Annotated in this window: 51 protein-coding genes and 2 riboswitches (2 of these 53 cut by a window edge); of the genes, 8 read left to right on the forward strand and 43 right to left on the reverse strand. The window is 53.1% G+C overall.

What is annotated here, in order from left to right:
* The 3 genes from D3P09_RS09260 to D3P09_RS28420 all read right to left on the reverse strand — a co-directional run.
* Positions 1–832, reverse strand: partial view of a restriction endonuclease gene (locus tag D3P09_RS09260; protein ID WP_120109212.1) — the 5' portion only. The gene continues 95 nt to the left of window position 1, outside the view; 832 of the gene's 927 nt are visible here — the first part of the coding sequence; its start codon is at positions 830–832; the stop codon falls past the left edge of the window.
* Between the two features lie 343 nt (positions 833–1,175).
* Complete coding sequence (locus D3P09_RS28415; protein ID WP_341538281.1) at positions 1,176–1,463, reverse strand: restriction endonuclease; 288 nt, start codon at positions 1,461–1,463, stop codon at positions 1,176–1,178.
* Positions 1,450–1,674, reverse strand: a complete 225-nt coding sequence (locus D3P09_RS28420) for a restriction endonuclease (protein WP_341538282.1) — start codon at positions 1,672–1,674, stop codon at positions 1,450–1,452. Before D3P09_RS28420 ends, D3P09_RS28415 begins: the two co-directional genes overlap by 14 nt.
* 338 nt (positions 1,675–2,012) lie before the next feature.
* Between D3P09_RS28420 and D3P09_RS09270 the strand changes: the two genes are divergently transcribed.
* Positions 2,013–2,879, forward strand: coding sequence for a hypothetical protein (locus D3P09_RS09270; protein ID WP_120109214.1), 867 nt, complete (start codon positions 2,013–2,015; stop codon positions 2,877–2,879).
* An 879-nt stretch (positions 2,880–3,758) separates the two neighbouring features.
* On the opposite strand, the gene rlmD is transcribed toward D3P09_RS09270, so the two are convergent.
* The 4 genes from rlmD to D3P09_RS09295 are packed head-to-tail and all read right to left on the reverse strand — an operon-like array spanning position 3,759 to position 7,275.
* Positions 3,759–5,222: a 23S rRNA (uracil(1939)-C(5))-methyltransferase RlmD gene (rlmD, locus tag D3P09_RS09280; RefSeq protein ID WP_120109216.1), complete on the reverse strand. Its 1,464-nt coding sequence runs from the start codon at positions 5,220–5,222 to the stop codon at positions 3,759–3,761.
* A gap of 39 nt (positions 5,223–5,261) precedes the next feature.
* Positions 5,262–6,170 (reverse strand): diacylglycerol kinase, encoded by a 909-nt coding sequence (locus D3P09_RS09285; protein ID WP_120109218.1) that lies wholly within the window; start codon positions 6,168–6,170, stop codon positions 5,262–5,264.
* Positions 6,171–6,199: 29 nt separating this feature from the next.
* Positions 6,200–6,973 (reverse strand): sirohydrochlorin chelatase, encoded by a 774-nt coding sequence (locus D3P09_RS09290; RefSeq protein WP_120109220.1) that lies wholly within the window; start codon positions 6,971–6,973, stop codon positions 6,200–6,202.
* Positions 6,974–6,984: 11 nt separating this feature from the next.
* The gene (locus D3P09_RS09295; protein WP_116046509.1) at positions 6,985–7,275 is read right to left on the reverse strand and encodes a YerC/YecD family TrpR-related protein; all 291 of its coding nucleotides are present in this window, start codon (positions 7,273–7,275) and stop codon (positions 6,985–6,987) included.
* 228 nt (positions 7,276–7,503) lie between these two features.
* Between D3P09_RS09295 and D3P09_RS09300 the strand changes: the two genes are divergently transcribed.
* Positions 7,504–8,070, forward strand: coding sequence for a hypothetical protein (locus tag D3P09_RS09300; RefSeq protein WP_120109222.1), 567 nt, complete (start codon positions 7,504–7,506; stop codon positions 8,068–8,070).
* A gap of 91 nt (positions 8,071–8,161) precedes the next feature.
* Here D3P09_RS09300 and D3P09_RS09305 read toward each other — a convergent pair whose 3' ends face one another.
* The 3 genes from D3P09_RS09305 to D3P09_RS09315 all read right to left on the reverse strand — a co-directional run bounded on the left by D3P09_RS09305 (position 8,162) and on the right by D3P09_RS09315 (position 11,138).
* Positions 8,162–9,157, reverse strand: a complete 996-nt coding sequence (locus D3P09_RS09305) for an inorganic phosphate transporter (protein ID WP_120109224.1) — start codon at positions 9,155–9,157, stop codon at positions 8,162–8,164.
* Between the two features lie 24 nt (positions 9,158–9,181).
* Positions 9,182–9,793, reverse strand: coding sequence for a DUF47 domain-containing protein (locus tag D3P09_RS09310; RefSeq protein WP_120109226.1), 612 nt, complete (start codon positions 9,791–9,793; stop codon positions 9,182–9,184).
* Between the two features lie 262 nt (positions 9,794–10,055).
* Positions 10,056–11,138, reverse strand: coding sequence for a DUF3048 domain-containing protein (locus tag D3P09_RS09315; RefSeq protein ID WP_120109228.1), 1,083 nt, complete (start codon positions 11,136–11,138; stop codon positions 10,056–10,058).
* Between the two features lie 183 nt (positions 11,139–11,321).
* Here D3P09_RS09315 and D3P09_RS09320 point away from each other — a divergent pair, with 183 nt between their 5' ends.
* Genes D3P09_RS09320 through D3P09_RS09330 form a run of 3 tightly spaced genes read left to right on the forward strand, consistent with a single transcriptional unit; the run spans position 11,322 to position 15,128 of the window.
* On the forward strand, positions 11,322–12,437 hold the full coding sequence (locus tag D3P09_RS09320; protein ID WP_120109230.1) for a GerAB/ArcD/ProY family transporter: 1,116 nt from the start codon (positions 11,322–11,324) through the stop codon (positions 12,435–12,437).
* Positions 12,412–13,917 (forward strand): spore germination protein, encoded by a 1,506-nt coding sequence (locus tag D3P09_RS09325; RefSeq protein ID WP_120109232.1) that lies wholly within the window; start codon positions 12,412–12,414, stop codon positions 13,915–13,917. Before D3P09_RS09320 ends, D3P09_RS09325 begins: the two co-directional genes overlap by 26 nt.
* A complete protein-coding gene (locus D3P09_RS09330) occupies positions 13,914–15,128 on the forward strand; it encodes a Ger(x)C family spore germination protein (RefSeq protein ID WP_120109234.1) in 1,215 nt (404 codons plus the stop codon). Before D3P09_RS09325 ends, D3P09_RS09330 begins: the two co-directional genes overlap by 4 nt.
* 6 nt (positions 15,129–15,134) lie before the next feature.
* Here D3P09_RS09330 and D3P09_RS09335 read toward each other — a convergent pair whose 3' ends face one another.
* From D3P09_RS09335 to purE, 17 genes are all read right to left on the reverse strand, one after another.
* A complete protein-coding gene (locus tag D3P09_RS09335) occupies positions 15,135–15,968 on the reverse strand; it encodes an alpha/beta hydrolase (protein WP_120109236.1) in 834 nt (277 codons plus the stop codon).
* A 374-nt stretch (positions 15,969–16,342) separates the two neighbouring features.
* Complete coding sequence (locus D3P09_RS09340; protein WP_165867370.1) at positions 16,343–17,746, reverse strand: sensor histidine kinase; 1,404 nt, start codon at positions 17,744–17,746, stop codon at positions 16,343–16,345.
* Positions 17,743–18,561, reverse strand: coding sequence for a response regulator transcription factor (locus D3P09_RS09345; RefSeq protein WP_120109240.1), 819 nt, complete (start codon positions 18,559–18,561; stop codon positions 17,743–17,745). The genes D3P09_RS09340 and D3P09_RS09345 overlap by 4 nt, the downstream gene beginning before the upstream one ends.
* Before the next feature lie 4 nt (positions 18,562–18,565).
* Positions 18,566–20,035: an FG-GAP repeat domain-containing protein gene (locus D3P09_RS09350; RefSeq protein WP_120109242.1), complete on the reverse strand. Its 1,470-nt coding sequence runs from the start codon at positions 20,033–20,035 to the stop codon at positions 18,566–18,568.
* 24 nt (positions 20,036–20,059) lie between these two features.
* Complete coding sequence (locus D3P09_RS09355; RefSeq protein WP_120109244.1) at positions 20,060–21,145, reverse strand: polysaccharide deacetylase family protein; 1,086 nt, start codon at positions 21,143–21,145, stop codon at positions 20,060–20,062.
* A gap of 255 nt (positions 21,146–21,400) precedes the next feature.
* Positions 21,401–22,666, reverse strand: coding sequence for a phosphoribosylamine--glycine ligase (gene purD, locus D3P09_RS09360; protein ID WP_120109246.1), 1,266 nt, complete (start codon positions 22,664–22,666; stop codon positions 21,401–21,403).
* A gap of 128 nt (positions 22,667–22,794) precedes the next feature.
* Positions 22,795–24,342 carry a bifunctional phosphoribosylaminoimidazolecarboxamide formyltransferase/IMP cyclohydrolase gene (purH, locus tag D3P09_RS09365; protein WP_120109248.1) on the reverse strand — a complete coding sequence of 516 codons (1,548 nt, stop codon included), beginning with the start codon at positions 24,340–24,342 and terminating at the stop codon, positions 22,795–22,797.
* A 180-nt stretch (positions 24,343–24,522) separates the two neighbouring features.
* Positions 24,523–25,140 carry a phosphoribosylglycinamide formyltransferase gene (purN, locus tag D3P09_RS09370; RefSeq protein WP_120109250.1) on the reverse strand — a complete coding sequence of 206 codons (618 nt, stop codon included), beginning with the start codon at positions 25,138–25,140 and terminating at the stop codon, positions 24,523–24,525.
* Positions 25,140–26,183 carry a phosphoribosylformylglycinamidine cyclo-ligase gene (purM, locus tag D3P09_RS09375; protein ID WP_120109252.1) on the reverse strand — a complete coding sequence of 348 codons (1,044 nt, stop codon included), beginning with the start codon at positions 26,181–26,183 and terminating at the stop codon, positions 25,140–25,142. The genes purN and purM overlap by 1 nt, the downstream gene beginning before the upstream one ends.
* Before the next feature lie 597 nt (positions 26,184–26,780).
* A complete protein-coding gene (gene purF / locus D3P09_RS09380) occupies positions 26,781–28,262 on the reverse strand; it encodes an amidophosphoribosyltransferase (protein ID WP_120109254.1) in 1,482 nt (493 codons plus the stop codon).
* Positions 28,247–30,490, reverse strand: coding sequence for a phosphoribosylformylglycinamidine synthase subunit PurL (gene purL / locus D3P09_RS09385; RefSeq protein ID WP_120109256.1), 2,244 nt, complete (start codon positions 30,488–30,490; stop codon positions 28,247–28,249). Before purL ends, purF begins: the two co-directional genes overlap by 16 nt.
* Positions 30,468–31,163 carry a phosphoribosylformylglycinamidine synthase subunit PurQ gene (purQ, locus tag D3P09_RS09390; RefSeq protein WP_120109258.1) on the reverse strand — a complete coding sequence of 232 codons (696 nt, stop codon included), beginning with the start codon at positions 31,161–31,163 and terminating at the stop codon, positions 30,468–30,470. Before purQ ends, purL begins: the two co-directional genes overlap by 23 nt.
* 3 nt (positions 31,164–31,166) lie before the next feature.
* Positions 31,167–31,412 (reverse strand): phosphoribosylformylglycinamidine synthase subunit PurS, encoded by a 246-nt coding sequence (purS, locus tag D3P09_RS09395; protein ID WP_206098834.1) that lies wholly within the window; start codon positions 31,410–31,412, stop codon positions 31,167–31,169.
* Positions 31,413–32,253: 841 nt separating this feature from the next.
* On the reverse strand, positions 32,254–33,150 hold the full coding sequence (locus D3P09_RS09400; RefSeq protein ID WP_120109260.1) for a phosphoribosylaminoimidazolesuccinocarboxamide synthase: 897 nt from the start codon (positions 33,148–33,150) through the stop codon (positions 32,254–32,256).
* Positions 33,151–33,166: 16 nt separating this feature from the next.
* Positions 33,167–34,462: an adenylosuccinate lyase gene (gene purB, locus D3P09_RS09405; protein ID WP_120109262.1), complete on the reverse strand. Its 1,296-nt coding sequence runs from the start codon at positions 34,460–34,462 to the stop codon at positions 33,167–33,169.
* A gap of 6 nt (positions 34,463–34,468) precedes the next feature.
* Positions 34,469–35,638, reverse strand: coding sequence for a 5-(carboxyamino)imidazole ribonucleotide synthase (purK, locus tag D3P09_RS09410; RefSeq protein WP_120109264.1), 1,170 nt, complete (start codon positions 35,636–35,638; stop codon positions 34,469–34,471).
* Positions 35,635–36,120 (reverse strand): 5-(carboxyamino)imidazole ribonucleotide mutase, encoded by a 486-nt coding sequence (purE, locus tag D3P09_RS09415; RefSeq protein WP_120109266.1) that lies wholly within the window; start codon positions 36,118–36,120, stop codon positions 35,635–35,637. Before purE ends, purK begins: the two co-directional genes overlap by 4 nt.
* Before the next feature lie 285 nt (positions 36,121–36,405).
* Positions 36,406–36,504, reverse strand: a riboswitch (purine riboswitch).
* A 248-nt stretch (positions 36,505–36,752) separates the two neighbouring features.
* On the opposite strand from purE, the gene D3P09_RS09420 reads away from it, so the two are divergent.
* Entirely contained in the window at positions 36,753–38,036 is a 1,284-nt protein-coding gene (locus D3P09_RS09420) for a glycoside hydrolase family 18 protein (protein ID WP_120109267.1), read from the forward strand.
* Between the two features lie 61 nt (positions 38,037–38,097).
* Here the strand turns inward: D3P09_RS09420 and D3P09_RS09425 are convergent, their stop codons facing one another.
* The 3 genes from D3P09_RS09425 to msrB all read right to left on the reverse strand — a co-directional run bounded on the left by D3P09_RS09425 (position 38,098) and on the right by msrB (position 41,128).
* Positions 38,098–39,345 carry a TraB/GumN family protein gene (locus D3P09_RS09425; protein ID WP_120109269.1) on the reverse strand — a complete coding sequence of 416 codons (1,248 nt, stop codon included), beginning with the start codon at positions 39,343–39,345 and terminating at the stop codon, positions 38,098–38,100.
* 182 nt (positions 39,346–39,527) lie between these two features.
* Positions 39,528–40,142, reverse strand: a complete 615-nt coding sequence (locus D3P09_RS09430; protein WP_120109271.1) for a nitroreductase family protein — start codon at positions 40,140–40,142, stop codon at positions 39,528–39,530.
* A gap of 26 nt (positions 40,143–40,168) precedes the next feature.
* Positions 40,169–41,128 (reverse strand): peptide-methionine (R)-S-oxide reductase MsrB, encoded by a 960-nt coding sequence (gene msrB / locus D3P09_RS09435; protein ID WP_120109273.1) that lies wholly within the window; start codon positions 41,126–41,128, stop codon positions 40,169–40,171.
* Positions 41,129–41,462: 334 nt separating this feature from the next.
* Between msrB and D3P09_RS09440 the strand changes: the two genes are divergently transcribed.
* Together D3P09_RS09440 and D3P09_RS09445 are read left to right on the forward strand one after the other, a co-directional pair.
* Positions 41,463–41,894 (forward strand): hypothetical protein, encoded by a 432-nt coding sequence (locus D3P09_RS09440; RefSeq protein WP_120109275.1) that lies wholly within the window; start codon positions 41,463–41,465, stop codon positions 41,892–41,894.
* Complete coding sequence (locus D3P09_RS09445; protein ID WP_120109277.1) at positions 41,891–42,967, forward strand: phosphodiester glycosidase family protein; 1,077 nt, start codon at positions 41,891–41,893, stop codon at positions 42,965–42,967. The genes D3P09_RS09440 and D3P09_RS09445 overlap by 4 nt, the downstream gene beginning before the upstream one ends.
* Positions 42,968–43,030: 63 nt before the next feature.
* Here the strand turns inward: D3P09_RS09445 and D3P09_RS09450 are convergent, their stop codons facing one another.
* From D3P09_RS09450 to D3P09_RS09510, 13 genes are all read right to left on the reverse strand, one after another.
* Positions 43,031–44,044: a 5-oxoprolinase subunit C family protein gene (locus D3P09_RS09450; protein WP_120109279.1), complete on the reverse strand. Its 1,014-nt coding sequence runs from the start codon at positions 44,042–44,044 to the stop codon at positions 43,031–43,033.
* A 6-nt stretch (positions 44,045–44,050) separates the two neighbouring features.
* Positions 44,051–44,797 (reverse strand): 5-oxoprolinase subunit PxpB, encoded by a 747-nt coding sequence (gene pxpB / locus D3P09_RS09455; protein ID WP_120109281.1) that lies wholly within the window; start codon positions 44,795–44,797, stop codon positions 44,051–44,053.
* Between the two features lie 14 nt (positions 44,798–44,811).
* The gene (locus D3P09_RS09460) at positions 44,812–45,579 is read right to left on the reverse strand and encodes a LamB/YcsF family protein (RefSeq protein WP_120110678.1); all 768 of its coding nucleotides are present in this window, start codon (positions 45,577–45,579) and stop codon (positions 44,812–44,814) included.
* 610 nt (positions 45,580–46,189) lie between these two features.
* A complete protein-coding gene (locus D3P09_RS09465; protein ID WP_120109283.1) occupies positions 46,190–47,536 on the reverse strand; it encodes an NCS2 family permease in 1,347 nt (448 codons plus the stop codon).
* Between the two features lie 124 nt (positions 47,537–47,660).
* A riboswitch (purine riboswitch) is annotated at positions 47,661–47,761 on the reverse strand.
* Between the two features lie 108 nt (positions 47,762–47,869).
* Entirely contained in the window at positions 47,870–48,697 is an 828-nt protein-coding gene (locus D3P09_RS09470) for a PIG-L deacetylase family protein (RefSeq protein WP_120109284.1), read from the reverse strand.
* 40 nt (positions 48,698–48,737) lie between these two features.
* Positions 48,738–49,583 (reverse strand): carbohydrate ABC transporter permease, encoded by an 846-nt coding sequence (locus D3P09_RS09475; protein ID WP_120109286.1) that lies wholly within the window; start codon positions 49,581–49,583, stop codon positions 48,738–48,740.
* Between the two features lie 39 nt (positions 49,584–49,622).
* On the reverse strand, positions 49,623–50,492 hold the full coding sequence (locus D3P09_RS09480; RefSeq protein ID WP_120109287.1) for a carbohydrate ABC transporter permease: 870 nt from the start codon (positions 50,490–50,492) through the stop codon (positions 49,623–49,625).
* Positions 50,493–50,570: 78 nt separating this feature from the next.
* Positions 50,571–51,845 carry an ABC transporter substrate-binding protein gene (locus D3P09_RS09485; protein WP_120109289.1) on the reverse strand — a complete coding sequence of 425 codons (1,275 nt, stop codon included), beginning with the start codon at positions 51,843–51,845 and terminating at the stop codon, positions 50,571–50,573.
* A gap of 153 nt (positions 51,846–51,998) precedes the next feature.
* A complete protein-coding gene (locus D3P09_RS09490; RefSeq protein WP_120109291.1) occupies positions 51,999–53,189 on the reverse strand; it encodes an ROK family protein in 1,191 nt (396 codons plus the stop codon).
* A 236-nt stretch (positions 53,190–53,425) separates the two neighbouring features.
* The gene (locus tag D3P09_RS09495) at positions 53,426–54,535 is read right to left on the reverse strand and encodes a DUF1648 domain-containing protein (RefSeq protein WP_120109292.1); all 1,110 of its coding nucleotides are present in this window, start codon (positions 54,533–54,535) and stop codon (positions 53,426–53,428) included.
* 2 nt (positions 54,536–54,537) lie between these two features.
* Complete coding sequence (locus D3P09_RS09500; RefSeq protein WP_424452394.1) at positions 54,538–54,933, reverse strand: GntR family transcriptional regulator; 396 nt, start codon at positions 54,931–54,933, stop codon at positions 54,538–54,540.
* Between the two features lie 281 nt (positions 54,934–55,214).
* Positions 55,215–56,201, reverse strand: a complete 987-nt coding sequence (locus tag D3P09_RS09505) for an alpha/beta hydrolase (protein ID WP_243644028.1) — start codon at positions 56,199–56,201, stop codon at positions 55,215–55,217.
* Positions 56,202–56,780: 579 nt separating this feature from the next.
* Positions 56,781–57,671, reverse strand: partial view of a 6-phospho-beta-glucosidase gene (locus D3P09_RS09510; protein ID WP_120109295.1) — the 3' portion only. It continues 417 nt past the right edge of the window; 891 of the gene's 1,308 nt are visible here — the last part of the coding sequence; the start codon falls outside the window, past its right edge; its stop codon occupies positions 56,781–56,783.

A 57,671-nucleotide genomic window follows, 5' to 3' on the forward strand; every position in this document is an offset into this window, starting at 1 on the left:
TATACGACCATATCTGTATCCTCTTATCCTCTTTTTTTAGATTTTCACTAACATAACCAGTACAAAAAATGACCCCTCTGTTCACTTCATTCTTATCAATAACACGACTAAATGCTTGAACAGCCTGTAGAGTAAGTCGTGTAGTCTTATATAGCTTACACTCTACATAGACCTGCTCAAAACCATCAGGTCTTTTACCTCTAGCTATAATATCCTTTCCACCATCGCGAGTGGCTTTAGTCCACAAGGTGTCATAGCCCATACGGTCATACAAATACTCAATAAACCATTCAAACTCTACCGATTTTAATGTCAGTAGCTTCTCAATAGAGTTATCGCAGTGAATAAACTTGGCAAAGATAATTTCTATACACTGTGCTATTCCAATGATACGATCATCAGGGAGATTGGGCTGTGAGTATAAATAGCTTTCAAGTGCTTGTACTGCATTGTATGGTGCTGCTGGAAGCAGTTCTAGTATCCATGTAACTCCTTCCCAAGCTTCTAGTCCTTTACTAAGTCTGATTATCTTTTCACTACTCGCCATCTTTATAGCACGTTGACGAATTTTCGCATCTGCAACGCTCTGCATCATCTTATTAACTGCATAGTCACTTGTATCTTGATTGCGTATTAAAGGCTCTAATAGACACCTCAACAAACCTTTAACATCTTCCTGATGTACATCTTTGATGTTCCCTATATACTTATCCAGCCATTCGTCATACGGAATCCTTAATGCTGGATATACTTCTTTCCTACTCAATACAAGGCTCTGCCACTCTTCAAATGTCTGATAGTTAGTTGTGTAAAGCCACTCGTTCAGCTCCATTTGTTCCGATTCCTCCAATACAAATACTTCAATTATGAATCTAATCCGAGTACTTTATTCTGTCCCATTTAATCATATTTCTTGCCGCAAATCCCTTCGCAACTCATCAAATAACTCTGACAACCAGGCCCGATCCTTACATTATATGTATTTTTCTACCCTCTTGGCAAATAGAGCGTTCTTATTCCCTTTTGCTCATATTTTAATGAGTAACACCCCATCCTAATACGGCTATTGCCCATGCTGCCATTAAATCCGCCTGAGTTCGTTCAAACTCTGCAATTGCCACCAGCATCCCCAATATAACTATTCTTGTAGATCTATTCCCAGCACGCCAGTATTCTTACTTCCGCATTACTTTTTTGACATATTTCTCTGCTTTGTAATCTTTCTTAATTTCATAAAGCACAGTACCGTTAACCTCACTCCATGATTCCAAGATCATCCTCAGCTCAGCTTCAATTCTGTCCTTGACCAGTTGAATATCATCATGCCTGAATGCTTCAATCATGCTTACCAAATCATCACGATCTATTAGCTTTACATGATTTATACCTGCTAGTGTTTCACATGACTTTGTAAACTTTGCAGAAGCTATCACAATTGCTTTTTTCGCCTTATAATACCTCATACAAGAGAATACCTCCTGTACTGCACTTACGCCCACCGAATCCCGAATCGGTGTAACGCTTCGCTTGTACCACTTTCCTAATACCCTCTCGATCAGTAAAGACAATATCTGCCCCGAAATCTCTACTTCCAACTGTTTTATAGACATTAGAGTATCCAAGTTCAATAAACAGTCTATAGAGGTACATTTCAAATTCCGATCCATCTTCCATCCTATCAATATCAGAAATTGATATGTTTTTTTAAATCGTAATCATGAGGAAATGGCTGGCTCTGTTTTTCACTACTTTTATTGATCCTATACCTAAAAAACACATTAAAATCAAAGCAAACGAAAAAACAAATAACAGAAGACCTCCCCACTATATATTACGTATCGATTCAGAGATAATAATTGTAACATACGACCTACTTTTTCTTCCATGCATCGCCAAAAAAGGACATTTGATGTATAATTAATATAAGTAAAAAGTAATATACTGATATTTACTCCGCTGTGCAAGAACAGTTAGCATTATCATTTTTATATTAACTGCGAGGTGAGCTGTATATGTCGATCCCTAACGCTATTTACAAAGTAAATGATGAGGATTTGGGTGTACCAGTTTACGTAACTGATTTAGACAAAGATTCATACCGAGATAAATATAAGTATCATTTATTTTGTCCTACAGAGAACTGCAAAGCAAAACTGGCTTATGTGCAGACAAAGCCAGCACAGTTTAGAACATGGAGACTTGAAGATCATATAAGCGGCTGTGATTACGAATTTGTTCGTCAAGGTATAAAGCCTGGCAGAAGTGCTGAGCAAATTAATGTAGAAATGAAGGAGGATCAGAGACGAAGAGTTTTAAAAGAAGCCTTAGAATTGGCAAGAATGTCTGAACAGCAACTTGAAAACCTCCGTGCTAAGAGGAGGGAGTGGAGAGTTAATAGGAGTCCTACAACCGATAGGGATAACAAAGGACCAAAAATCAACGTTGTTACTGTTGATGGAATTGATGAAGGCGAGATAGCCGGCGTTACTTATAGAAGTCGTCCTGTTTTAAAAAGAGATGCTGATGTATTAAAAGAATCCGATATTGGAAAACATCGATGTGTAACTGGGTACTTTGAAGAGTTAGTTGAAGACGGAGAAAGAATTATCATTACTATTTTCAGAAAAAAAACAAAAGTCAAAATTATGTTTGAAGAAGCTTTTCGCGCGAATAGCCCGAACTATGTAGGACTCTTTCATCATATCAACAAATATATGCATAAATATAATGATGCAATCTGTATTAGCATCGGCGAGGTTCGTTTATCAAAAGAAGATAAAACCCAATATGAAATACAAGTTTTTCAAGGTGAGGATTTTACTATTGATGGTATGAACTTACTAGGATTGGCAGCAAAAAATGCACATGAAAAATTCTAGTATTTTCAAGCAAAAAAGAATGTCGCAATTTTTTTTGTGACCTTCTTTTTTTAGTACCTGAACGTAGTCAATTTATTTTGACTGTATCGCTTTCATAAATATGTCATGAAGGTTCACATATCTCAATGTCGTTTGAATCGATTGATGTCCAGCCAACTTAGCAATATTTTGAATAGATACGCTAGGTTAACTAGGCTTTTACAGAATATATAGCGTAGCGAGTGCACAGAGTTTTTTCCTACCAACTTCTCTCCCTTCTCTGTCCTCTCCAATTAAACTGCATCGCTCTAATTAGGTATCGCTCTCGTTGTTAGCTGTCCTAAATGATCTGAAACGAACAAATATGGGCTCACTCTATATGCTTCTTTATTACATTCTGTCCAAAAACTAAGTTAAATTTTTTGTTTTTTTCCAATTGATAAATTGGGTAAATGCTTCTTCCATTGTAGCAGGTGCAGTTTTCTTCACTTTCGTCAATCGCATAGATAACGAAAAAACCTCCTTCACAGGCATCTGATTTGGTCAGATACTGCAAAGGAGGTATTATCTGCTTCTCGTGAGTCCTGTATACTAACTTCAAACACGCAGGACTACCAATTTTATTACAAGTATGTACATCGTCTAAACCTTATAATATCAAGGTTTGTAAAAGTGCCAAGGACGGGAATCGAACCCGTACGGTGGTCACCCACCGCAGGATTTTAAGTCCTCTGCGTCCTTGCCATTCGCAAAACTCACATGAATAATGGCTTCACGGTTTGAGGGTAGAAACGAGACTTTATTTTACATCATTTTAACTCAAATCCTTTTTCCCTTCACCCTGTACCACTAATACTCCTAATCTGTATCACATCGAAATAATCGGTAAATATATGGATCTTAATACACTGTGCCATTCCTCACCAACAAAGCCACTGACTCCACATGAACCGTCCAAGGAAACATATCCACCGGAGTCACTTCCACCGTCTTATACCCGCCATCCTCCAGGATGCGCAGGTCACGTGCTAACGTGGATGGATTACAGCTCACGTAGACGACGCGCTTCGGCTGGAGCGCGAGGATGGTCTCCAGCAGCGCCGGGTCGCAGCCCTTGCGCGGCGGGTCGACGACGACGACGTCGGCTTCTACGCCTTCCTTGCGCCAGCGAGGCATGACGACCTCGGCTGGGCCGGCTTCGAAGCTGGCATTGTCGATGCCGTTCAGCGCCGCGTTGCGCTTCGCGTCTTCGATCGCTTCCGGCACAATCTCGACGCCGTATACATGGCCGGCTTGTCTCGCCAGGAACAGCGAGATCGTGCCGATGCCGCAATACGCGTCTATGACTCGCTCCTTGCCGCTCAGAGCCGCATACTCGACCGCCTTGCGGTACAGAGCCACCGTCTGCGCTGGATTGATCTGATAAAATGAGCGCGCTGAGATCGCGAAGCGAATCCCATCCAGCTCATCGTAGATGAACTCGCTGCCCCACAGGACGCGCGTCTCATCGCCGAAGATCGCGTTCGTATGCTCTTCATTCACGTTCTGCACAATGCTCTTCAGTCCCGGCAGCGAAGCGCGCAGATGCTCGATCCACTCCGGCTGGCGAGGCAGCCGCTTGCCGTTCGTCACCAGCACGACCATGATCTCGCCGGTCACGACGCCAGTACGGGCCATAATATGGCGCAGAACGCCCTTGCCCGTCGATTCATCGTACGGCTGGATGCGCAGCTCGCGCGCAACCTTCTTCACGACGCGGACGACCTCGTCGTTATGCTCGTGCTGGATCAGGCAATCGTCCATATCGATGATGCGGTGCGTGCCGCGTGCGTAGAAGCCTGCAACCAGCTCGCCATTCTCCCCAGCTGCGCCGACAGGCACAGCCGCTTTATTGCGGTAGCGCCACGGATCATCCATGCCGATCGTAGGATGCACGACAACGCCATCCTGTGCGTCTCTCTCGCCAGCTACGTTCAACTTGCCGATACGCGTCAAGTTGTCGACGACATGCTGGCGCTTCCAGGCAAGCTGCGCCTCATAGTCGAAGTGCTGCAGCTGGCAGCCGCCGCATTCCTTGTAGATATCGCAAGGCGGGTTAATCCGGTCCGGGCTGGCCTTCACCAGCTCCTGCAAGCGGGCGTAGCCGTACTGCTTCTTCAGCTTCATGACGCGCACGCGCGCCTGCTCCCCGGGAAGCCCCCCTTGAACAAACAGGGTAAAGCCGTTCGCCCGGCCTACCCCGTCACCGTCATGAGTCAGGCCGACCAGGTCGACCGTGAGCTCTTCATTTTTTTGGAACGGAGTGTCGTAGCTTGGCTTAGCCGCTCTCGCGCTCCTCGCGTTCCTTCCAGATTTTCTAGTCATATAATCTCCGTTCTCTCTAGCATGCTGTTGACTATTCCCTTAACGGTACGTCGATACGCCCGTCTCGTCTGCGAAGATGCGCAGGTGAGAGGGCAGCACCGAGAAGTGAGCCGGCAGCACGCCGCCATACTCGCCGTCCAGGTTGATCTGCACGTAATCCGGCGTCGTCACCTTCAAGCTGTTCGTGCGCAGATGGATCACATGCGGATCGGACAAGTGCTCGCCCCGCAGAGCCAGCGTGACAAGCCGTATGAATTCCGCCAGATTCATCTTGCGGATCAGAAGCACGTCGAGCAAGCCGTCATCCAGCTTGGAATCCGGCGCAAGCCGCTCGAAGCCTCCTACGGAGTTGCTGTTGCAGATCAGGAACAGCATGAATTCGTCATGGAATTCTCCGACGCCCTCTGCGACAAACTTCAGCTCCGTCGGGCGCAGGCGTGTCATCTTCTCCAGGCCCTTCATATAATAAGCCAGTTGCCCAACCATCGTCTTCAGCTTGCTCGGCACATCATAGGTCAGCTCCGTCAGCGACCCGCCGCCGGCAATATTGATGAAATAACGCTCATTCGCCACGCCTACATCGACCGGTCTCGTATACTGGCCGATGATCAGATCACAGGCATATTCCCAATGCTTCGGAATGCCGGTCGCGCGCGCGAAGTCATTCGTCGTCCCGACCGGCAATATGCCAAGCGGCGGACGATTCGGCTTATTCGCAAGTCCGTTGATGACTTCGTAGAGCGTTCCGTCACCTCCCGCAGCAATGATCATGTCATAGCCTCTCTCTGCCGCGTCAGCCGCGGCCAGCGTCGCATCGCCTTCGCCGATCGTGGCATGGCAGGTAGCCTCGATGCCGCCTTGGTCCAGACGCTGCAGAATATCCGGAAGACGCCGTTTCATCTCTTCTCTTCCCGATGTCGGATTATAGATAAGCCTCGCGCGTTTCATTGCAACTCGCTCCTCCTTATGGAACAACACTAACAATAACCGTTGCGGGACAGCCAGCCGTCCATCTGCCGGTGAAGCCACCTCTCGATAGCGGGGTGAGGCAGCATGGCGCGGCCGTTGTACCGGTAGTCCAAGCCTTCAAGTCTTGCGGGTATTACTTTATTGGTGAAATAACCTTGGCTTAGAAAAAGAGGCACGACGATGACGTCATCGACGTCCTCCTGCTGCTGCAAGGCTGCGAGCTTGCCAGCCGCCTGATCGGGCAGCAGCATCGCATAATCGGCTTTGGCGAAGCTGCCCAGCCCTCGCACACGCTCCGCTAGAGCGGATAATCCGGCCTGCCAGCGTTCATGGAAGACCGGCTCCTTGCTGCCATGGCCGATCAGCAGCACAGCTTCCCGATCAGGGCGCGCTGACAGCTCCTGAATATGTGAAAGCAGCAACTCTGCAATGTCTTCATCATCGTCAATCGGGGAGCCGTAATGCACATTCGCCTCCACACGAAACAAACCCAGGTCTCCTGCAAAATCAGTCAATGGCGCCAATCCGAACGCCTGACCAATCTCATCGACATGGGTGCTGCCGGAGGAAACGAATAACGGGAGCACGAACATATCCGTCACTCCCTGTTTCTCCAGCTCGTCTATACCATCCTGAATAAGTCTTCCCTCAACGATCTCCAGAAACGCAGAAACAACGGGTACAGGAATGCTGCCCGATGCTTGGCGTACGGCCTCGTCTATGAGCTTGACCCAACTCTCTTCCCTGGAACCGTGACTAACGACCAGAATGCCGGGATTCATGCGGGCCTGCCTTAGCGGCCCAATCTCTCAAGTGTCATCTTGTAGCCGTCGTTGCCGTAATTCAGACAACGCTTCACCCGCGAGATTGTTGCTGTGCTGGCACCTGTCTCCGCTTCAATCTGATTATAGGTGCTGCCTTTGCCAAGCATACGAGCCACCTCCAGACGCTGGGAAAGCGACTGTATCTCGTTCACCGTACACAAATCATCGAAGAAAACATAACATTCCTCAACCGATTTCAATGTAAGGATCGCTTCAAATAGTTGGTCTATTGCTTTATCATTCAGCTTCTTCAGCTGCATTCGCATTCACTCCCATGAGTACTATTGCTATCATTGTAAAGGTTTAAGGATTTTTTTTCAAACGTTACCGTATTCACGCTTTACAGGATGTAAGAAGAAAGCCCGTCCGATGCGGCATTGTCATCTTCCGACAGGGCATATATCTCTAATTTTATTCCATAACCGGGCATTCGTCCAATCACTTCTTCGCCTATCCCATAGACTAATAAAAAAAGGGTTGTGATCACCTTGAATCATCATCAATATCCCGGCGTCGGCAACCATGGAGGCGCTGGGCGTAACCAGGATTATGCGCATCGGCAAGGGCAGAATCCGCTAAGCCGACCTTATAACGGGCAACAAGGCGCCTTTCATTATACCGGCGACGCCACGCCGCAGCAGAACGTCCATATCTCGCAGACGCAGGCAAGCCCAAGCCTGCTGCCGGCCGTTGTACCGCCGAGCCCCCCTGTGGAGGTGCAGCCGAAGAAGGGCTTTTCCCTCGGCAATCTGGCCAGCCTTGCCAATCTGAATGAAATTAAAGGCTTTGTCGACCGGATGGGCGGACTGGACGGCATTCTGACCACTATCACCAAAGTGCAGAAGGTCGTCGGCAGCATCACGCAGATGGCGCCGCTTGCGAAGGTATTATTCGGCAAAAGCAAAAAGTCGAGCTCGAGCGAAAGCAGCAGCGGAGGAAGCTTCAGCAGCGAGCGCAGGCCAACCAGGCGCAAGAGCCGCCGTACCGGGAACGGCAGCGGCAGATCCAAAAGCGGAAATGCCGGCAGACGGCGCAACAACAAACGGAGAAGATAAGTCCGGTTATTATGATACGCACACAAGAAGGACAGCTGCCGCCCGGTCAAGGGCGGCAGCTGTCCTTCGTCTTCCTAAAGAAGTCCGTCTCTTACAAGAACAATGCTTTAATAATCCAGAAGAAGATCATCGCCAGTATAACTGTGATCGGGATGGTAATGACCCAAGCGATCAGAATCCGTCCCGCTACGCCCCAGCGCACTGCGGAGAACCGCTTGGCGCTGCCTACGCCGAGGATAGACGACGTAATGACATGAGTCGTACTTACAGGCAGATGGAGCATAGTGGCAGTCAAGATTACAGCGGCAGAGCCCATATCCGCAGCAAAGCCGTTAATCGGCTCAATCTTGAATATCTTCGTGCCCATTGTCTTGATGATCTTCCAGCCGCCTACCGAAGTTCCGAGCGCCATCGCTGTCGCTGCGGAGAGCTTAACCCATAGCGGAACGTCCATATCCGTCTGAATGCCTGCCGCGACAAGGGCAAATACGATAATCCCCATCGCTTTCTGCGCATCGTTCGTACCATGCGAGAACGATTGGAACATGGCCGTAATGACCTGGCCGGAGCGGAAGCCTTTATTGATGCTATGCGGACTTGAGTTTGCAAAGATCCGCTTAAGCAGCCACATCAGGATAAAGCCGGCGGTGAAAGCAATCAGAGGCGAAATCAGCAGGGCTTTCAAAATATCGGTAAAGCCCGACGCATTAATCGAGCCCATTCCAGCGCCCGCGATAACCGCTCCGGCAAGGGAGCCGATCAGCGCATGGGAGGAGGATGAAGGAATGCCGAACCACCAAGTGATCAAATTCCAGGCTATTGCGGCCAGGAGCGCGGCAATGACAATCTCGACCCCGAACTCGAGGTCAGCGGGATTGGCGACGCCGCCCCCGATGGTTTTGGCTACCCCTGTAAATGTCAGCGCGCCAAGGAAGTTCATGAGAGCAGCCATCAATACGGCAACTCTAGGCTTCAGTGCACGGGTAGATACAGATGTGGCAATCGCATTGGCCGTATCATGAAAACCGTTAATAAAATCAAACGAAAGCGCCAAAAAAACAACGATCCATAACACATACAATTCCATATTGACGACCCCTACTCCCTAAAGTTAGCTATTGCGCATGATGATCGATTCCAGCGTATTGGCTACATCCTCGCAGTAGTCGGTCGTCTGCTCAAGTCTTTCATAGATTTCCTTGCGCTTGATCAGCTCAATTGGATCTTTAACGTTAGCGAACAATGTCGTAATCGACACGCGCAGCACGTCATCGCCCTGGTTCTCCAGTTCATTGATAGCGATGCAATGCTCGCGGATCGCGAGTAGTTTCTTCTGTGTCAACAGGTAGATTGCGCTCTTGATCTGATGCGTAGAACGTACGAGAACGTCTGCGAACAGTGTAATGTACTCATCCTTCTCGCGAATATGGTACATTTCGAAACGGGAGGCGCAAGCCTCGATGCCATCCAGCACGTCGTCAAGGGAGGTCGTGAGTGCCATAATGTCCTCACGTTCGATTGGCGTAATGAACGTCTTGTTGAGTTCCTTCAGTATCGTATGCGTGTACTGATCGCATTGGCTCTCGTATTCCTTCATTCTTTTGGCGAAGGCCGTTACGTCAGACAGATCGGATACACCTTTCGCAAAGTATTCCGTAGCCTCAACGATTGTGTCTGCCATCTCTTCGAGTGTTTTAAAGAAAATATCCTTCTTCTTGAACATGTCAATCCCCTTATCGACTTAGATTGTTAAGCTGTCCTGCGACACATACCTGAATCAGTTTACTACCGATTTGTTAACGGAGTGTAAACATTCATGAAAAATTTAATCATATTTCTTAATCCTTAACAATAAAAAAATAAATATTTGTCCCAAAATGGCGAAAAAAGATGCGCTCCCGTCCGGGACCGCATCTTCATGGCGACCTTCGGAACGCCAGCGAGGGTGGCTCGCTGCGTTCTTAGTATGGCCTGTTATATCCTTTTTATTGCTGATTTAGAACCACATGGTCGGCAAGGGCCGGCTTGTTCGGCACAATATGAATGTACGTCTTGCCCGGCAGGAATGCCACCTCTCTGCCGTCCTTGCTGAACCGGACCATGCCGTCCGGGCTGCGGACCCACTCGATGTCGATTCGCTTGCCCTTCTGGAACAGGTAGCCCGAGCCGCCCGATTGCAGATCGACCGCGAGCCTGCCGACATTATCCAGCGTCTTATGTCCCGTCTCGAACACAACCAGATTGGTTGCGGTGAGCTGCTCATTGTTGTTCAGATCGATATGCGGCTCTCCGTTAATGCTTCTCTTGTACAAGCCGCTTGCTTCATCGTATATGTATCCGACCTTATAGCTTTGCATTAAGAATGTAATATCGATATTAGTCGCCGGTACCGCCGCAGCCTCTGCGCTTCCTGTGATTGTGCCTTCCTCTGTGAAGGGATAAGTCGCGACCGGATACTCATTCTTGTAGTAGCCTTTCTTCTCCGCTCCATCATGCATCTTCCCCAGGTTGGAATACAGATTATGCGGAGCCTTGCGATCCTTGCTTCTCCAATAGTAAGGGCCGGCATTCGTAATCTCATCCAGATACGGCTTGCCTTGCTTCTGCAGAATGCCGTACGCCTCCGGGCTGCCGCCCGCATGAACCATAATGGCTCCGTACGTGTCCGCAATATCGATCAGGTATGCGCGATTGCTTCGAATCGGACCGATCGTATCCTCCATCGCATCCGTGCTCTGGTAGACGGCTACCAGTCTGGTGATGCCGCCTTCCGCCAGCACCTCCCACACCACATCCGCATTCGTCAAGCCTGACTGCGGGCGGGCCGCCGAGAAGTTGTTAATCAGCACGGCAATAGGACGCTCCTTGGCTTCCTCATCCCGCTCCACGCCAGTCAGCGGAGCCGCGAACGGCTTCGGCGTCGGCTCAGGGGCTGGCGTATCCGTCACGACCGGGGCAGGCGATTCGGTAGGATCGGCCACCGCGGCCTTATCTATGCCGCATGCCGCAAGTAGTAGGAAGAGACTGGCCAGCAGGGCAGCCGTCGAAGTTCGCAATCCGAATTTCATTCAATAACCCGCCTTTACTAGATTAATAGAAGGACATCCTATGAGGACATGGAATCCGCTTTCACCTCATTTTTATTTAATCACAGATCATTCGGCTTGTCTCGACAAAATTGCGGATTAATTGATTAAAATTCCATTAATTGAGCAAATTATCTTCATCTCCCATCGAATCGAGGTGCGTTCATGAGCAGCGGAAGAGGTCAAATCTCGATCTGGCTTTCATTTTCCATTCTCTTATTAAGCGCCGGCCTCGTCTCGCATGTCATGGCGATACCCGTCATTCTCGGCGTCTCTGGACGGGACTCCTGGGTAGCTGTGCTGGTTGGAGCGCCCATATTCCTGTTATGGATATTCCTCCTATTCGGAATTGTTCGCATGATCAGGGGACAACGCTTGCCGGACTGGATCCACAGGCAATTCGGCATTGTGCCGGCGTGGATATTCCGGTTATCCGCCGCCCTTGTCCTCTTTGTATCCGGAGCCTACACCCTTCATGATACCTCGATGTGGACGGTGACGACTTACATGCAGCAGACACCGCTTCCCGTCATTATTGTAGTTGCAGCCCTGATCTCGATGATGGCCGCTTATGGCGGAATCAAATCCATTGCCATGACATCCAGCATCCTGCTGCCGCTGGTTATCCTGCTTGGCTATTTCATCATGAGCTCGAATATGAAGTACAAGGATTACAGCCGGTTGTTCCCTGTCCTCGAGAACGGATGGGAGCCCCTCGGCAATGGCCTTGTCTTTGTCCTGGCAGCGCTGTCGGAAGCCTGGATCCTGCTGCTGTACCAGCATGAGCTGAAGACGAAGCTTCGCTGGTGGCATATGCTTCTGCTGGGTTTGTTCCTCATCAGCATGACGCTGGGACCCACGATCGGCGCCATTACCGAATTCGGACCGGCGGAAGCGGCCAAGCAGCGGCATACCGCATTCGAGCAGTGGAAGCTGCTCAGCCTCGGCGCGCTGTTCCAGCATGTCGATTTTTTGTCCATCTACCAATGGCTCTGCGGCGCATTCGCAAGGGTGTCCATTACTCTATATTTAATCGTCGACTTGCTTGATGTGCGCAGGCCGAAGAAGCGCATTGTCGCCTTGTCCATCGTGACGCTGGCCATGATTGTATTATCCATCTTCCCCTGGCGGGATGATCAGACGCTCGTTTACTTGCAGTACATTCATTTTCCGGCGCTCCTGATCTATGTCATCGCCATTACGTTATTGCTCGGAATAGCTGCCCTGATAAGCAGAAAGAAGGAGAGCAGACGCCATGATCTCGACCGATCACAATCATGACGGAGAAGATATCCCGAAGCCGTTCGATGAGCATATGCTGCGGGGCTGGTTCCGGCTCAGCAATGATGTCATTGTCTTCGCCCATTCATTCGGTACAGAGGCGGACGCCGCAACGGGATTGTTCATCTATTGCAGCGGCATGATCGAGACGAACCTGATTAACGATATTGTCTTGCCGGAGTTAAGAAGGGTATACGACAAGACGGCATTCAGCAGCAGCGAGAGCATTAATCTTGTCGCCGATCTTCAGTGGAGCCCGCTCGATTACGTGCGCGACCGGCTGAACCGGCTCAAGCTGGCCTCATACGTCTATGAAGGCCATCTCGTGTTTTGCCTGCCAAGCCTTCAGGCCATGTGGACGATCGATATCGCGAACCCTCCTTCACGCCCCCCGGAGGAGTCCTCGACTGAAGTATCCATCCGCGGACCCAAGGATGGCTTCACGGAGCAGCTGTCCTCCAATGTCGCGCTTATTCGCAAGCGGCTGCGCACGAATACGCTGGCCTGCGAGTATTACGTATTAGGCACGCGCACGCTGACCAAGACGGCGCTGCTCTATATTAGCGATATCGCGAGTGTCGAGACGATTGACCATATCCGCCGCAAGCTAAGCAAGATTGATGTGGAGCAGATTATCTCCACCGGCAATCTGGAGGAGCTGCTTGCTTCCAGCCCGATCACGCTGTTCCCGCCGACGCACTACACGGGGCGGCCGGACTTCGCCGTAGAATGCCTGCTGAACGGGCGCTTCATCATTATCGTAGACGGCAATCCGACGGCTATCATCGCGCCGATTAATTTGTTCCTGCTGATGAAGTCGCCGGAGGATTCCTACTTCCCGTTCATGTCCGCCAATATCGGGCGCATGCTGCGGTTCTTCGGGCTGCTCACAACCATCTTCCTTCCCGGCTTCTACATCGCACTGACGACGTTTCATTCCGATCAAGTGCCTTTTCCCCTTCTGGCGACAATCGCGATGGGCAGGCATGGATTGCCGATGGAATCTGCGCTGGAAATGTTTTTTATTATGGTACTGATGGAGCTGTTCCGCGAAGCCGGCGTCAGGCTGCCAAGCTCGATCGGGCAGACCTTGACCGTTGTCGGGGGCCTCATTATCGGCGATGCGGCAATCCGCGCAGGCCTGGTCTCGCCCATGATGATCGTCATTACCGCGATTACGGTCGTCTCGGGCTCCACTCTCGTCAATCAATCGCTGACCAGCACGACCATTCTGCTGCGGTTCTTCGCTTTCCTTATGGGCGCGACGCTTGGCATGTACGGTTTCATCCTGTCCGTGATTGCCTTCGTCCTCTACCTGTCCAATGTGTATTCCTTTGGCGTCCCTTACCTGGCCCCCGCCGCACCGCTGAATGTGAGAGAAATGATGGTCGCCTTGTTCCGGCTGCCTTACAAGTGGAGGAAGAAAAGGCCGGAATATCTGAACACTTCACAACCTGACAAGAGAGGGAACAAGCCTTGAGAAGACCGATAGCTATCGCGATTCTGCTGATCTTCTGCTCGGCCTCGCTTTGCGGCTGCTGGAGCGCATCCGATGTGGAGAGCAAGTCCTACGTGAAGGCGCTCGGCATCGATTATCACGACCATGAGTTTATCGTCTATGCCCAGATGCTGGACTTCTCCAATATTGCCAAAAGCGAGACCGGCGGCAAAAACAGCTCCACGCCTACTACCTATATCGGACGAGGCAAGGGCTCCACGATCAATAATGCGGTCAACGACCTGTACCGTTCCGCGCAAATTCCGATTACCTGGGGACATATCACGGCCATAATCCTATCCGAGCGCGCCTTGAAAACAAAAGGCATCAAGATGATCGATATGCTGAACCGCTATCCCGAGGTCCGTTATAATCTGTGGATCTATGCCACCAAAGACCCTATGGAGGACCTGCTTACCGCCTTCTCCCTGTTCAACATGTCGGCGCTGTATACGCTTCTTCATAACCCGCTTCCCAACTACAATCAGCATTCCGTCATCCCGCCGATTGAGATGTTCCGGTACATCGCCGATTACAATGAGCCCGCGATGACTGCCAGCCTTCCGATCATCGGTATTAATCGCGTCATGTGGAAGAATACCGGCAAGCCGATGGACATGCTGACCATGGCCGGCATTTATTTTATCGCGACGAACGGGGATATGTCCTTCTTCAGCCACACGAAGCTGGACGGCTTTCAATGGATGCAGAAGGGAATGAACCGCGCGCCGCTAACCGTCGAGAAGGACGGCATCGAGTATGCGAACCTGAGCATCGGCAGGCCGAAAATCAAGATCAAGCCGATTGTGGAGGGCGATGAGGTCTACTTCGATATTAGCCTCAAGCTGCTTGGAGCGATGTATGAATATAACGAGCCGCTAAATTACGAGGAGATGGTCTCCCTAGCGGAGCAGAAGGTATCAGGACAAATTCGGAGCGTGCTGCTGGAAGGCGTGAAGAACGGCGTCGATATCTTCAGTCTGGGGAAGAGCTTGTGGCAGAAGGATGTGCGGGAATGGAAGCGCATCTCGCAGAACGGCAACAAAATCGTCGTGAATGCCAATTCCATACGCCACTTGAATGTGGATATCGAAATTCCTTATAACGGAAAGTACAAGCGGATCTCGACTCCTCTGCCCAAAGAAGAACGCGCCCTCCAGAAGGAGAACGCGCCTTATGACAGCAAGGATTAACCGGTTCTAAATCGACCAGTGATGCCATTCCTGCTGCTGCCGGTCGAGGCGGTCCAGCCATTCCGTTGTCACCCGAATCGCTTCTTCCTGATGCGGGCGGCTGGAGTACGTATGATTGGCTTGGAATATGATTTCCTTGTCGCACAGCCCTTCGCTGCGGGTCCAGAACACCTTCTGGTACAGGAAGCTGTAGTCAACCGGAATCAGCTCGTCGCTGGTGCCATGGACCAGCAGCACTTCGCCCCCAAAGCGCGTCGCGGACTGGAAGGGCTGATGCTGCATCAGCGAATCGAAGAATACCGGCTGCAGCGTATAGCCAGCATGATCCGTGCTGCCGGATTGAATCGCATCGTCATAGCTGTCGCGGCCGACGATGCGCACAATATCATTGAACGGATACGCGACGGGAGACCATAAGACCAGCCGCTTCACCCGTTTATCCTTGACCGCGGTCATGATGGATACCGCTCCCCCGAGGCTGTGTCCCAGGAGCACGATGCGGCGGGGATCTACGCAGTCCATTCCCGCAATATAATCAATAGCCGTTCTCGTCTGATCGACCATCGAGTCGAAGCCCAGCGAGCCGTAGTCTCCGTTGCTCTCGCCGCAGCCGCCATAGTCGAAACGAAGAACGAAAGAGCCTTGCGCGGCAAGCGCTCTCGCCGTCTTCACGAATAGCCGGTCGACGCCCACTCGGCTTCCGATAAAGCCGTGGCAAATAATGATCGCCTGACGCTTCCCCGAATCCTTGCCATCCTTCTTGCTCTCGACCTCGGCCGGATAGTGAAGCGTTGCCGTCAGCTCCAATCCATCATGTCGTAATATCAGCTGCTTCTCCATGATTGTACCTCCGCTTTCCTTTATATACAATAATTCCTACCCGTATACTATGAATTAATTAAACTTATACTATCACCGATCTCATGCGCTGTCAATGCTCGGATTGGTCCTGTGCATAGCCCGCACGCCCAACGGGGAAATCTAAAGAAGAATTCTCCGGTTTTATATAAAAACAAACAAGACCTCCAACTGGAGGTCCTGTCTACTATGGAGGTGCCATATGCCTGCCTGGATTGCCTGGCTCAAAGAAAATTGGCTGTCTATTATGTTAGGCGCGGGAGCCATCATTGCCGTGATCTTCGTCATCGCAAACCGCAAGCTGTTGTTTTACAAAGAATAGCTGTATTAACCTTCACCCGCAAAAAATAACCGCCCTAACCCTCACCCTTCTGAAGAAGCGGCAAATGAATGGTTACAATCGTTCCGGCTCCACGTTCGCTGTCTATGGCCATCTTGCCGCCGTGGAGCTCGACGATCTCCTTCGAGATGGCAAGCCCAAGCCCGGAGCCTCCGTGGCTATTGCTTGCTTTGTAGAACTTCTCCATCACATGCGGGAGATCTTCCCTGGCAATCCCGCTCCCCGTATCGCTGACCGTCACGACGGCGAACTCCCCTTCGACCGTTGTCGATACGCGAATCGTTCCTTCCGCAGGCGTGAACTTGAATGCATTGTCGATCAGATTGATAATCACCTGCTTGAGCCGGTTCGCATCCCCGTTCACGACAAGCGGGCCGCTTACATACGAAGCGATCAGCTTCACCTTCGTGCCCTCTTCGCGCACCGCGAGCTGGCGCACCGTCTCCTTCACCGGACTGTTCAAATCCAGCGTCTCGGTATGGAGCTCCATCGTACGCGCGGACAGCTTCGAGAAGTCGAGCAAATCCTCCACCAGTCCCGCAAGCCGCTCGGTCTCCTTGCTGATGATCGAGAGGCCCATCTTGACCTCTTCATCATCCTCCTTCGGCTCGCTTTCCTTCAGCGTCTCGCTCCAGCCCTTAATGGATGTGAGCGGCGTGCGAAGCTCATGGGAGATGGAGGAGATAAAATCGTTCTTCAGCTTCTCCCTCTTGTTCAGCTCGCTCACCATCGTATTGAACGTCTCCGCCAGCTGGCCGATCTCGTCATGGCTTCGCCTCGAGGCCCGCTTCGACCAATCGCCTTCCGCCATATACCGGGCCGCTCTGGTCAGCTCCCGGATCGGCATTACGATCCGCTGGGCCAGGAACAGACTGAGGCCAAGGAACAACAGAACGACCGCAACGCCTACAATGAACGTCATGCGGATCAGCTGGGCGACCATGTCGTCGACTTGCTGAAGCGAGGAGGTATAGCGGATCATCGAGACCACTCTGGCCTCATTCCAGAGCGGCGCTGTCACCGATATGACCCGTTCGCCGAAGTAAGGATCAACGCCCGTCCAGCTCCCTACCTCACCGGTCGACGCCGTCTTCACGTCGCCGGTCGCATACCGGATATTAGGCGAGAAGCCGTCCGAATCGATGCGCAGCTCGCCTGCGCTGTTCAGCAGTTGGATGCGGGTCGGCCCGCCCTCCGACATGTATTGGAGCATATAATCCGCCTGATCCTGCAAGGTCAGCGACGATAGCGACCGGCTGTGCAGAGCCATGGCGGACTCGACACGCTGCTTGACGGAGCTCTGCGCGCTCCCATAGTAATAATTCCACATCAGCGCGGCGAAGGCTGCGCCAAGCACGGTGACGACCAGCACGATCAGCAGCAGATAGCTCCATACCATCCGGGTCTGAACGCTTCTCATTGCGGCACGCTCCGTTTCCATCGGTAGCCGTAGCCCCATACCGTCTCAATGACGGATGGCTCGGACGGGTTGGTTTCGATTTTTTGCCGGATTCTGCGAATGTTGACGTCCACGACCTTGAGATCGCCTACATAATACCTGCCCCATACTTCAGTCAGGATATGGTCGCGGCTGACGCTCTCCCCTTCCCGTTCCATCAGCAGCCGAACAAGCGTCCATTCGGTGGGCGTCAATATAATTTCCTCATCGTTCTTCCACAATCTTCTCTCCGCGATCGACAGCCGGAAGCGGCCGCTTACCAGCTCCCGCTCCACATACAGCTTCTTCATCTCCTCGTTCTGCTCCGCAGCCTCACTAGCGCCTTCGCTCTGCTGCCCTTGCAGGCTGACAGTGCCCTGCTCGTCAACGCTGCCAGTCTCGCCTTCCTCTTGAGAGACTGGAGGCGCATCCGCGTGCATGCGCCGATGAAGCGATTTGATTCTCGCGATCAGCTCTCCCGGGCTGAACGGCTTCTGCACGTAATCGTCCGCGCCAAGCTCCAGCCCGCGAATCTTGTCCTCTTCCTGCGACTTGGCAGTCAGCATAATAATCCCAAGGCGGGGATACTTCGCCCTCAGCTGCTCGCATACCTCAAACCCGTCAATCGTAGGAAGCATCACATCCAGCAGAGCAATATCGAACGGCCCTTCCGAATCGGCCAAGGCAAGCGCATCCTCTCCGTTCTCAGCCTCCGTGACCTCCATATCGTTTCTTTTCAAGTTAATTCGCACAAATCCGCGTATGGACTCCTCGTCCTCCAATAACAAGATACGCATCGATTCACCGCCACTCATCTCTGTCATCATGTACAATTTTCAGATAGGAAGAAAACTGCGCCTCAACCTTTTTCATATTCAGAAAAATCTCTTTGTCTTGTTCAGGCAGCTTCTCCGGTACGTCAGCGACGAACGATACCAGATAGACATTGCCGCTGTCCTGAGCGAGCTGGCGGTAAGGCCGGTGCTCTTCCTTCCAAGCCGCCTCGACATTGCCCCATTGCTTGATCGGAACAACATACAGCGTCGCCAGCTCCTCCTTCAGACCCTTGGCTTCGTTCCAATAGTCGAACGTCACGATGCCGTAGGAAGCCGCCGGAGGTCTGCCCATCGTATATGAGCCCGTCCATTCCTCCGGAATATCCAGCTTGACGCCGTATGTATAATCAAGGAATTGCTCCGCAATGAGATGGAAATCTTCCTTCCCGTCCCACTGCATCCATTCATTCATCCAGATGCTCTCCGCATAAGGAACATCCTTATAGCCGGGCGATTCCTTCGTCCATTGCAGCTCAATGATGGAATCTCCGTTAATGTCGCCGCTCATCGTCGGCCTTCCGCTGAAGCCTTCAAGCCCGAGAGCTTCATCGGGATATATCAGTCTCAGTCCTTGGCTCTCCCAAGCATACATATACGTAAGCATGCTGTGAGCGCCGGTGCCGCCTTCCAGCACAAGCCCGTTGTGATATTCCGATACCTTGCCGATAAGCAGCCGTTCAAAAGCGTTCGTGCCTTGCGGCAGCGACATGTTGAGGACGCGATTCAGCGCATTTTTTTGCCATGAATAGACGCTGAGATAATGCGACGGCATCTCCAGCTCGCCGCTTGTGCCGAGCGAATCGATCACGACAAGCTCCTGCCTGCCGTTGCCGAGCAAGTCGCCCACCTCCGCCTGGCTGTAAGGAAGCGACTGAACCGGCTTCAGCGCCAGCCTGCCTTTGTCATTGCGCACGGCTTTCGTATTGAACGAATACAGCTCCAGCACATTCGGGCTGTCGAACGCTCCAATCCAGCCCACTAGCAGCTCGTATTGTCCGTCGCCGTCCATATCCGCCAGCTTCAGCCAAGCGATATCTCTGGCCAGCGGCTGCTCGACCAGAACGGATTGGCGCCAGCCGTATTCCGTCTGGCGCAGCACCACGATCTCCGGCGTGCTGTATTCGTTGTAATAGGTGACGACCGCTTCTTCGATGCCGTCGCCGTTCAGATCAAGGAGCCTGATCGCTTCCTTGTAATCGTCGCGATGCGGAATCATGAGCATGCTGAACCGGGGCAGCGCCTTCTCGATCGCAGCGGACAGCTCTTCCTTATCCTTGGCTATAGCCGGCTTCTGGAGCAAGTCAGCCGGGGCTGCCGTATATCTGCAGCCTGCGGCGACAACCGCAAGCGCCAGCAACGAGAAGAGGAGCAGGGATGCCCGGCTCCCGCTCCTGATAAGTGAATTTGTTTTTTGATCCCGGAAGCGCTTCTCCATGGAGTCTCCTTTTCAATCTGACGGTTATTCGGGTATTTCGTCGACGGTAACCATCGTATAGCCCAGCTTCTGCAGATCGTCAATCACGCCTGGAAGCATGTCTACCGTGTTGCGTATATGTTTCCCGCCGAATGAATGCATCAATATTATACCATTAGGCTTTGTTTGTTTACGAATCATGGCCCTCATCTCGGCAACCGGCGTGCCCGCCCAGTCGCGGGTATCGACCGTCCAGCCCACCATGCGGCGATTCTGCTCCTTCATCACTTTTTTCAGCGTATCCGATACAGCGCCGTACGGCGCGCGGAATAAGGTCGGCGTCCAGCCCAAAGCGTCATTAATCGCCTGGTCGGCTTGATCGATCTGGGAGAGAATTCCTGATTTTCCTAGCTTGCTAAGATCCTTATGAGATTGCGTATGATTGCCGATAGCATGGCCTTCGTCTTCGATCCGTTTCATCAAGTCCGGATATTTCTCCACCTGCGTGCCCACTACAAAAAATGTCGCCTTAACGCCCTTTTCCTTCAAAATATCCAAAATTGCCGGTGTGTACTTTAAGTCCGGCCCGTCGTCGAACGTTAGCGCGACGCGCTTCTCATCGGTTCCAGGCGGTGTGACAACCGGCTTCTCGCCGCCCTTGCCGCCTTCCTGGCCCTTTCCGTTCTCACTGCCGGCATTATTGCCGTTATGTTCATTTCCCTTCGATCCGGAGCCTGTATTGACGCCCGTATCGTCAGGGTCTTTATTTTCGTGGTTAGGGTTTCCTTGCCCATCCTTGCTTCCATTGCCTTGCTCTCCAGTATGGCCGCTACTACCGCCATTACCGGGTGTTACCGTGTTGCCGCCTTGCCCTCCTGATTGTCCATTGCTGCCGTTATCATTTCCTTTGTTCTCTCCAGGCACGTAACCGGTGGTTGTGCCTCCCTTGTCAACATTGTTCCCCCCTCCTGAAGCATGTTCTTCGATCGTTTGCGAGCCTTTCTCCTTCGATGGAATCATGGCCGACAAGCCAAATGAGCTTCCCGCCGTACATCCGCCAACCCATGCGACAATTGCGACCAAAATGATGAAAGCTGCCAGTCTCCGATGTTGTTTTTTTCTTGTTTTCATCCCATTCACCTTCTATCCCCGCTGATATCTCTATCATAGATGATGAGAACAATGAGAGAGTTACAAATTAGTAACACCTTTCGAGCCGAGCAGACAAAAAAGGATGCCAATCCCAACAAAAAGACGCCCAAGCTCTGTCGAACTTAGGGCGTCTTCTCACATGGATGGACAGGTCTTCCATTAATGAAAAATAGGTCCTCCATTAATGATAGATAGCTCTTCCATTAACGATCCAAAAACAAGCTTAACGGGATGCTAGACAAGAGCCTTGGCTGCGATATCCGTACGGTTCTGCTTGCCGTCGAATTGAATGACGCTAACCGCCTCGTAAGCTCTGGCGCGGGCATCCGCGATATCGCGGCCGAGTCCGACTATGCCAAGCACGCGTCCGCCGCTTGTTACGAGATCTCCGTCCTTCATTGCCGTTCCGGCATGGAATACAAGCGCGCCTTGCGCCTCCGCTTCGGCGATGCCCGTAATCACGCGGCCCTTCGGATAGGAAGCCGGGTAGCCTTCGGATGCCGCCACAACGCAGACCGCCGCTTCGTCGCTCCACTGAATGTCCAGATCAGCCAACCGGCCGTTCATCGCGGCAAGCACGATGTCGACCAGATCGGTCTTCAGTCTTGGCAGCACGACTTGCGTCTCCGGGTCGCCCATGCGCGCGTTGAACTCAATCGTCTTCGGACCGTCCTTCGTAATCATGAGGCCAGCGAACAATACGCCGCGGAACGGACGTCCCTCGCTCACCATCGCTTTGGCTGTCGGATTAATAATGTTGACGATCGCTTCGTCGATAATGCTTTGCTCGATGTGCGGCAGCGGCGTGTATGTACCCATTCCGCCTGTATTCGGGCCTTTGTCGCCGTCGAAGATCGGCTTATGGTCCTGCGCCGGCACCATCGGCTTCACCGTCTCGCCATCCACGAAAGCCAGGATAGACATCTCCTGCCCTTCCAGGAACTCCTCGATGACGATCTGGTTGCCAGCGTCGCCGAATACCTTGTCCACCATCGCTTCACGGAGAGCCTTCTCGGCTTCCTCCAGCGTCGCTGCGACCGTTACCCCTTTGCCGGCTGCAAGTCCGTCCGCTTTGATTACAATTGGCATTGTTTGCTCCCTCAGGTAAGCAAGAGCCGCTTCATAATCGGTGAACGTCTCATACTTCGCTGTAGGGATGTTGTATTTTTTGAGCAGGTTTTTCATAAAAATTTTGCTGCCCTCGATCTCAGCCGCCGCCTTGTTCGGGCCAAACGCCGGAATGCCGGCCGTTTCGAACGCGTCTACGATGCCGTCCGCAAGCGGATCATCCGGACCGACGAATACCAGATTAATGGACGCATCCTTCGCGAATTGGGTCAGCTCGTCGAATTGGGATACAGCCAGCGGCACGCATTCCGCAATTTGCGCTATGCCGGCATTGCCAGGCGCGCAGTAAAGCTCCTTTACCTTTTCGCTTTTCTTCAGTGCCCAGCAAATCGCATGCTCGCGACCGCCGCCGCCAATAACCAAAATACGCATGTTCGCAAACCTCCCAAGAGTTTAAACGTAAATTTGGAAAAACGAGCGCTGTCCATGGAGCTACAGCGCTCGTCCTTCTACTTATTCACGATCGTTCCTTGCTTGCTTCTATTGATACGTTGCCCGTATTAGTGTTTGAAGTGTCTAACGCTAGTGAACACCATAGCGATGTTGTTCGCGTTAGCCGCTGCGATGGACTCTTCATCCTTAATGGAGCCGCCTGGCTGGATGATCGCCGTAATGCCCGCTTTCGCCGCCAGCTCTACCGTGTCGCCCATCGGGAAGAATGCATCGGAAGCCAGTGCGGAGCCGACTGCCTTCTCGCCCGCTTGCTCGATCGCAATGCGCGCCGCGCCGACGCGGTTCATTTGGCCTGCGCCTACGCCTACGGTCATATCGTCCTTCGCCAGCAGGATGGCATTCGACTTCACATGCTTCACGACTTTCCAGCCAAACAAGAGCTGCTTCATCTCTTCTTCCGTCGGTTTGCGGTTCGTGACTACTTGCAGATCCGCTTCCGTCAAGCTATGCACGTCGCTTTCCTGTACAAGCATGCCGCCGTCAACCGAGGTCACGAGCCATTCCGGCTTGCGCTCTGCCGCTGCCTTCAGCTCGCCCAGCTTAAGAAGGCGGATATTCTTCTTCTTCGTCAGGATCTCCAGCGCCTCCGGCGTGTAGTCCGGCGCGATCACGATCTCCAGGAAGATGCCCCCCAGCAGCTCAGCCGTATCTGCGCCGATCGTGCGGTTAGCCGCTACGATGCCGCCGAAGATGGATGTCGGGTCCGCTTCGTACGCTTTTTGGTAGGCCTCATGGATCGTTGTTCCGATGCCCACGCCGCAAGGGTTCATATGCTTAACCGCTACAACAGCCGGCTCGTCGAATTCCTTCAGAATCGCAAGCGCCGCGTTAGCGTCGTTAATGTTGTTGTAGGACAATTCTTTGCCATGAAGCTGCTCTGCTGTCGTCACGTTGCCGGAAGCGGCAAGCGGCTTGCGGTAGAACGCAGCTTTCTGATGCGGGTTCTCCCCGTAGCGAAGCTCCTGCACCTTCTCGTAAGTGACCGTATACGATTCTGGCAGCGGCTCGCCTGTCTGCTTCGACAGGTAGTCGGAGATAAGCGCGTCGTAGGAAGCGGTGTGGCGGAATACTTTGGCCGCGAGGCGCTTGCGCGTCTCCAGCGTCGTGTCGCCTTGCGCTTTCACTTCTTCCAGAACAGCAGCATAGTCGGAAGCATCTACGACTACGCTCACGAAAGCGTGGTTCTTCGCTGCCGAGCGAAGCATCGTCGGGCCGCCGATATCGATGTTCTCGATGGCGTCCTCATACGTGACATCCGGCTTGGCGATCGTTTCTTTGAACGGATACAGATTAACGATCACAAGATCGATGTAATCCAGGCCAAGCTCCTGCATCGCTTTCTGATGCTCTTCATCGTCGCGCACGGCCAGCAGTCCGCTGTGGACAGCCGGATGAAGCGTCTTGACGCGTCCGTCGAGAATTTCAGGGAAGCCCGTTACGTCGGAGATGCCGATGACCGGTACGCCTTCCTTTTGCAGCAGGCTGAACGTGCCCCCTGTCGAAATGATTTGAACGCCTTGGTTCGCAAGTTCTCTGGAAAACTCTACAATGCCCGTTTTGTCGGAAACGCTAATTAACGCTCTGCGAATTGCCACGCCAATGTCCTCCTTTTAATTGGTCAATCGAAAATAATATTCCTGGTCATACATACACCTTTTCAAAGATGTACTTCTATCAAAAGCAAAAGCTAACTATCGTTATATTCATCATGCATCTATTGGCTATTGCCAACGGCCTTGCTGCCGGTTCCATGTCAACCCAGACCCATCATGCATCTATTGGCTATTGCCAACGGCAACCCTGCGTCCCTCAATCGTAACGAGGCCTTGCGCAATCAGCCTGATAGCCTCTGGATAGAGCTCTTTCTCCGCCTGTTGGATCCGAACGGTCAGCGCAGCTTCATCCTCCTCTTCCGTCACCGGAACAGCCGTCTGAGCAATGATCGGACCGCTATCGAGACCGCCATCGACAAAATGAACCGTAACGCCTGTCACCTTCACGCCATGCTCCAGTGCCTGCCCTATCGCATTGATGCCAGGGAACGATGGCAGAAGCGAAGGATGAATATTGATCATGCGGCCCATGTAAGGCTCGACCAGCGTAGGAGTCAGAATGCGCATATAGCCGGCCAGCACGACCAGATCCACTTGACGATCCTGAAGCTCCTTCAGAATCTCGCTTTCGTAAGCCTCGCGGGACGGGTAATCCTTTGGTTTGAATACAAAGGCGTCCACGCCCGCTTGCGACGCCCGCTGGATGACGGGAGCAGACGGCTTGTCACAAACAAGAAGCTCGATTGTGACATCGAGCTTCCCCTCCCGCACCGCATCGGCTATCGTCTGGAAGTTCGTGCCCTGTCCCGACGCGAATATCGCGATGCGAAGCGCCGCCATTAGACGTCAGCTCCTTGGAACGTTACGATCCGGCTGCCTTCCGTTACGGTACCGATGCGGTACGCTTTTTCGCCAAGCTCGGCTGCAGCGCTAAGCGCCTGCTCCGCGTGCTCTTCCGGAACGACAATGACCAGGCCAATGCCCATATTGAATGTGGTGAACATATCACGGTTGCTGATGCCGCCTTTTTCCTGCATCAAGCCGAAGATCGGCAGAATCGGCCACGAACCGTAGTTGATTTCAACATTGACGCCCTCAGGCAATACGCGCGGAATGTTCTCGATAAAGCCGCCGCCTGTAATGTGCGCCATTCCCTTTACTTGAACCTTCTCAATCAGCGCCAAAGCTTGCTTCACATAGATGCGCGTCGGCTCAAGCAGCACGTCGCCAAGCTTCGCTCCGCCAAGCTCATCCAGCTGCTGGTCCAGCGAATAGCCCGCTTCTTCCAGCAATAGACGGCGAACGAGCGAGAAGCCGTTGCTGTGAATGCCGCTGGATGCAAAGCCAAGCACAACATCCCCTGGCTTGATCGTCGAGCCGTCGATCATTTTTTTCTTGTCGACGATGCCGACTGTGAACCCTGCGATATCATAATCGTCTGCGGAATACATGCCCGGCATCTCGGCCGTTTCTCCGCCGATCAGCGCACAACCGGCTTGCACGCAGCCTTCGGAGATGCCTTGGACAATCGCTTCGATTTTCTCCGGCACAACTTTGCCGCATGCGAGATAGTCAAGGAAGAAGAGCGGCTCCGCGCCTTGCACGATAATGTCGTTGACGCACATGGCGACCGCATCGATACCGATCGTATCATGCTTATCCATCGCAAAAGCCAGCATCAGCTTCGTGCCGACGCCATCCGTACCCGATACGAGCACAGGCTCCTCGTACTTATCCTTGTTCAGGCCGAACAGGCCGCCGAAGCCGCCCAGCTCCGCCATCACTTCAGGGCGGTACGTTCTTTTTACGTGCTTCTTCATCCGTTCGACGGCTTCGTTGCCTGCCGCAATATCAACGCCGGCCTTTTTGTACGCTTCTGACAAATGGGTCCACTCCTTTAATATCTAGTTCAACCATATAATTTGCGCGGATGCGCGAGCGCTGTAAGCCGAGTTTCTCGGCTTAGAGCGAGCTTTCGCGGGTCCGCGAGCGCTGCATGCCGAGTTTCTCGGCTTAGAACCCGCTTTTGCACGTGCATGAGCGTTGCATGCCGAGTTTCTCGGCTTAGAACCCGCTTTTGCACGTGCATGAGCGCTGTAAGCCGAGTTTCTCGGCTTAGAACCCGCTATTGCACTTGCGTGAGCGCTGCAAGCCGAGTTTCTCGGCTTAGAGCCCGCTTTTGCACTTGCGTGAGCGCCGCATGCCGTGTTTCTCGGCTTAGAACCCGCTTTTGCACTTGCGTGAGCGCTGCAAGCCGAGTTTCTCGGCTTAGAACCCGCTTTTGCACGTGCATGAGCGCAGCATGCCGTGTTTCTCGGCTTAGAACCCGCTTTTGCACTTGCGTGAGCGCTGCAAGCCGAGTTTCTCGGCTTAGAACCCGCTATTGCACGTGCAAGCGCGTTGCAAGCCGTGTTTCTCGGCTTAGAGCCCGCTACAGCGCGTGGCGCAAGCGCCGCAAGCACATGCCGGCGCTCCGCTAACTAGCAGCTGCAGCTTTTATCCGACTCTTCGTTTACCGGCGTCGGGTAGTCGTTGTCGAAGCAAGCGAGGCACATGCCGCGATTGTAGGCGCCCTCGTTGCCGCCGACGGAATCGACGAACCCTTCGTCGCTGAGGAATGCCAGCGAGTCTGCGTTGATCTCTTTGCAAATTTCCTCAACAGTCCGGAATGATGCTATCAATTCCTTACGGTCCGGCGTGTCGATGCCGTAGTAGCAAGGGTTTTTGAATGGCGGCGATGTAATCCGCACATGCACTTCAGTAGCTCCCGCTTCGCGAAGCAAGTTCACGATGCGGCGGGACGTTGTGCCCCGCACGATGGAGTCGTCGATCATAACGACGCGTTTGCCTTCCACTACTTTACGGACGGCCGACAGCTTCATCTTGACGCCCTTCTCGCGAAGCTCCTGGGACGGCTGGATAAACGTGCGTCCTGTATATTTGTTTTTGATAAGGCCAAGCTCATATGGAATGCCCGTCTGCTCGGCATAGCCGATCGCTGCGGAAATACTGGAGTCCGGCACGCCGGTTACGATATCCGCGTCCATGAAGGACTCGATTGCGAGCTGCTGACCCATCCGTTTGCGCGCGGAGTGGATGTTGATGCCGTTAATATCGCTGTCCGGGCGGGCAAAATAAATATATTCCATCGCGCAAGTCGCGCGGCGTTCAATTGTGGCGTAACGGTCAACCTGCAGGCCGCTCTCATCCAAAATAAGCAGCTCGCCCGGCTGAACGTCGCGGACATACTCTGCACCAATCGTCTCAAACGCGCAAGTCTCGGAAGAGAACACATAGCTGTCGCCAAGACGTCCCATCGCCAGCGGGCGCAATCCATGCGGATCGGAAGCGACCAGCAGCTTGTCATTCGTCATAATGAGGAATGCGAACCCTCCGACAATGCGCTGCAGCGCTTCTTTGGCCGCCGTCACAAAATCCTTGGACGAACGGGCGATCAAATGCGCGATAACTTCGGTGTCGCTGGAAGTTTGGAAGATCGAACCGCTCATCTCAAGCTCGCGGCGAATTTCCGGCGCATTGACAATATTGCCGTTCGTCGCAACAGCCAGATCGCCGTCGCGATAGCGGAAGATAAGCGGCTGGGCATTATTCAGCTGGCTCTCGCCGGAAGTGGAATAACGGACATGCCCGATGGAACGGTCGCCGGAAAGCACATCGAGCCGATCCTTCGTGAACACTTCCTTCACCAGTCCCATGTCGCGGAAATAATTGAACTTGCCGCCATCCTTCGAATCTACGGTGCAGATGCCCGCGCTCTCCTCGCCCCGATGCTGCAAGGCATGGAGTCCGTAGTAGGACAGGCCGGCAGCGTCGGGATGTCCGAACACGCCGAACACCCCGCACTCCTCACGCAGCTTGTCAAAAATATCGTCACGGCCGATGCCTTCATTATAATGATCGCCTGTCCAAAGCACTGGAGCAGACTTTATTTCATCAGACATGGAATCGCATCCTTCCAGACCTTCTCCAGTTGTTGTACCGGCGCGTTGATGCCGGCTTTGCCATTGACGTTAATGGTCAGGCTGCTGCCTGTTACGGTTCCGATTGTCGCATGCGCCACGCCTTGCTCCGACAGCCAAGCTGTCAAAGCGTCCGCTTGATCCGGCTTAGCCGACAGCAGAATGCGGGATTGCGATTCGCTGAATAGCAGATGGTCAGGACGCAAGTCGCTAGTCAGCGATACGCTCGCGCCGATGCGGCCGCTGATGCAGGACTCAGCCAGCGCGACAGCGATGCCGCCCTCGGACAAGTCATGCGCGGAAGCAACCAGACCTTTTTGGATAGCGCCAAGCACTGCGCCTTGCATTTTCTTCTCCACAGCCAAATCGATGACTGGCGGTCTGCCGGAAGGAGCTCCGTTCAGCACGTATTGCAGCTCGCTGCCGCCGAACTCCGCTTTTGTCTCGCCGATCAGGATGATAACATCGCCTTCGGACTTGAATTTTTGCGTCGTGATATGGTTATGATCATGCACAAGGCCTACCATGCCGATGACCGGCGTCGGGTAGATCGCGCCTTTTGCATTTTCGTTGTACAAGCTGACATTGCCGCCGATTACCGGCGTATCCAGCACCACGCAAGCCTCGGACATGCCGTCAGCGGATTTCTCCAGCTGCCAGAACACTTCCGGCTTCTCCGGGTTGCCGAAGTTCAGGTTGTCCGTGATGGCCAGCGGCTCAGCGCCGGAACAAACGATGTTGCGCGCCGCTTCCGCAACTGCGATGCGTCCGCCCATCTCCGGATCCAGGTATACGTAACGTCCGTTGCAGTCCGTTGTCATTGCCAGCGCTTTGCGCGTGCCGTCGATCGTAACGACAGCAGCGTCGGAGCCTGGCTGAACAGCCGTTGCCGTACGAACCATGTAGTCATATTGGTTGTAAACCCACTCTTTGCTCGCAACCGTCGGGGAAGCCAGCACTTTCTCAAGCGCGCCGTTCAGGTCCGTAATTTCTGCAAAATCAGCCGTGTCGACCGATGCGCTCTCGCGGAAGTAAGCAGGCTCGGAAGAAGGCTTGTTGTATACCGGGCACTCGTCTACGAGCGCTTTGACCGGCATATCCGCCACTTCTTGGCCTTGGTGGAACAAACGAAGACGTCCGTCGTCCGTTACTTTACCTACTTTTGCACAAATAATGCCCCAACGGTCAAAAATTTCTCTCGCTTGCTCTTCATGCTGCGGTTCGATAACGAACAGCATTCTCTCTTGCGATTCGGACAGCATCATCTCATAAGGCGTCATGCCAGTCTCGCGTTGCGGCACTTCGTCCAGGTACAGCTCAAGACCGTTGCCTGCCTTCGATGCCATCTCTGCGCTGGAGCAAGTCAGACCCGCCGCGCCCATGTCCTGGATGCCAAGCACGATGCCGGAGTTGATCAGCTCAAGCGTCGCTTCCATAACGAGCTTTTCCATAAATGGATCGCCTACTTGGACAGCAGTACGCTTCTCTTCGGATTCCTCGGACAGCTCGACCGATGCGAATGTCGCGCCATGGATGCCGTCGCGGCCCGTAGCCGGTCCAACGTAGAATACAGGATTGCCGACGCCTTTTGCCACGCCGCGCTGGATTTTGTCATGATCGATCAAGCCTACGCACATCGCGTTAACGAGCGGATTCCCCTCATAGCTCTCGTCGAACATGACTTCGCCCGCAACCGTCGGGATGCCGATACAGTTGCCGTAGCCTGCGATGCCGCTGACTACATTCTCGAACAGGTATTTCACTCGGTCATTGTTCAGGTTGCCAAAACGCAAGCTGTTCAGCAAAGCCACAGGACGCGCGCCCATGGAGAAAATGTCGCGAATGATGCCGCCAACGCCAGTAGCAGCGCCTTGGTACGGCTCGACTGCCGACGGGTGGTTATGCGACTCGATTTTGAATACGACCGCTTGGTTGTCGCCGATATCGACGATGCCTGCGCCTTCGCCAGGTCCCATCAGGACGCGAGGTCCGGTGATCGGGAATTTTTTCAGGATAGGCTTGGAGTTCTTGTAGGAGCAGTGCTCCGACCACATTACGCTGAATACACCAATCTCCGTGTAGTTCGGCTTGCGGTCCAAAAACCCGCAAATCAGTTCATATTCATGGTCTGTCACGCCGAATTGCGTGTAAATGCGTTGATCCGCGATTTGTTCCGCTGTCGGCTCCTTAGCCGTTAACTGCTGCGCCATGTTGTTCCCTCCATGCATTCAAAATCGATGTAAACATCCGTTTGCCGTCTTCCGAGCCGAGCAGTTGGTCAACCGCGCGCTCCGGATGCGGCATCATGCCGACTACATTACCTGCTTTGTTGCTGATGCCCGCGATATTGTCGACGGAGCCGTTCGGATTGGTGTCGCCTGCGTAACGGAAAATGATCTGATTGTTCGCTTTCAGCTCAGCCAGTGTCGCGTCGTCGCAGTAGTAGTTGCCTTCGCCGTGAGCGATCGGGATATCAATAATCTCGCCTTGCGAGAATTGGTTCGTAAACGGGTTGGTGTTGTTCACCACTTCAAGAGGCGTGCCATGGCAGCGGAATTTCAGGCCTGTGTTGCGAATCAGTGCGCCTGGCAGCAGACCCGCTTCGGTCAGGATTTGGAACCCGTTGCAGATGCCGAGAATGAACTTGCCTTGCTCAGCTGCTTTTTTCACTTCGTTCATAACGCCCGCAAAACGGGCAATTGCGCCGCAACGAAGGTAGTCGCCATAAGAGAAACCGCCCGGCACGAGAATCGCATCGTATGCGGACAAGTCAGTCGCAGTGTGCCACACATAATCGACCGGTTGGCCGACCGTGGATTCTACCGCTTTGTAGCAATCGATGTCACAGTTGGAGCCTGGAAATACGAGTACGGCAAACTTCATGTCTTATCCCTCCAGTTCAAAGCGGTAATCTTCTACAACCGTATTCGCCAGCAGCTTCTCGCACATTTCTTTCAGACGCGCCTCTGCTTCAGCACGGTCATTCGTGTCCAGCTCAACTTCGAGATACTTGCCGATGCGTACTTTGCCTACTTCTGCAAAGCCCATGGAATGTAGCGCGCCTTGTACAGCTGTTCCTTGCGGGTCCAAAACGTTTTCCTTGATCGTGACGTAGACGGTTGCCTTCATAATTGCCTCCTGGATATGGTTATATTTTGGATAAGTATTCGTATGGCTTGGGGTTCGACGGCGGCCTTGTGCGTGTTGCATGATTCGTGCTCTGCGCGTCGGTGTATTTAAGTTGTTGAAACATACTTATTAGAAAGTAAGATTCAGCTTCGAAAAGATGCATTTCGAAATGCATTGCGCACGCCGACAAGTGCTCTGGCAGTGCTTGCAAGCCATGTTTTGTGGCTTAGAGTGCCTTCCGCGCGGCTAGCGCAGCCCCTAAGCCGACTTTCTCGGCTTACAGCGCCTCTCGCGCGGCCTGCTCAGCCTGCATGCCGACTTTCTCGGCTTACGGCGCCTCTCGCGCGGCTAGCGCAGCTTCTAAGCCGACTTTCTCGGCTTACAGCGCCTCTCGCGCGGCCTGCTCAGCCTGCAAGCCGACTTTCTCGGCTTACAGCGCCTCTCGCGCGGCTAGCGCAGCCTGTAAGCCGACTTTCTCGGCTTACGGCGCCTCTCGCGCGGCTAGCGCAGCCTGCATGCCGACTTTCTCGGCTTACAGCGCCTCTCGCGCGGCTAGCGCAGCCTGCATGCCGACTTTCTCGGCTTACAGTGCCTCTCGCGCGGCTAGCGCAGCCTGCATGCCGACTTTCTCGGCTTACAGCGCCTCTCGCGCGGCTAGCGCAGCCTGCATGCCGACTTTCGCGGCTTACAGTGCCTCTCGCGCGGCTAGCGCAGCCTGCATGCCGACTTTCTCGGCTTACAGCGCCTCCCGCGCGGCTAGCGCAGCTTCTAAGCCGGCTTTCTCGGCTTACAGCGCCTCTCGCGCGGCTAGCGCAGCTTGCCGCCACGCCGCTGGCGCTCGCTCCTACAGCTCGCCGCCGGTCAGGCGGCGGTAAATCTCGCGGTAGCGGGCGGTCGTCGCGATGACGACCGTGGACGGCAGCGGGTCCGGCATGCTGTTGCGGTCCCAATTGGAGCCGAGCAGGTACGTGCGGACCGGCTCCTTGTCCATGCTGTCGATCTCCACGTCGTAAGCGTAATTCCCCTCGGACCAGAAGCGCGAGGAGTCCGGTGTGAAGATCTCGTCAATCAGAATAACTTTGCCATCGATAAGTCCGAATTCGAATTTGCAATCCGCAAGAATAATGCCGCGTTCCTTGCAATACTCATGCGCGAAGCGGTACAGCTCCAGGCTCCGGTCGCGAAGCTCTGCGGCCAGCTCGGCTCCGACCAGCTCGCTCATCCGCTCGAACGGGATGTCTTCGTCGTGGCCGACGTCGTTCTTGGCGGCCGGCGTGAAGATCGGCTCCGGGAAACGCTCGTTTTTGCGGAGGCCCTCCGGCAGCTCAATGCCGTTGATAGCCGAAGTCGCCTCATACTGCCTCCAGCCGCCGCCCGTAATGTAACCGCGCACGACGCATTCGATATCGATGCGCTCAGCCTTGCGCGTCACCATGATCCGGTTCTTCAGCAGCTCCGGCTCGGTGATGATGTCGCCGAGCAGCGCCACATCCGTATGCACCACGTGGTTCGGCTGCATCTCCTTCGTGACGTCGAACCAGAAAGCGGACAGACGGTTAAGCACGTTCCCCTTATCCGGCACCGCCGGCTCCAGCACATAATCGAATGCCGAGATCCGGTCGGTTACGACGATCAGGAAATGCTCTCCCAGATCGTACAGCTCGCGCACCTTGCCTTTGTAGACAAGCGGCGCTTTCACATAATCTACTGCGGTGGACAAAGCTTGTGATTGAACAGCCATGAACGACAACTCCCCCTTAGTTCAAGCCCAAACGTGCAAATATCGTATCGACATGCTTCAGATGCCATGCCGGGTTAAAGCAATCGTCAATCTCCTCGGCGCTAAGCACCGATGTAATCTCAGGCGTTTCTTCGATGATGGAGCGGAACTGGCGCTGCTCCTCCCAAGCCTGCATCGCGCGCGGCTGAACGGTATCGTAGGCCTGCTCGCGGCTGAAGCCCTTGTCGATCAGCTTCGTCAGTACGCGGCCGGAGAATGGCACGCCATACGTTGCGCTCATGTTGCGTTTCATATTTTCCGGGAAAACGGTCAAATTATTAATAATGTTGCCCAGACGGTTCAGCATGTAGTTCAGCAGCATCGTGGAATCCGGCAGAATGACGCGCTCAGCGGACGAATGGCTGATGTCGCGCTCATGCCACAGCGGCACGTTCTCGTATGCCGTCAGCATATGGCCGCGAATGACGCGGGACAGGCCGGACATGTTCTCTGCGCCGATCGGATTGCGTTTGTGCGGCATTGCGGACGAACCCTTCTGCCCCTTCGCGAACGGCTCCTCCACCTCGCGGAATTCGCTCTTCTGCAAAGCGCGGATCTCGGTAGCGAATTTGTCCAGCGATGTTGCGATCAATGCGATTGTCGCCATGTATTCAGCATGACGGTCGCGCTGCAATGTCTGTGTCGAGATCGGAGCCGCAGTGATGCCGAGCTTCTGGCATACGAATTGCTCTACGAATGGATCGATATTCGCGTAAGTGCCGACAGCGCCGGACATTTTGCCGAATTGTACGCCATTCGCCGCATGCTTGAAGCGCTCCAGGTTCCGTTTCATTTCTTCATACCACAGCGCCATCTTGAGGCCAAATGTCGTCGGCTCGGCATGAACGCCATGCGTACGTCCCATCATCGGGGTATCCTTATACTGGATCGCCTTCTCGCGAAGGATCGAGACGAAGCGCTCGATGTCAGCCAGCAAAATCTCGTTCGCCTGGCGCAGCAGGTATCCCATTGCCGTGTCGACAACGTCAGTCGAAGTCAGGCCGTAGTGCACCCATTTGCGCTCCGGTCCTACAGTCTCCGATACGGCGCGGGTGAACGCGATCACGTCGTGGCGGGTCTCTTGCTCAATCTCATAGATGCGGTCGATATCGAAGCTAGCGGATTCCCGCAGCGCTTCTACGTCTTCCTTCGGAATAATGCCAAGCTCCGCCCAAGCTTCGCATGCGCATAGCTCAACTTCCAGCCAAGCCTTGAATTTGTTCTCCTCCGTCCAGATGGCTCTCATTTCCGGTCTGCTGTAACGCTCTAACATGAACCTTCACACCTTCCAAATCTTAGTTTCGTTTATCCAATCAAGCGCCGCTTCCGCCGATTCAGCAAGCACATTCACATGCCCCATCTTCCGTTTGTACACGGCGTCTTTTTTTCCGTACAAATGCACCTTCGGCGCAACATTCAGCCGCTCTGCCGCTTCGTCCTTCACAGCCAGCCTATCAAGCAGCGGCTCTACATGCTGGCCCAGCACGTTCACCATGACGACCGGAGTCAGCAGCGCCGTGTCGCCAAGGGGCAGTCCGCATACGGCGCGGATATGCTGCTCGAACTGCGAGGTGCGGCATGCCTCCATCGTATAATGGCCGCTGTTATGCGGGCGCGGCGCAAGCTCGTTCACATAGAGCTCGCCGTCGCGAGTAACGAACATCTCGACCGCGATCAGGCCAACGACGCCAAGCCCTTCGGCCAGCCTGACGGCAAGTCGCTCTGCCTCGCGAAGCACCCTGTCCTCCAGACGTGCAGGCACAATCGACAGGTGCAAAATATTTTCCACATGTATATTTTCCGCAGGCGGGAAAGCTTTTATTTCACCATTGGCGCTGCGGGCGGCAATGACCGAAATCTCCATCGCAAAGTCGATGAATTGCTCCAGCACCAGCTGAGTGCCCGCCTTCGACAACGTCGCGAACGCTTCATCCGTCTCCGACAGATCGCGGATGACCCACTGGCCCTTGCCGTCGTAGCCGCCAGTCGCTGTCTTCAGCACGCATGGCGTCCCGAATCGCTCTGCCACCTCGCGGAGCTCTGCGGCGCTGCGAATCTCGCTGTAAGGCGCTACGCGAACTCCCGCCGCCTCAATCGCGTGCTTCTCGCGCAGACGGTGCTGCGTCGTATAGAGCAGCTCGCTGCCTTGCGGCACGTACGATTCCGACATCAGCATAGCCGCCACATCGGCGTCTACATTCTCGAACTCGTAGGTGATGACATCCGAGCGGGCTGCCAGCTTGCGGGCTGCTTCGCGGTCGTCGTATGCGGCTACGATCTGCTCCGCAACTTGTCCCATCGGCGAGTCCGGCGTGGGATCAAGCGCTACGAACCGGTAGCCCATCGCGCTGCCTGCATTCGCCAGCATGCGTCCCAGTTGTCCGCCGCCCAGAATGCCGACGGTCGCACCGGGAAGAATGGCTTTCGCCTTATTCGTTCCTTGGGTCATAGAGTCTCACTGCTTTCCAGCACTTCCGCCTTGATCCGGTCGCGGCGCGCCTGCACGCGGGCTTGAATGTCTGGATCGAATGCGCCCATGATCTGGGCAGCCAGCAGGCCTGCGTTCGTGCCGCCCGCATTGCCGATGGCAACGGTCGCTACCGGAATGCCGCCTGGCATCTGCACGATCGACAGCAAGGAATCCAGTCCGTTCAAATTCGAAGACTTCACGGGAACGCCAATAACCGGCAAAGCCGTTTTTGATGCGACCATGCCGGGCAGATGTGCGGCGCCGCCTGCTCCTGCGATAATGACTTTAAGTCCGCGTTCTGCGGCAGTTTCCGCGTATTCGAACATCAGGTCCGGCGTGCGATGCGCCGAAACGACCTTTTTCTCATACGGAATATTCAGTTCCTCCAGAACGTCGCAGGCTAGTTTCATTGTGTCCCAATCCGACTTGCTGCCCATGATGACGCCCACCTTAGCAGACATGTGTTCAAACCCACTTTCTTATCCAGATTATAGTTTTATAAGCAAATAAAAAAGACCCGCAGCAATCTTCAAATGCGATATGCCAAGGACCTCTCGAGGAAGCATTCCGCCAGGGGAAGCTTCAAAATGAATAATGCTGCATAAGCGGCGCTTGCATCCATTAGAGACAATACAAGGCTGCTCTTGATGGAGCAACCCTACATCCAGTAACGGACTTAAGCGCGTCGGCAAACTCGCAAGCATGCTCTGCAAGTGCAGATGCACGAATCGGTTGCCTCCACTTTCTATACAGCTATTCATACTCGTAGTCCAGAAATCATAGGTTCCGGGTAGAGACATTCGGGCCTACCCCGAATATATACGAGAATGCTTTATGGGATGGGCGGCATGCTCCGCCTCAAGCCTATTCTAGTTTATCGAATCGCCACTGGCATGTCAATAAAATACGAACATTAAAACATCTTTAATTGCGAAAGTTCGTTTTTTAGTCTTATTCGGGCACGGATAACTGTTATCTGTTGCCAATTGCCGTGCCAGCTTGCCCAAAAGGGCTCTTTTCCATCTTCTATGACTACAAGCCTATAACGATGAATATAGATGAAGGTAGAGAGTACATAGTGGGAGGGTAAAGCATGCAAATCCATACGGTCAAAAAAGGAGATTCGCTGTGGGAGCTGTCGCAAAAGTATGGCGTGCCGCTGGAGCATATCTATGCCGCCAACAGCTTCACGGCGCAAAGCCCGCTTGTCATCGGCCAGGCCGTCATCATTCCATCCCCGGGAGACGGACTTACCCATAAAGTGCTGGCGGGCGAGTCGTTGTGGAAAATCGGACAACGGTACGGTGTGTCGATTGCGCAGCTTGTGGAAGCCAACGGGCTGACGAATCCCGCCATGATTATGCCCGGTCAGTTGCTTACGATTCCGAAGGCGGCCAAGCCGGTCATTGAAGTGAATGCTTATACGGAGAAGCTGGGCGCGAACGGCATTGAGATTGTAGGCGAGATCGGCGACTACTTGACCTATCTCAGCCCGTTCAGCTACCGGGTGCAGATGAACGGCTCGCTGACTCCGCTTGACGATTCGGCCATTATTAATGCTGCGTATAGCAAGCGGGTTGCTCCGATGATGGTCATTACCAACTTCGAGAACGGCACCTTCAATCCCGATATCGCCCACTCCGTCCTTGCCGATCCCGGCAACCAGTCTGCCCTGATTGCCAACATAGAAGGCGTTATGCGCGAGAAGGGCTATCTCGCCCTTAATGTCGATTTCGAATATGTGCCGCCTGCGGACCGCGAGCTGTACAACGCATTCCTGGAGCGGCTAGTGGAGACCCTGCATCCTTATAATCTGAAAGTATCCACCGCGCTCGCGCCAAAACTATCCGCTGAACAGACGGGTACGCTATACGAGGCCCATGATTACGCTGCACATGGACGAATTGTAGATTTCGTCATTCTCATGACTTATGAATGGGGATGGTCGGGCGGCCCGCCTAGAGCGGTTGCCCCCCTCAATGAAGTGGTGAAGGTGCTGAACTTCGCGCTTTCTGTCATGCCCTCCGACAAAATCGTCATGGGCATGCCTCTATACGGCTACGACTGGACGCTGCCTTATGTGCAAGGCGGCCGATGGGCGCCGACAGTCAGCCCATATGAAGCTGTCAACCGCGCAGCCAAATATGGCGCCGAGATACGTTATGACGAGGAAGCGCAGTCCCCTTATTATCATTATTACGACGAAGAAGGCAAGGAGCATATCGTCTGGTATGAGGATGCCCGCAGCGTGCAAGCGAAATTCGATATTGTGAAAGCGTTCAAGCTGCGCGGCGTAAGCTACTGGGTGCTTGGGGTCAACTTCCCGCAGAACTGGTTCGTCCTTGGCGAAAATTTCACAATCAAAAAGCTGGTTTAATTCAGTTCCCCCACATATAAAAAGGGCCGCGGCTTGGTCAGCCGTCGGCCCTTCTATGTCCCTATACGCGTGTTACCGTATAGCCCTTCTGCTCAAGCAGCGTGACAAGTCCATGCTCGCCAGCCATATGAAGCGCTCCAACGACGACAAAATAAGTTTCACTCTTGCCGCCTTTCAGGAATGCGTCAATCTTCTCCGCCATCAGCACGTTGCGGTCCTGCAGCATCGCTTTGTAGTATTCCGCATCGCTCTTCTGAGTCTGAACGGCCATTGCAGTAAGCATGTCCAGATCGCCTTCAATCCACATATCGGACAAATCTGCTACCGGCTCATCTTCAATGTAGAATCCAGCAATTGAGCCTAGCAGCATTTCCTCTTGAATGCGATCCGAGAAATTGTTGAACATGTTCAACTGGGATTCCGATGACTCGAGACCGATGACTGGAAGCTTGGACTTCGCAGCCAAATCCATGAAGTATTGGTCGATGCCCAGCTCTGACTTGAATTCACTCTCATCCCGTCTAAGGTCGTCAAGCATCAAGGAAGCGAACCAAGGCTTGACTTGATCGAGAGAATCGGAAGGCAATTCATACGCTGTCAAAATATCGACCACATATTCATAGGTTTCCGCAGAGACATGATTCCGCAGCGTTGTGCCGTCTTTGTAGGTAATAATGCTTCTTATAAACTCGCTGATATCGCCTTCCGAAGCAAAGTCGATCTCCACGGCCAAATGATCCGATTCCATGAATGCATCCATAATTTCATCCCGCAGCGGATACATCGCTTCGTTCGCCACATGGATCGAGCCCAGCATGTAGACCGTATTGCCGTCCTTCTCGACTTTCCACATGAAGCCGCGGCTTTCCTGGACGGTATCGATATAGATGGAGCGCTCTGCATCGTTCCATTCAATCTCATAGCCAGTCGCTTCTACAATGAAGCGGAGCGGCACATATGTAGCTTTATTCTGAATCTTTGGCGCTACGGCCAACTGCTCAGGCTTGTTGTTCACATAGGCCGTTGCATGATCGATTTGCAGGGTAATGGTTGCTGCATTTCGAGGATTAGTGCTAATTGCCGTTACAACGCGGCTTTTTTCATTCCAGTCAATCTTGAAGCTTAGCTTCTCCAGAAGCATTCTGACCGGAACAAGCGTGGTGCCCTTCTCTACAATCGGCGCATTGGAGCCGAACTGCACTTGCTCGCCGTCCACCCAGATGGATAACGGCTTCGAAGCGGCCTCAGCGCCCGTCGCAAAGCTGAGTGCCATAACGAGGGCAATAAGGAGACTTAAAATCTTTTTCATTTTTTAATGCCTACTTTCTCTGCCAATAGGATAATAGTCTTGCTCCAAAAGTAGCAATACCACATTTAACAATACGTGGAAATCCGATAGAAAGATAGCTATAGTTTTGTATAGGTGCACGCACCAAAAAAGAGCTCCGCACACGGCGGAGCCCTTCATCTTGCCAGCCATATATATGCAGGTTACCCCTGCAGCCAAATCGTCTTCTCCGATATCGGCGTCCGCTTCGGCTCCGGCGGGGTCATGTCGGGATAGCCCAGAAAGATGAACGCGACAAGCTCTTCATCCTCGCGAAGCTCGAGTGCTTCCTTCATGCGCGGATCGAACATCGGCGCGCCCGAACGCCAGATTGCGCCGAGCCCATAGGCATGCGCTGCCAGCAGAAGGTTTTGCACGGCAACCTGTGCCGCGGCAAGCTCTTCCTCGCGTACAGCTCTCGGATCGTCTGCGGGTGAACAGATCGCCGCAATGACGACAGGCGAGCGGTATGCCTTGAGGCGCTCCTTGCGCAGCCGCTCTTCCAGTTCCTCGCCTTTAAGCTCAGGAGCATTCGCTGCCCCGATTTTGGCGTAACCCTCTCCCAGCTTCGATCTGCCTTCTCCCGTCATGACGACAAAGCGCCATGGCTGCGTATTGTGATGGCTCGGCGCCCACGACGCCGCTTCCAGCACTGCTTCAAGAATTTCACGTTCTACCGCGTCAGGCTTCAAGCGGCCAATGGAACGGCGGCCGCGAATAGCATCCAGCACGCCGACCTCATTCGCCTTTGCATGAAGCTCTGTCAAACGAATAGACATTCCCCAACTCTCCCTTTTTACTCAATTTACTCAAATAGCGAACGATATTGTCCGTAGCCTTCTTCCTCCAGCTTATCCTTCGGCACAAATCTTAACGAAGCGGAGTTGATGCAATAACGCAGTCCCGTCGGCTCCGGTCCGTCATCGAACACATGGCCCAGATGGGAGTCCCCCTCCTGGCTTCTAACCTCTACCCTGACCATAAAATGGCTCGTATCCGTATGCTCCGTCACAGCCGACTTCTGCAGCGGCTTCGTAAAGCTCGGCCAGCCGCAGCCCGCGTCATACTTGTCCTGCGAGCTGAACAGCGGCTCGCCCGATACGATATCGACATAGATGCCTTCTTCCGTATGGTCCCAATACTCGCCGGTGAACGGGCGCTCGGTCCCGCTGTTCTGCGTGACCTCGTATTGGATCGGCGTCAGCTTCTTCTTCAGCTCTTCCTGGTCCTTCTTCATCGTCCAGTTGCTTGCGATAAAAGCGTCGCGGCCGGAGCCTTTGCGGTACATTTTGTAGCGGTACGGATTTTTCTTATGGTAGTCCTGATGATAATCTTCAGCGGGATAGAACGCTCCGGCAGGCTCGATCTCCGTCACGATCGGCTTGTCAAAGCGGCCGCTGGCCCCGAGCTCCGCCTTGGACGCTTCCGCCTGCTGGCGCTGCTCCTCCGTATAATAGTAGATTCCCGATCGGTATGAGGAGCCCCGGTCGTGGAATTGGCCTCCGGCGTCCGTCGGATCGATCTGGCGCCAGAAGATGTCGAGCAGCCGCTCGTATGAGAACAGGGAAGGATCGTAAGCGATTTGCACGGCTTCCGTATGTCCCGTCGTGTCGGAGCATACTTCCTCGTAGGTCGGATTAACGGTATGTCCGCCCGTATAACCCGATACGACGGATAGAATACCCGGCATTTCCTCGAACGGCGTAACCATGCACCAGAAGCATCCTCCCGCGAACATGGCCAACTCTTTATTCTGTTGTCCCATGAGGATCATCCTTTCCAAATTGGCGTAACTTCCTAACTCCTATATTATACATCACGAACACGTGTCCGACAAAAAAGCGTCCGGCAGCCAGCCAATAATTGTATGCCGCAAACTTGGCGGATAATGGGGACAAGCCACTCTGCCGTTTGTTACAATAGGATGACAATCGCAACTTTTATGCCGCTTCTTGAGTTAAAAGTATAGACGGACAAGCCGCGACTGTACCATCCCTGCAAGCAGCGGCCGCATTTCGCACAGGACATCCCCCTTTTCACGTTCGTTCATCCCATTGCACAAGGCCAGATTCGACAGATTAAAGAGGTGAATGAACACAATGAATGATATGCATGCAGAGCACGCATCCACAAGCCGCAAGGAGACAGGCACGCGCAAGAAGAAGAGCAACGCCGCGTTCCTCGTATTCATCGGCATATGGATTCTATTAATCGGAGGCGGCCTGCTGGGCGCCAAGCTCTATACCGATAAGATGCAGCGCGATATGACAGCCGATATCCAGCGCCAGACTTCCGCCCAGATCGCCGATATGCAGAAGGCATACGACGGCCGCTTGGCCGCAATGGAGTCTACGTATGCTGGCGAGATTACGCTGCTCAAAGAAAAGATAGATGCGCTTAACGAGCTTCTGACCTTCACGAAAGACAATGCCGACACCAAAACGGACAACAGCAACAAGCTGTATACGCAGCTCAATGAAGTGAAGAAACAGTTGAACGAACTGAAAAAAAGCTTGGATGTCCTCAAATGAACATAACCGTAAAAACATTGAACCGTACGGCGCTGCTGGCGCTCTCCCCGTTTGTCGGCATCATGTTATGGCTGCTGATATCGACTGCTGCAATCGAGCTGTCGCAAGACGTTCCTTCCGATTCGATCTTCGAAGAAGAAGTGTCCGAGAGGATCTACATGACAGAAGCAGCAGCAGGCCTTGACCAGGCAAGAGACACCGCCGTACATACCAGCAAATCGATCAAGACGGAGATTGAGCTGTACAACAAAACCAATGCGGAAATGAATGCAATTGCGAAGACGGCAACCGCTCAGGCCAAACGTCCTCTTCAAATTTACGACAGCAACATCACTGCCAAACTAGGCAAGCCTGCAGCCACCATCAACACCGACAAGCTGAGAGCCCAGCTCTTCTACTTGAAGAACGACAGCTTCCGAAGCTACGCGGTTAAGATTCAGCTGAAATCGGATGACGCCATGAAGATGGTCATGGGCGGCTCGGAGCTCGGGAAATCCATGACAACGCTTGAAGCGGTCAAGCAGCACAAAGCGGCCGTCGGCGTCAATGCCGGAGGCTTTGCGGATGGCGGGGGCAAGCGATATCCGCTCAGCACCACCGTCATGGATGGCGAATACGTATCCGGCTTCCAAGCTTCCTACTCCGATCTCTTCTTCGTCGGATTGAACGACAAGAACAAGCTGATCGGCGGCAAGTTCACAAGCAAGGAGCAATTGGATGCCAAGAAGCCGAAATTCGGCGCATCCTTCGTCCCGGTCCTTCTGAAGAACGGCGCAGCGCAGCAAATTCCGGCCAAGTGGCAGACCAGTCCTAAGCGGGCGCCTAGGACGGTTATCGCCAATTACAAGGATGACCAGCTGCTCTTGCTCGTCACCGACGGGTACAACGAAGCCGGAAGCTCCGGCGCCACGCTGGCGGAATTGCAGACGCTGCTTCGCGGATACGGCGCCATCGATGCCTATAATCTCGACGGCGGCGGCTCTTCCTCGCTCATCTTCAACGGCAAAGTGATCAACAAACCGTCGGACGGCAATCTGCGCAAGCTGCCGACGCATTTCTTATTCTTCAAATAATAGAAGGGCGGACGCCTTACCCCGGAGAGAATCGATATTCTCTCTGGGAGGGGCAGTCCGCCCTTATTTATTGCCATACAGCTTCAGACCGATTATCGTCCGAAGCTGATCCATATCAAGCTCCGATTCCAGCTTTAGCTCCTCCGCCTCCTGAAGCGTCACCGGATAAAAGCGTATGCAATCTCCCGGCTTCAGCTGGGCGAATACCGGAATGTCGACCGAGGCCACTTGTCCGATGCGGGGATATCCGCCTGTCGTCTGCCGCTCAGCCAGCAATACGATCGGGTTCCCGTCTGGAGGCAGCTGAATCGTGCCATGGACGACAGGCTCAGAGATCAGCTCCGGCATGCCTTCAATCAGCTTCAGGCTGACATCGCTATGGAGACGGTAACCCATCCGGTCTGAGGATGGAGCGATGCGGAACACCCTCTCGTACAAGCCGCGCTGCGCTTCCGCTGTCATGCGATGCTGATGCTCGCCCGGCATGATCCGGACGGCATGCACCTCTCTAGGCGCAACCGCGAAGCCTCCGGCATGCCATAACGGCCACTTGAGCCCCCCCGATGGCGATGTCACAAGCTTGTCGATGGCGATGGTTCTTCCCGTTATAGGCTTCGCCTCCAGAACATCCCCCGCACGCAGCGTCCTGCCATCCAGTCCGCCGATGCCCCCGCGCAAATACGTGCTGCTGCTGCCCATGCTTATATCCCCTTCGAGTCCTCCAGCAACCGCGACATAGGTACGGCAGCCTGTCCGGTAATTGCGGAAAGCAAGATGTGTTCCCTTGGCTATCCATACCGGACGCCATAACGGAATAACCTCTCCCTCCCCGGTCTGCGCCCCCATATCTCCTCCGCATAGGGCAATCCACAGATCCCGCTCCGCCCTCAGCTCCGCGCCAGTCAAGGTAAGCTCCAGCACGGCTTCGGTATCGCGGTTGCCAACCAGCCAATTAGCGGCACGCGCAGCAGGCTCATCCATCGCCCCGCCGATCGCAACCCCATACTTCTGATAGCCGTAGCGGCCAAGATCCTGAATCGTCGCGAACAAACCGGGCTTGATCATCGTCAAGCTCATCAGCGGTCAGCCTCCTCTTTCGCGTTCCCATTCCATGAATTGCCCCGCGTTAATCGCCTCGAACCTCACCTGATCGCCGGCTCTCAGCAAGCTTGGCATCTCCTGCTTCGGCCGGAACAAGGCCAGCGGCGTTCTGCCGATCAACTGCCAGCCGCCGGGCGTTGCCAGCGGATAGACGCCGGTCTGCGCGCCCGCAATGCCGACGCTTCCTGCCGGTATTCCGGTTCGCGGCGTCTTGCGCCGAGGAGCGGCAATGCGCGAAGACATGCCTCCCATATAAGGAAAACCAGGAGCAAAACCAATCATATACACGAGATACAAGCCGCTCGTATGAATGGATATGACCTCTTCCGCAGACAGTCCGCAGTGTTGGGCCACCTCCTGCAAGTCCGGCCCATAATTGCCGCCATAGCAGACGGGTATCGTCACTATACGCTGCTGCCGGCTGTTCTCCTCTTGATCCGGCAACTGGGACAAGAGCGTCTCCAGCCGCGCGCATACCGTGTCGAATACTGCTTCATGCGCCCGCTCCTGCGGAGATCGGCTGCGCCATACCGCAAGCGGATCATAGTGAACGGCAATTGCCGCGAACGACGGCACGCATTCGATCATGCCTTCGAAGCGCCTCGATTCCAGAAGGTGCATCACGGCCATGATCCAGCGATGCAGGCTCTCGTCGATCCCATCTCCCGCACGCATCAGCACGCTTGAATCGCCCAGCGGTACGAACTGAACATTACGCCATTTCTTCATAGAAGCTCCCCCTGTCACATCCGGCCGCCAGGCGCCCCAACCTCTATATTCGCCGCTGCAAGCGCGGACCTTAATGCCATCACATGCTTATACGCATCCGGCGTGTCTCCATGCACACATACGGTATCCGCCTGCAGCGCAACCGGCGTTCCTTGCCTGGATATCACCTCGCCGCTCAGAATCATATCCACTGCCCGGACGGCAGCCGCCTCCGAATCATGAATGACAGCGCCGGGCAGCGAACGGCCCGTCAAGGAGCCGTCTGATTCATAGGAGCGATCCGCGAACACTTCATGAACGCCAATAAGTCCTATTCTCTCAGCTGCGCGTATAAGCGCGCTTCCTGCAAGCCCATACAGCAGCAAGCCGCCATCCACCTTGTACACCGCTTCGGCAATCGCCTCCGCCAGCGCCTCGTTCTGAGCCGCCATATTGTACAACGCGCCATGAGGCTTTACATGTGCCAGACTAGCTCCCTCCGACCGGACAAAGGCTTGCACGGCCCCGAGCTGGTACACCGTCATCTCATAGGCTTCACGCGGGGAAATATCCATCCGCCTTCTCCCGAAGCCCGCCAAATCAGGCAGCCCGGGATGCGCGCCAATGGACGTGCCGCAGCTTATGGCCAGCTTGACCGTGCTTCTGATCGTCCCCGGATCTCCTGCGTGGAAGCCGCAAGCAATGTTGGCCGACGATATATGCCTCATAATGGTCTCGTCTTGTCCCAATGAATAGGCGCCAAAGCTCTCGCCCATATCGCAATTCAGATCTACCCGGCGCATGCTCTCCCAACACTCCGTTCCATCGTTTTCCTTCATTATACCGCATGCCCTCTCTTTGCAGAACAAACTCACTCTGGCAGAACAAACTCACTCTAGTAGAACAAACTCACTCTGACCGAACAAACTCACTCTAGCAAAACAAACTCACTTTGCTGTGATTGAAAGTCACAAGTGTTCGATCCTGATTCTAACCTTCTAACGGAACGGAGAGACTCTATTCTTCGATTTTTATTTGTTTATAACGTCTAACGGAACCAGGATGCCTTATTTGTACCATCCAACCCGTATTTCGGTTCATTAAGGGCAAATAAGGGCTCTCTGTTCCTTTACGTTAGAAAATGGTATAAAAACGGGCAAATAGCGTCTCGTAGTTCCCTTACAGATTTCAAAAATGACTGCCCACGTTTCAGGACCTGCTTCAGGACCCACTTCAGGACCTGTTTCAGCCTACTTTAATCAGGTCTTTGCTGCTTAAAGTTGACTGAAGCAATTTTTTGCCGCTTAAAGCTCATCTTTCGACGAATTTATCCACCGCTTCCGAAATTGCATAATTTCCTGAACAATAAAAAAGAAGCAGCGCCGGCCCAGCGCTGCCTCTTCATTCATTCGATTATTCGCCGCCCATAAAGACGTAACGCGCGATAATAAGGATAGCTAGAATCCACATCAGCACGTGGATTTTGTATTTGCCTTTGCCAGCGATATTCGCTACAGCAGCAAGCAGTACGTAAGATACGATACCGAAGGAAATGCCGTTAGCGATGCTGTATGTGAAAGGCATCATAGCGAATGTCAGGAATGCCGGAATCGCATATACCATGTCGGAGAAGTCAATCTCCTTCACGGATTGCATCATCAGCACGCCAACAATGACAAGAGCTGCTGCCGTAGCTGTACCCGGTACAAGCGCTACAAGCGGCGAGAGGAAGATGGCGAGCAAGAAGCAGATGCCTGTCGTAACAGCAGTCAGACCGGAACGGCCGCCTTGCGCGATGCCTGCGGAGCTCTCGACGAAAGCTGTTACTGTGCTTGTACCAAGAATCGCACCGCCGCCAACGCCGATCGCGTCAACCATCATCGCTTTACCTACGCGTTTTTTGCCTTCTTCAGGATTTTTCATAATGCCTGCACGGTTGGCCGTACCGACAAGCGTACCGAATGTATCGAACAATTCAACGAATGTAAAGGTCAGAATTACGGTAATCAGACCTACTTCCAGAACGCCTGCGAAGTCAAAGTGCCATACGTTCATTGTTGAGAAGTCAGGGATCCATGTCTTGCCGTCAAGTGCTTCGCTAATGTTCACATGACCTGTGATCAAAGCGATAACCGTCGTGCCTAGGATACCGAACAGGATAGCTCCTGGTACGCGAAGTACCATCAGAATCGCGATTAGAGCGATTGCAATGACCGTGAATACCACATTTTCGTTATGGAAGCTGCCCAGCGAGATCAGCGTGTCGCCGTTGTCGAAAGCGATAATTGTCATCAGTCCGCTGTTCTTCAGGCCGATTACGGCGATGAACAAGCCGATACCGACCGTAATCGCATGCTTCAAGCTGTCCGGAACCGCAGTAATCAGCAGCTGGCGAACTTGTGTAACGGTAAGAATGATGAAGATAATACCGGAGATGAAGACGGCCGTCAGACCCATCGCCGGGGAAATCGGAGTATCCGTCGCAGCCGAAGCCAGAATAACGGAAGCAAAGTATGCGTTAAGACCCATGCCTGGCGCAAGAGCGACAGGGAAGTTCACGAACAAGCCCATTGCAATAGTGAAAATACCTGCGGCAAGCGCCGTAGCCAGGAAGACTGCGGTCCAGTCCAGACCTGTCGGCGTCAAGATTGCCGGATTGACAGCCAGAATGTAGGCCATCGTCATGAAAGTCGTCAGCCCCGCCATAATTTCAGTTCTGACATTTGTTCCCAGTTCCTTCAAGCGAAAGAAACGTTCCATTTTGATAAATACCCTCCCAAAATTGTGTTGGAACAAACAAAGAAGCCTAGCTGCAAATGCTGGAATACACGCATTTCGACTAGGCTCTGCAAAAAGGGGAAGCGCCATGCGCAGGGCCGCTGCGATGGGCTTCCACTCTCTTCGTAGCCTGATCATTTACGGTGATCGAGTAGAGACTCTCAAGCCGATTCTTGAGATTATACGAAAAGTTCTATGCATTTGTTATTATTCGTCTCTCATCATAAAAGGGAACCACACTTTTGTCAATAAGTTTCACGAACAATTACTCATTTTTCCTGCAAAACATTCGTGTTCATTCGTTTATTTCCATTATTAATCATTTAACATTGGAAACAGAAGCTTCAACTCGTCATCGGCAGGCCGTCTGCCGTAATCGGCAATTTCGAATGGCTCCGCGTAGACGGTGGATGCGGATTTGCCATTGCCGTACAGCCGGTCCAGCGCTGGCAGCATTTCCGAAGAAACGTTAATAAAGCTGCTCCAATAGCGCAGAATGTATTCGCGCCGCTCCTCCCACGTACTCGGAACCTCGCTCAGCAAATTGCGCTGCCAAGGCGCAAATTCATAAAATTGCGAGGCGTGAGCGTCGCAGCTAAGCAGCTTTTTCTCGATCGTCGCACCGATATCGACGACGATATCTGGCGAATAACTCGCGCGCTTGCCATAGTCCGGCATCAGCAGGAAGAGCGGCGATTGATCGAGGCTTGGGGCATCCGGCACCGCATTCGGCACCTTCGCAATGAAGTCGGCAGCGTCGCTCACGATTTTCCCCGCGTTCCGGTTGTCCACGTGACCCGGCCCGTCCGGATGGAAGGTAATAACGATATCCGCCCTCCAATTCCGGATCTGGCGGATGACTTCCTCTCTTACCTCGTAGTGGTTCGACAATCTGCCGTCCGAAATGTTCAGAATGCTATATTCAAGGACGCCCAGCCGCTTCGCCGCCTCATGGGCTTCTTCGGTTCTTCTGTCGACAAGCTCCTGGCCGCTAAGCGAATAGTGTCCGCAATCTCCGTTCGTCAAGGATACGAATTTCACCCGATGGCCCAGCTCTGCAAATAAAGCTGAAGTGCCTCCCGCGTAAATTTCCGCTTCATCAGGATGTGCTGCAATTACGATTATATTCAATGTTTTAGTCATTTCTCTCTCTCCTCCTAAGTGTCAACCCAATCTCCGGCTTTTATCCTTTTACTGCGCCGGCCGTAAGTCCTTTAATAACGGTTTCCTGCGAAAACATGTATAGCACTAGCAGCGGTATGATCGAAATCGTGATCGCCGCCATCATCGCCCCGTAATCTGTGCCGTAGGCGTTGGATACAAGAGACAGCAGCACCGAGATCGGCTGCATATCCCGGATCGGCAAGTAGACAAGCGGCAGCAGCAGCTCATTGTACGACCACAGGAACACCATAATCGATACGGTAGCGAATATCGGCATGCATAGCGGAAGCGTAATACGATAAAAGATTTTCCATATCGACGCGCCGTCCATGACTGCCGCTTCTTCCAGCTCACCCGGCAAGGAAGCCATAAAGGCGGTCATCATAATAATCGCAAAGCTGAGATTGCCTGCCACCTGCGGCAAAATAACCGACAGATACGTCCCGTTAAGGCCAATTTTTTCAATAATAATGAAGTTTGGAATAATTACGGCAAACTGCGGCAGCAGCATGCATATGACAAAAAGAAACGTAAAATATTTTTTGCCCCTGAACGAAAAGCGGGCCAATATAAACGAGGCCAAGCCTCCAAACAGCGCAACGCCGAACACGACGGAGCCTGATATGAGCATACTGTTCATAAAGCCTTTGACAATATTGATGTTGCCGTATTCGTTCAGCTTCAAGTAGTTCGAAAAAGCAAAGCTTTCAGGCCATGCAAACGATTGGGTCAAAATTTCTTCCGACGATTTGAAGCTGTTCAGCAGTACCCAAAGCAAGGGTACGATCGTCGTGCTCGCCCAAAAAATAAGCAGCGCATATACGAAAATTTGGGGCAATGCTGGCCTTACCATTTTATTAACCATCTACCTATCACCTTCTTTAGCGGGCTGCTCGGCATGTTTTTAATAGCTGACAGCCTCTTTTTTCACCAGTCTGTTGAGCAGCACCGTAATGACGATGCCAAGCACCATCATCGCAATGACGATTGTACTTGCGTAGCCCGCGTTTTGGCCGTTGAAGGCCTTCGCGTACATATAAGTGCTGAGCAGCTCGCTGGAATTGAGCGGACCGCCTTTGGTCACAATGTACACGACGTCGAACACTTTGAGCGCCCCGGCGGTAGCGAGCGTCAAACAGGACGCAATCACGTCACGAAGGAGCGGTATTGTAATGTAGACCGATTTACGCCAGCCCGTAATGCCGTCCAGCACAGCCGACTCATAGATGTCTTCCGGGATTTTGGACATGCCGGTAAGAAAAATAACGAAATAGAATCCGACGTATTGCCACAAAATCGGAACGAGCACCAAATAGATTGCGCTGTTCTCCGTCAGCCACACTTGCTCGGACCATCCGAGAGCCCTCACGATCGCGTTCAACAAGCCGTAATCATAGTTGTAAATTAGCGAGAACATGAGGCCGATAGCGGTTCCCGAGATTACGATCGGAAAGAAAAACACCGTTCGGAAAAACTTGAAGCCTCGTTTGATGCTGTCAGTCAACAGTGCGAGCAATAGGCCGCCGCCCGCTTGCAGAAATACAGCGCCCAATATGAGGATCAGCGTATTTTTCAAAGCGATGCCGACGATGGGGTCATTGACCAAATCCTTGTAGTTATCAAGCCCGATAAATGTTTTGGTGTTCGAAAAGTTATACCATTCGGTAAAGCTGTAATAGACCGATTGAATGAGCGGGTAAAGCAAAAACGTAAACAGTAACAGTATCGTTGGCGCCAGGAAAAGCACAATGTATCTCTTGTCCCTGAAGATCACGACTGAACGCCTCCTCTTTCCTTGAGCATAGGAGAGCGCCGGAACTAGTCTGTCCCTTGTCCGGCGCTAACGGATTAATTATTGAATTTTATCGTTGAGCTTTTTGGCTTCGGCCAGTACTTCTTCAGCCGTCTTTCTACCTGCACTTACATAGCCGATGCCATTCAGAAATTGGGTATACGATTCACGGGAAACATAAGAGTCAATCGGCATTACAAAGTCTTTAGCTGCGCTGACCATCGCGTTGCCGTCAACAAGCAGCTGCGCCGTATTCTCAGATGCCTTTGTTTGTACCGCATAAGTGCCGCCAATCGCCGCAAATTCACCCGCAATATCCGGCGACGTCATAAATTTGATAAATTTCAGAGCCATGTCGTATTTTTCTTGATCCTTGCTGTTTTTCATATACCAGCCGGAACCGAAGCCTGATACGATTACGCCTTCGCCCTTGCCGCCCGGCACGAGCGGGAACGGGGAAATTTGGATGTCCGGATCTTGAGAAAGACCGGCCGCAGTCCACGAGCCATTGAACATCATAGCCGCTTTGCCGCTTGCGAACAGCGATTGCGCCTTATCGTCATCCAGCGTCAGCGAATCCTTAGGGAAAGCATTTTTTTCATTGAGCTCCTTGAAGATGTTAAGCGCTGGCGCCCAGGACGGATCGTACGCTTGTTGCTGGCCTTCCGGTCCTACTTGCGACAGAATTAGCGCCTCTTGCAGGTATGGGGTCGTTAGAGAAGTCGCGAATGGAATAATATCGGTCGACGCAAACGTATCGACTGCCTTCATGAACGCTTCGTAGGTCGACGGCGCCTCCAGATTGTGCTGCTCGAACAGCGCTTTGTTCCAGAACAGTCCTTCGTAGAAGCCGATGTACGGAAGCGCATACAACTTGCCGTCGTACTTGACTTTATCTACAATGCCGGCGTTGAACTGCTTCGCCCACTCCGGATCCTTGGCAAACTCTTCTTCCCACGATACGATACTGTTCGAATCGGCAAGAATAGCCGTTTCACTGCCATTGAAGTAAAACAGCACATCCGCCAGGTTGCCGGTTGCTGCGTCCGCTTTCACCTTCGTGCGCAAGGCCTCCTGGTTAACCGGCGTCGACTCGTCGACGATTTTCACGCCAGGGTTCTCATCCTGGAATTGCTGAATCGCTTTTGTCCATACCGGAACCCAAGGATCGGAACCGGCAAAGGACGTAGCCACGCGGAGCGATATCTCTTTGTTTCCGCTCTTCTCAGGCTCCTTCTCCGCCTTGTCGCTCCCGCCGCATGCTGCAAGCAGCGTAGACAACAGCGCCATTACTACCAACAGTCCAACCGTTTTGTTAACCGCCTTTTTCTTCATTACTCAACTCTCCTTCTGACTAAGTTCTTTATTGAAACTTGCCTGCCGGCTGTGCCGACAATCAAGCAGCAACCATAAAAGTAAAACGCTTTTAATTGCTTAAGTTTATTAATTAATTAGGCGAAAGGAAGCGCGTAAAGCGCTTGCCTGCCTCTATTCCTTCAGCAGGTCACGGAATATGTTCTCCAGGCCAATGGACAGGCCTCCGAGAAGAACCGCTTTCGTTTTGAGCCCTGTATTCACTATATTGGCAGTCGTCCCGGGACGCAGCCGCTGCACTTCCGCACGTACCGTGTCCGTATACTCTGGACCCAGCGTGACAAAGCCGCCGCCCAATACAACGGTCTCCAAATCGAGCAGATACAGCATATTCGCCACAAACACCGCTATCGCCCGCGCCGCTTGGCGAACATGCTTGATGCACAGTTCATCACCCGCCTGCGTCGCTTGAATTATGGTGTTGAAATCAGCCTTGCCGTTAATGCTGCACGGAATTCCGGCTTCAATATCAGCTTGCACGGCGTCAACCAGCGCCTTTACGGAGGTCCATTGCTGCAGCCTCGGCTTCTCTCCCCCTGCTTCAGGAGCGCTGCCAGAAGTATTCATTACATAACCTTCGATCTCGCCCGCAGCGTGGCTGCTGCCCGAATGCAGCTTTCCATTCAACACGATGCCCAGACCGACACCGACATCGGCGCTGACAAACACCGCGTTGTCCTTGCCTTGCGCGGCGCCGAAGCTGATTTCACCGATGACCGCCGCATTGATATCCTTCTGAAGCTGCACCTTGGCGCCGAATTTCTCTTCAAGCGGCGTCCTGAAATCGACGTACCCCAGCTCCTGCAAATACGACCCGCATTGGACAATGCCGGCTTCGTTATTGACCCGGCCCGGCACGGAGATCGAGATGACAAGCAACCGGCTGGCGTCGAGTTCGTTAATGCTCAGCAGCTCATCGATCTTCTCCTGAAGAAGCCCAAACAATTGCTCCGTCTCAAACTGCTCCAGGTCGAACTTGACCTCGGAGATGACTTCCGGCTTCAAATCGGATAACGCAACCGTAATACACGGGTTGCTCAAATCAATAGAGATGATATAGCCATATCTTGTATTCAGGCGAAGACGGCTTGCCTTCCGGCCGACTCCTGTGGAATCATCCTCGGTCTCCCTTACTATTCCGAACTCCACCAACTGATCCACGTTTGTGCATACGCTCGGAACGCTCAGCTTCAATAGCTTGGACAGCTCGCTTCTGGTGGCGTTGTCATGCCTGCGGATAGTATCTATTATTAAGTTTTGATTGGTAATTCGGACATTCTGTTGCTTTGCGGATACCTTAGACATTTATAGCCTCATTTCATATTAATTAATTAACTTAATTAAACAATGTGAATGGGTCATCTGTCAACACTTTTTTCCGTGCTTCGTAAGCGCCTCAATCGTGGATTGGTCCATCATTCCAAGCTGTATTTATTACATCGCATTCGGGATACGCAGCCCCTGTATATCAAGACGCCAATAGCCGCATCCTGCCCGCCACTCTTACAAGTTGGCGCTAACAGGATGCGGCTTATCTTTTGCTATTCCAGTATGAACGGCAGCGATACGGCCAGCGCAATAATAGCGATTATGAACAGCCAGCCCAGCTTGTTGCCGAAGTTGATTGTCCAGCCGATGCCGAACCTCTTTTCGACGAAGATGGCAGGGTCCTTCGGATTGAAATAGATTTGACCCAGCTTCCAGTACTGATCCATGTCCTGCGTAGGTACCGTCTGGCCCGGATTATCCGAAGCATGCTTCAGCCTGCTGCCTCCTTGGCCTGTGACGAAAGACAAAATGATGGACGAAATTACAATGAGGCCGACAATGCTGAGTGTTGCAATCATCGTTCCGTTCATGCCCCAGTCTTGCAGCTGCCCGATCGGGAATAGCGCAAGCAAAGCCATTATGGCAAAGCCGGTCGCGATAATATAGCCAGACCATATTCTGCGGAATCTGATATTGCGGGCTAGCGAACCCTCTGGGTCGCTGCCTTCCACGATCTGCTTGCTCAGTCCGATTCCGTAGTTGCAGAGCAAGAAGACGATAAGCATAAAAGACTGCACGATACCGGGCCACAAGACCGCCATGTAGGTTTTCTCCACGCTCCGCGTCACTTCGCCGTCCATGCCGTACTGCATCGCAATTTGGGCCGGGAATTGGTCATAATACAAAACGCCAATCAGCACCGTAGCAAGAATGAGCAGCACATGAGGGATGAACCAGAAATTTGACAGCGTGAGCTTGGCATTTCTGAACTTGGTGCTCACGACGACGCGCTGCACGCTCTCTGTGTTCCACCCTTTGACCGATTTCAGCCGCCGGACGGCATAGTGGTTTTTCAAATACATCGCGAACGATAGGATCAAGTAGCCGAACACATGGGCCATAAGCAGAATGCTCCAGCTCTTGTCGTCCGTTGTTCCCCGGGAGAAGATCAGCAGAGAAGCCGTCAGGAGGACGCCAGCGCCTCCGTTCACCCAAATAAACTGATTGCGCAGCCCCTTAATATCCGGGTCCTTCTGCGCCGCCTCCGGCACCGTCACGCCGAAGCTCTCGATGCGCCGTGTCAAAAACGGTATGACCGTCGAAATAAATACGATCGGCACCATCAGCGTGAGTACGAGAATCATCATCCATGTATCATTCATCTCTATCCGCCTCCCTGTTCATTAGGTCTTAACTCGTCGAATACAGCCGCGCATGCCGCTTCAAGCTCAGCCTTGCTCATGCCTCTGCAGATCGCATCCGCGAGCAGGGGCCGCAGTTGCTTCGCCAGCCGCTCCTTGAACGCTGCGTCTGCAGGCGGGAATGCATCCGGCTCAATGACTACGCCTTGCTTCCGGTTGATCTGTACGTAGCCGTCCTGCTTCAGCAGATGATAGGCTTTGTTCACCGTATGCAGATTAATGCCGAGATCCGCAGCCAGCGAACGGACCGAGGGCAGCGCCTCGCTGGGCTGCAGCTCCCCCCTGGCAATGCCTTCAATAATGCCGTTGACCAATTGGGTATAAATCGGCGTCTCCGACTGGAGATCAATATCAAGCATCAACGCTTCCTCACCCCTTTCGTCTATCTGTTATATATCAAGTATAACAACTATAACGAGTATACGCAATAGACATTTTCAACAATAGGCTGGCCGGCAGGAATTGGACTCATACACAAAAAAGCGACGGCCCTGTGCGTACAGGGCCATCGCCATTAGCTTCGTGCAATACTCGCCATCCACTGTAATGCTCGCCATTCACTGCCATGCTCACCACTCACTGCAATGCTCGCCACTCACTGCAATGCTCGCCTATGCCTGCTCTTAACGGGACGAGAGCCCTAATCCAATGCCGCCTTAATAAACGAGATCAGCCCGGTTCTCAGTTCCTCGCCTTCTTCGCCTCTATGGTACATATCGGTTCCGTGGTAGCCGCTCTTATCCACAATCAAAGTCTTGTCGGCTGCTCCGGATGCCTGGTACAGTTGACGAACTTCTTTCTCAATAGAGCCGCCATAGTCGCCAGGCGAAAAAACAAACAGAGATGGCGCCGTGATCTCCTTGACGCCAGGTAAAGCGTCATGCGGACCGCATTGTGCAGGAGAAGAGAGAATGATTAATCCTTCAATGGGAAGCTCTTGACGGACGCCAGCGATAATAGCGGTTGAGCCGCCGCATGACGCGCCCGCCAGAAAGACCCGTTCCGCGCCTAGCCGGGCAAGCTCGCCCAGCGCAGCGTCCGCGTCAAGATCAATAGGCTGGGTGTCTCCGGTGCTCTGGGAGGCGCCATGATCGCGATATTCCGGGATCACGACCAGATAGCCGTGATCGGCAAGCTCGACTCCCATATCCAGAAAGGAGCATATATTATACCCTTGCTCATGGGCAAGCAGAACTCCCTTGGTGCCGCTGCCCATCACAAGCGCCGACAGATGCACCCCGTCGCTGGCCGTTAGCGTCGTAGCCTTGTCTCTTAGGCTTTCGGGCACACAGCTATTCACCAGATGCCCGCTGAAGGACGTAACCGTATTGTCCGGCCAGGCTGGCTCATAATCAATCGGCGGATTGGATGGAATGCTTGTATCCTCAGCAGGCGGCTCCATAATCTCTTCTTCGGCCGTGATGTCCGAATTTGTTGTCTGATCAGATAGTATAGGCTGATCGTTTGGGATTCCCGGTGCGGCAGCACAGCCGGCAAGCACGGCAGCCAGCAACAAGAACAGCATCGTATGACAGATTAATGCAGCAATTCTGTATCGCGTACGCCTGACTGCTTCGTGGTCCCTTCGGCTGGATAATGGGCGGGATACAGTCTTGAGTGTGAACATTTCTCCTCCTCCTTGGCATGATACGATTTGAAGTCTATACATTTTGTCATGAACCAAGCATATCAGCCAGATGTATACGATTCGTCATCGACTTGTATCCAAGTTGTAAAAACATGTTAAGAACAGCTCTCCCTGCGGGTGATTGAAAGTCACAAATGTTCGATCCTGATCCTGGCCTTCTATACGCTGAACCTGCCACCTAATGGAACTGAGAGACTCTATTCTTCGATTTCTTCACATGTTACAACGTCTATCGGAACTAGGATGCCTTATTTGCACGATCCGAACCGTATTTCGGTTCATTGAGAGCCAATAAGAGCTCTCTGTTCCTTTACGTTTAAAAATAGCTGGAAATCCGGCCAATAGCGTCTCGTAGTTCCCTTATGAATTTCAAAGTAAGACTTCCCCCGCTTCAGGACTTGCTTCAGCCGGCTTTAAGCAGGTTTTTGCTGCTTAGAGCTCTCCTTTCGACGAATAGATCCACAACTTCTAAAATTGAAAAATTCCCCAAACCATAAAAAAAGCTGACCTGAAAGCCAGCTATTCGCCGCTTTCAGATCAGCCCGTTAAGGGAAGATATTATTTGAAGAAGTTAGGCAGATATTCTTTGTTGGCTTCCAGCATCTCTTCCAGCAGCGTTTTTGCTACGGATACGCTTGGCACAAGCGGATGGTGAACCAATGCTTGCAGCGCAATGCCTTTGTCGCCAGTAATCGCCGCTTCGATCGTCAGGGACTCATACGTCTTCACAGCATGCAGCAGGCCAGTTACATGCGCAGGCACGTTTTGCAGCGGAATCGGGATTGGTCCTTGCGCTGTTACGACACAGTTGACTTCAATGCTTGCATCCTCAGGCAGGAAGTCGATAATGTTGCCGTTGCGAACGTTCAGCGTCTGAATGTCGCGTCTGTCCGTGTAGAGGGAATACATCAGGTTAACCGCAGCCTCGGAGTAGTAAGCGCCGCCGCGTTGCTCCAGCTGCTTCGGCTTCTCCTTCAGATTAACGTCCTTGTACAGCTCGAACAGCTCGGCTTCAACACGGCTTACCACGTCAGCGCGCGTGCCGTTTTTCTCCATCGATGCTTTCATGTCTTCCAGCATTTTGTCCGTCATGTAGAAGTAACGCAGGTAGTAAGTCGGAATAGCGCCCAGGGAGCTCAGGAAGTCAGCATCCCAGTCGAACGCTGTAACGTTGGAAGCTGTGTACTCGCGGCCTTTGCCGATCAGCTCAGGCAGCTTGTCTTCGCCGTTCACATATGCAGCCGTTACCCAGTGCAAGTGGTTGATGCCCACGAATTCCGGCAATACGTCGCGCTCGGTTACACCGTATTCCTTCGCCAGGAACTTGTAGAAGTTGATTGGCGAGTTACACAAGCCGACTGTTTTGACTTTGCTGTACTTCTGAACGGCTTCTGTTACGATGCCTGCCGGATTTGTGAAGTTAAACAACCATGCGTCCGGAGCCAGCTC

It is taken from the genome of Paenibacillus pinisoli (assembly GCF_003605435.1).
GTDB lineage: Bacteria > Bacillota > Bacilli > Paenibacillales > Paenibacillaceae > Pristimantibacillus > Pristimantibacillus pinisoli.

What these genes read in the sequence shown, in the direction of transcription:
- purE (WP_120109266.1), bottom strand. Translation starts at nt 36,120, where the DNA reads ATGTCTGCTAAGGTGGGCGTCATCATGGGCAGCAAGTCGGATTGGGAC.
- D3P09_RS09430 (WP_120109271.1), bottom strand. Translation starts at nt 40,142, where the DNA reads ATGTCTATTCGTTTGACAGAGCTTCATGCAAAGGCGAATGAGGTCGGC.
- D3P09_RS09505 (WP_243644028.1), bottom strand. Translation starts at nt 56,201, where the DNA reads ATGTTCACACTCAAGACTGTATCCCGCCCATTATCCAGCCGAAGGGAC.
- D3P09_RS09440 (WP_120109275.1), top strand. Translation starts at nt 41,463, where the DNA reads ATGAATGATATGCATGCAGAGCACGCATCCACAAGCCGCAAGGAGACA.
- D3P09_RS09420 (WP_120109267.1), top strand. Translation starts at nt 36,753, where the DNA reads ATGCAAATCCATACGGTCAAAAAAGGAGATTCGCTGTGGGAGCTGTCG.
- pxpB (WP_120109281.1), bottom strand. Translation starts at nt 44,797, where the DNA reads ATGAAGAAATGGCGTAATGTTCAGTTCGTACCGCTGGGCGATTCAAGC.
- D3P09_RS09490 (WP_120109291.1), bottom strand. Translation starts at nt 53,189, where the DNA reads ATGTCTAAGGTATCCGCAAAGCAACAGAATGTCCGAATTACCAATCAA.
- D3P09_RS09450 (WP_120109279.1), bottom strand. Translation starts at nt 44,044, where the DNA reads ATGAGCTTGACGATGATCAAGCCCGGTTTGTTCGCGACGATTCAGGAT.
- D3P09_RS28415 (WP_341538281.1), bottom strand. Translation starts at nt 1,463, where the DNA reads ATGAGGTATTATAAGGCGAAAAAAGCAATTGTGATAGCTTCTGCAAAG.
- D3P09_RS09305 (WP_120109224.1), bottom strand. Translation starts at nt 9,157, where the DNA reads ATGGAATTGTATGTGTTATGGATCGTTGTTTTTTTGGCGCTTTCGTTT.
- D3P09_RS09445 (WP_120109277.1), top strand. Translation starts at nt 41,891, where the DNA reads ATGAACATAACCGTAAAAACATTGAACCGTACGGCGCTGCTGGCGCTC.
- D3P09_RS09485 (WP_120109289.1), bottom strand. Translation starts at nt 51,845, where the DNA reads ATGAAGAAAAAGGCGGTTAACAAAACGGTTGGACTGTTGGTAGTAATG.
- D3P09_RS09290 (WP_120109220.1), bottom strand. Translation starts at nt 6,973, where the DNA reads ATGAATCCCGGCATTCTGGTCGTTAGTCACGGTTCCAGGGAAGAGAGT.
- D3P09_RS09320 (WP_120109230.1), top strand. Translation starts at nt 11,322, where the DNA reads ATGAGCAGCGGAAGAGGTCAAATCTCGATCTGGCTTTCATTTTCCATT.
- D3P09_RS09315 (WP_120109228.1), bottom strand. Translation starts at nt 11,138, where the DNA reads ATGAAATTCGGATTGCGAACTTCGACGGCTGCCCTGCTGGCCAGTCTC.
- D3P09_RS09465 (WP_120109283.1), bottom strand. Translation starts at nt 47,536, where the DNA reads ATGGAACGTTTCTTTCGCTTGAAGGAACTGGGAACAAATGTCAGAACT.
- D3P09_RS09335 (WP_120109236.1), bottom strand. Translation starts at nt 15,968, where the DNA reads ATGGAGAAGCAGCTGATATTACGACATGATGGATTGGAGCTGACGGCA.
- msrB (WP_120109273.1), bottom strand. Translation starts at nt 41,128, where the DNA reads ATGGGACAACAGAATAAAGAGTTGGCCATGTTCGCGGGAGGATGCTTC.
- purD (WP_120109246.1), bottom strand. Translation starts at nt 22,666, where the DNA reads ATGCGTATTTTGGTTATTGGCGGCGGCGGTCGCGAGCATGCGATTTGC.
- D3P09_RS09425 (WP_120109269.1), bottom strand. Translation starts at nt 39,345, where the DNA reads ATGAAAAAGATTTTAAGTCTCCTTATTGCCCTCGTTATGGCACTCAGC.
- D3P09_RS09270 (WP_120109214.1), top strand. Translation starts at nt 2,013, where the DNA reads ATGTCGATCCCTAACGCTATTTACAAAGTAAATGATGAGGATTTGGGT.
- D3P09_RS09310 (WP_120109226.1), bottom strand. Translation starts at nt 9,793, where the DNA reads ATGTTCAAGAAGAAGGATATTTTCTTTAAAACACTCGAAGAGATGGCA.
- D3P09_RS09470 (WP_120109284.1), bottom strand. Translation starts at nt 48,697, where the DNA reads ATGACTAAAACATTGAATATAATCGTAATTGCAGCACATCCTGATGAA.
- D3P09_RS28420 (WP_341538282.1), bottom strand. Translation starts at nt 1,674, where the DNA reads ATGGAAGATGGATCGGAATTTGAAATGTACCTCTATAGACTGTTTATT.
- D3P09_RS09340 (WP_165867370.1), bottom strand. Translation starts at nt 17,746, where the DNA reads ATGAGAAGCGTTCAGACCCGGATGGTATGGAGCTATCTGCTGCTGATC.
- D3P09_RS09495 (WP_120109292.1), bottom strand. Translation starts at nt 54,535, where the DNA reads ATGAATGATACATGGATGATGATTCTCGTACTCACGCTGATGGTGCCG.
- D3P09_RS09295 (WP_116046509.1), bottom strand. Translation starts at nt 7,275, where the DNA reads ATGCAGCTGAAGAAGCTGAATGATAAAGCAATAGACCAACTATTTGAA.
- purQ (WP_120109258.1), bottom strand. Translation starts at nt 31,163, where the DNA reads ATGAAGTTTGCCGTACTCGTATTTCCAGGCTCCAACTGTGACATCGAT.
- D3P09_RS09475 (WP_120109286.1), bottom strand. Translation starts at nt 49,583, where the DNA reads ATGGTTAATAAAATGGTAAGGCCAGCATTGCCCCAAATTTTCGTATAT.
- D3P09_RS09350 (WP_120109242.1), bottom strand. Translation starts at nt 20,035, where the DNA reads ATGGAGAAGCGCTTCCGGGATCAAAAAACAAATTCACTTATCAGGAGC.
- D3P09_RS09500 (WP_424452394.1), bottom strand. Translation starts at nt 54,933, where the DNA reads ATGCTTGATATTGATCTCCAGTCGGAGACGCCGATTTATACCCAATTG.
- D3P09_RS09460 (WP_120110678.1), bottom strand. Translation starts at nt 45,579, where the DNA reads ATGCGCCGGGTAGATCTGAATTGCGATATGGGCGAGAGCTTTGGCGCC.
- purK (WP_120109264.1), bottom strand. Translation starts at nt 35,638, where the DNA reads ATGACCCAAGGAACGAATAAGGCGAAAGCCATTCTTCCCGGTGCGACC.
- purL (WP_120109256.1), bottom strand. Translation starts at nt 30,490, where the DNA reads ATGGCGCAGCAGTTAACGGCTAAGGAGCCGACAGCGGAACAAATCGCG.
- D3P09_RS09285 (WP_120109218.1), bottom strand. Translation starts at nt 6,170, where the DNA reads ATGAAACGCGCGAGGCTTATCTATAATCCGACATCGGGAAGAGAAGAG.
- purF (WP_120109254.1), bottom strand. Translation starts at nt 28,262, where the DNA reads ATGTCTGATGAAATAAAGTCTGCTCCAGTGCTTTGGACAGGCGATCAT.
- D3P09_RS09325 (WP_120109232.1), top strand. Translation starts at nt 12,412, where the DNA reads ATGATCTCGACCGATCACAATCATGACGGAGAAGATATCCCGAAGCCG.
- purN (WP_120109250.1), bottom strand. Translation starts at nt 25,140, where the DNA reads ATGGCGGCGCTTCGCATCGCGATATTCGCGTCGGGACAGGGCACGAAC.
- rlmD (WP_120109216.1), bottom strand. Translation starts at nt 5,222, where the DNA reads ATGACTAGAAAATCTGGAAGGAACGCGAGGAGCGCGAGAGCGGCTAAG.
- D3P09_RS09345 (WP_120109240.1), bottom strand. Translation starts at nt 18,561, where the DNA reads ATGCGTATCTTGTTATTGGAGGACGAGGAGTCCATACGCGGATTTGTG.
- D3P09_RS09400 (WP_120109260.1), bottom strand. Translation starts at nt 33,150, where the DNA reads ATGGCTGTTCAATCACAAGCTTTGTCCACCGCAGTAGATTATGTGAAA.
- D3P09_RS09355 (WP_120109244.1), bottom strand. Translation starts at nt 21,145, where the DNA reads ATGAAAACAAGAAAAAAACAACATCGGAGACTGGCAGCTTTCATCATT.
- purB (WP_120109262.1), bottom strand. Translation starts at nt 34,462, where the DNA reads ATGTTAGAGCGTTACAGCAGACCGGAAATGAGAGCCATCTGGACGGAG.